Here is a 55,233-nt window from a genome sequence, read left to right as displayed (position 1 = left end):
CTCGCGGGGCTCCGCCGCGGGCGACGCGGGGGCGGCCGGCGCCGGGGCAGACGGCTCGGCCGGCGCGTCCAGCAGCGCATGAAGGCGCTCGCCGGGGGCCTGGCGAGCGCCGACGTCCGGCACGGGCAGCTCCCACTCGCAGGCCTCGGTCGGACGGGCGTTGGGCATCCGGTAGCGCGCCGTCCAGGCCGTCAGGCCCATGGCCTCCAGATACTGCAGCCGCTGGGGCTCGGTGGTCACGAGTTGCCGCCGCCCCGACAGTTCGGGGAGTCCGGACGCGCTTCACCGCGGGCCTGCCACTCCTCGGGGGTGTAGGGATGCAGCGCCAGGGCGTGCACGGGGCCGGCCAGCTCGTCGGTCAGCAGGGCGTAGATCTGCTGGTGACGCTTGACCGGCATGATGCCGGCGAAGCGCGGCGACACCACGGTCACCTTGAAGTGGGTCTCGGAGTTGGGCGGCACGTGATGCATGTGGCTCTCGTTCTCCACCTCGAGGAAGGTGGGCTCGAGGGCCTGGAGCTTTTGCTCGATGGTCGACTGGATGCTCATCTCGGCGTTCCGCTGGTGAGTGTCGGGGTCATTGTACGCGTTCGACCGCGGCGCGACGACGGGCACGCTGCGCCTCGCCGGCCAGCGAGACGCGCCCGAGGCTGGCCATCAGCGACAGCCCGGTGGCGATCACCCCGGCCCACAGCGCCACCTGCACCGGGGCCCCGGCGGCCAGGCAGGCGCCGACCAGCGCCACGCCCAGCGACTGCCCCACGGTGCGCGTGGTGCTCATCACGCCGGAGGCATTGGCACTCTTCTCGGCCGGCACGCTGCCCATCAGCTCGCGATTGTTGGGCGGCTGGAAGAAGCCGAAGCCGAGCCCGCACAGCGCGGTGCGCCACAGGCAGTCGATCACCTCGGCATCGGCCTCGAGCCTCGCCAGGCTGCCGAGGCCGATCATCAGCAGCACCAGGCCGGCCGAACTCAGCAGGCTGGGATTGAGACGATCGGCCAGGCGACCGGCGAGCGGCCCGGCCACCATGATGGTCAGCGGCCAGGGGGTGAACAGCCAGGCGGTCTCCAGCGGCGAGAAGCCCATCCCCTGCTGATAGAGGAAGGACAGCGCGACGAAGGCCAGGCCCTGACCGACGAAGGCCAGCCCCTGGGAGGAGACGGCCAGGGTGAAGCGACGCTCCTCGAACATCGACAGCGCCATCAGGGGATAGGGCGCGCGGCGCTGACGGGCCAGGAAGGCGGCGCCGGTGGCCAGGCTGAGGGCGAGCCAGCCCAGCGTCTCGAGCCCGGGCAGCTCGGCGCCGTTGCCGTCCAGCGCCATGAAGAAGCCGCCCAGCGTGGCCATGGCCAGCAGCGCGCCCCAGCCGTCGAAGCCGCCGCGGCGGCCCGGCTCCCTGGGCAGCGCCCGCCAGGCCAGCGCGACCGCGCCCATGGCCGGCAGCGCCGGCAGCGCGAACAGCCACGGCCAGCTGGCCACCGAGAGGATCGAACCGCCCAGCGCGGGACCGGCGGCGTAGCCGATGCCCACCACCAGCGAGCTCAGCCCCAGGGCGCTGCCCAGCAGCCGCGAGGGGAAGATGGCGCGATACAGCGAGGGTCCGATCGACAGCGTCGCCGCCGCCGCTACGCCCTGCAGGGCGCGGAACGCCAGCAGCGCCTCGAGGCTGCGCGACAGCGCGCAGCCCAGCGCGGCCAGGGCGAACAGCACCAGCCCACCCATGTAGACCCGGCGCCGGCCGACCAGCTCGCTCACGGCGGCGAAGACCAGCAGGAAGGCGGCGCAGGTCACCTGGAAGAGGTTGGTCACCCACACCGCATCGGCCGACGCCACCTCGAGATCGGCGGCGATGGACGGCAGCGCCAGGTTGACCATGGAGTTGTCCATCACCGCCATGGTGGTGCCGAGGATCAGCGCCAGCACCGCGAGACGGCGTTCGGCCCCCGGCAGGCCATCGTCGCCGGGGCGGTTCGAGAAGAGTCGGCTCATGTGGGATCGTCGCTGACAAGAAAACCGGCCGAAGCCGGTTTTCTCGAGGTTTGCCTGCCGGATGGAAGCAGAATCAGTCCTGATCCGTTTCCAGCAGCAGATTATCGTCCACTTCGGCCACTTCCAGGGCCGTCTCGTCATCGAGATCGACCGCCAGGTAGCTGTACTCGAAGTGCAGGAAGCGCTGGAACAGCGCCCAGTCGAGGGTCTCGGGCCACTGGCGCTCGTCTTCTTCCCAGGCGCGCAGCTCGGTCTCGAGGATCTCGAGATAGCGCTCGCGGACGAAGCCCTCGAGGGCCTCGGGAGAATCCATCTCCGGGATCAGATAGACGGTGCTTTCCCTTTCGACGTCGCCGAGCGAGAGGTCGTCGTCACCCATGGTGGGCTCCAGGGCATTGACCCAGTCGACGAAGTGCTGGGTCGGCCTGACGCTCAGGGCGGAACGGTTGAGCAGTTTCATCACGGTCTCCTCGACGTCGAAACGCTGCCATTATGGGGGCCAGGGGCGCTCCTTACCAACACTTCCCGATCAACCTGGCGAATGTAGGGCTGAGCGATCACCCAAGAAGCCCGCGGAAGGAAGCGAGCTAGACCCGAGTAGGCGACGTCGGCTGGCGCAGGGCAACGCGAACACGCTATGAACCCTTCCCTGGGCGCTCCCTTCTTCATCCCTGAAGAAGGAGGTTCGCTTATCCCTGTGCCAGCCTTGGAGCGTCGAACCGTTTCAGTCCACCTGCGGGCGCATGGCCGGGAACAGCAGCACATCGCGGATGGAAGCGCTGTCGGTCAGCAGCATCACCAGGCGGTCGATGCCGATGCCCTGGCCGGCGGTCGGAGGCAGGCCGTACTCCAGCGCGCGCACGTAGTCGGCGTCGTAGTACATGGCCTCGTCGTCGCCGGCCTCCTTCTCGGCCACCTGGGCGGCGAAGCGCTCGGCCTGGTCCTCGGCGTCGTTGAGCTCCGAGAAGCCGTTGGCGATCTCGCGGCCGCCGACGAAGAACTCGAAGCGCTCGGTGACGAACGGATCGCTGTCCTTGCGACGCGCCAGCGGGCTGACCTCGGTCGGGTAGTCGGTGATGAAGGTCGGCTGCTGCAGGCGATGCTCGACGGTCTTCTCGAAGATCTCGATCTGCACCTTGCCCAGGCCCCAGCCGTCCTTGACGTCGATGTCCAGGCGCTCGGCGATCTGACGCGCGGCGCTCTCGTCGGCCAGCGACTCGGCGTGGATGTCCGGGTTGTACTCGAGGATGGCGTCGAACACGCTCAGCCGGCGCAGCGGCTGGCCGAAGTCGTACTCGTAGCTCTCCAGCACCTCGCCCTCGGCGTCACGCACGGTGTTGGTGACCACGGTGCTGCCCAGCACCCGCTGGGTGACCTCGCGCAGCATGGCCTCGGTCAGATCCATCAGGTCCTGGTAGTCGGCGTAGGCCTGATAGAACTCGACCATGGTGAACTCGGGGTTGTGCCGGGTCGACAGCCCCTCGTTGCGGAAGTTGCGGTTGATCTCGAAGACGCGCTCGAAGCCGCCCACCACCAGGCGCTTGAGGTAAAGCTCCGGCGCGATGCGCAGGTACATGTCGATGTCCAGCGCGTTGTGGTGGGTGATGAAGGGCCGGGCCGTGGCGCCGCCGGGGATCGGCTGCAGCATCGGGGTCTCGACTTCCATGAAGCCGTGATCCTCGAAGAAGCGGCGCATGGCGCTGATCACGCCGGCGCGGGTCTGGAAGACCTCGCGGGAATCCGGGTTCATGATCAGGTCCACGTAGCGCTGGCGATAGCGGGCTTCCATGTCGGTCAGGCCGTGGAACTTGTCCGGCAGCGGGCGCAGGCTCTTGGTCAGCAGGCGCGCCTCTTCCATCATCACGTAGAGGTCGCCCTTGCCCGACTTGTGCACCGGGCCGCGGCCGGCCACGATGTCGCCGATGTCCCAGCCCTTGATGTCCTCGAGCACGTCCGCCGGCAGGCCCTTCTTGTCGACGTAGAGCTGGATCTGGCCGCTGGCGTCCTGGATGACGATGAACGGCCCGCGCTTGCGCATGATGCGCCCGGCCACGGCCGCGGGACGCGCCAGCGCCTCGAGCTCGGGCTTGTCCTTGTCGCCCAGCTCGGCGGCCAGTTCGGCGGCGGTGCTGTCGCGACGGAAATCGTTGGGGAAGGCACTGCCGCCGTCGGTGGCGGCGCGCTCGCGGCGCTCGGCCAGCTTGCCGCGGCGCTCCGCGATCAGGTGGTTCTCGTCCTGGGAAGTGTCCTGGTTAGCCATGTCGCTACCTGTTGAAATCATGGTGTCGAATACAGAGACATCTCACCTAGAGCCGCGCGAGCGACGCCGAGACAAGGCGCCCCTCGGACAGAGCGCGGAGTTGACGAGTCGTCAATGAGCATCTCTGGCCGAGGGGCAACGCCGTATCGGCGAGCGCAGCAGGCTATAGGCCTTGTTTGAGGCTCGCCTCGATGAACTGGTCGAGATCGCCGTCCAGCACCTTGTCGCAGTTGCTGGACTGCACGCCGGTGCGCAGATCCTTGATGCGCTGGTCGTCCAGCACGTAGGAGCGGATCTGGCTGCCCCAGCCGATGTCGGCCTTGGAGTCCTCGGCGGCCTGCTTGGCCGCGTTGCGCTTCTCCATCTCGTGTTCCCACAGCTTCGCCTTGAGCTGTTTCATGGCGAAGTCGCGGTTGGCGTGCTGGCTGCGCTGGCTCTGGCAGGCCACCACGATGCCGGTCGGCTCGTGGGTGATACGCACCGCCGAGTCGGTGGTGTTGACGTGCTGACCGCCGGCGCCGCTGGAGCGATAGGTATCGGTCCGCAGGTCCGAGGGATTGATCTCGATCTCGAAGCTGTCGTCCACCTCCGGCGACAGGAACACCGAGGCGAAGGACGTGTGGCGACGGCCGCCGGAGTCGAACGGACTCTTGCGCACCAGGCGGTGCACGCCGGTCTCGGTACGCAGCCAGCCGAAGGCGTACTCGCCCTGGACATGCACGGAGGCCGACTTGATGCCCGCCACCTCGCCGGCGGAGAGCTCGGTGATCTCGGCCTTGAAGCCGTGATGCTCGGCCCAGCGCAGGTACATGCGCAGCAGGATGTTGGCCCAGTCCTGGGCCTCGGTGCCGCCGGAGCCGGCCTGGATGTCGAGATAGGCGTTGTTCTCGTCCATCTCGCCGGAGAACATGCGCCGAAACTCGAGCTTCTCGAGGCTGGCCTGGAGGTTCTCCAGCTCGCGCTGGACCTCCTCGACGGTGCCCTCGTCCTCCTCCATCTCGGCCAGTTCCAGCAGGTCCTGGCTATCCGCCAGCCCCTGGTCCAGCTCGTCGATGGTGGCGACGATAGCCTCGAGGGTCGCCCGCTCCTTGCCCAGCTTCTGGGCATGGTCCGGGTCGCTCCAGACGTCGGGGTCCTCGAGCTCGCGGGTGACTTCCTCTAGCCGATCCTTCTTTTCGGCATAGTCAAAGATACCCCCTCAGGACGTCTGTCCGCTCAGACAGGTCCTTGATGAGGTGGTTGATCGGATTGGTTTCCAGCATGGGGTTCGCCTGAATCCAAGGGAGATGAGGCGCGCGCCGGCGCCGGGCGCCGACGGCGGAGAAAAGACGAGCATTGTAGCGAAATGCACCGCCAGCGGCCATCCCGCAGGGGCCAGCGCAGCCGGGGTATCGAATTCGTGGATGAACTCATGCGCAATTTCAAATGGACCCCGACCAGGGTCACGAGGGAGGGTAAGTCATGGCTGCTTCGCGGCCGAACACTACAACAAGCACAAGCCTCAAGGAGTGATTCATGAGCAAGCCCCGTCTTGCCGTCGGCAGCCTGTTGCTCGCCACCGGCCTGGCCGCCTCGCCCCTGCAGGCCGACACCCTGCGCCTGGCCATCATGGGCGAACCCGCCTCCCTCGACCCGCACAAGATCAGCGGCACCTGGGAGAACGATGTGGTCGGCGACCTCTTCGAGGGGCTGGTGACCGAGGCCGCGGACGGCGATCGCATCCCCGGCGTGGCCGAATCCTGGGAGGTCTCCGAGGACGGCACGGTGTACACCTTCTCGCTGCGCGACGATGCCGAATGGTCCGACGGCACCCCGGTCACCGCCGATGACTTCGTCTTCGCCTTTCGCCGCATTCTCGACCCGGCCACCGCCGCCAGCTATGCCTACCTGCTCTACCCGGTGAAGAACGCCGAGGCGGTCTACGCCGGCGAGGCCGACTCCGACACCCTGGGCATCGAGGCCCTGGACGAGCGGACCCTGCGCATCACCCTGGAGCGCTCCACGCCCTACTTCCTCGACCAGCTGGCCCACTACACCGCCTACCCGGTGCCGAAGCACGTGGTGGAGCAGTACGGCGACGACTGGTCCAGGCCCGAGCACATGGTCTCCAACGGCGCCTTCATGCTGGAGGACTGGCAGTCCCAGACCCGCATCGAGGCCGTGCGCAACCCACACTTCCATGACGCCGAAGACGTCGCCCTCGACGAGGTGGTGTACTTCCCCATCGAGGAGCGCAACACCGCCCTGAACCGCTTCCGCGCCGGCGAGATCGACATCGCCCGGGAGTTTCCCACCCAGCAGTACGACTGGCTCCAGGACAACCTGCCGGAAGCCGTGCAGGTCGCGCCCTATCTCGGCATCTACTATTACGCCTTCAACACGCGGGACGGCCATGCCACCAGCGACCCGCGGGTGCGCGAGGCGCTCAGCCTGGCGGTGCGCCGCGAGGTGATCACCGGCCGCATCCTCGGCACCGGGGAAGAGCCGGCCTACCACTTCGTGCCGCCGGACGTGGCCCACTACGACGGGGCGGAACTCGATTTCGCCGACCTCGACCAGCAGGCGCGCCTCGAGCGGGCCCGGCAGCTGATGCAGGAGGCCGGCTACGGCCCGGACAACCCCCTCGAACTCCAGCTGCGCTACAACACCAGCGAGGACCATCGCAAGGTGGCGATCGCCGTGGCCGCGATGTGGAAGCCGCTGGGCGTCGAGGTGGAGCTCTACAACTCGGAGGTGGCGGTGCACTACGCCGACATCCGCCAGGGCGACTTCGACGTCGCCCGGGCCGGCTGGATCGGTGACTACAACGACGCCCAGAACTTCCTCAGCCTGCTGGAGGGCGGCGTCGCCAACAACTACGGCGCCTACGCCAACCCGGCCTTCGATGAGCTGATGGACCGGGCCGCCGGGACCCAGGATCTGGACGCTCGCGCCGAGCTGATGGCCGAGGCGGAACGGCTGGCCCTGGATGACCACGCCGTCCTGCCGATCTACGACTATGTCTCGCGCAACCTGGTCAGCCCGACGCTGACCGGCTGGGAACCCAACATCGAGGATATCCACCGCTCGCGCTGGATCGGCTTCGACGACTGAACCCATCTTCCTCCAACCGGCGACGGCCCCGGGACACTCCGGGGTCGCGGGGACTCTCATGCCTGGCTACATCCTCAAGCGCCTGCTGCAGGCGATACCGACGCTGTGGATCGTCATCACCCTGTCGTTCTTCCTGATGCACCTGGCGCCGGGCGGCCCCTTCGACGGCGAGCGCCAACTGCCGCCGGAGATCGAGGCCAACCTGCTGGCCACCTATCATCTGGACGAGCCGGTGTGGAAACAGTACCTGATCTACATGGGCAACCTGCTGCAGGGCGATCTCGGCCCCTCGTTCAAGTACAAGGACTTCAGCGTCACCGAGCTGGTCGCCCAGGGCTTCCCGGTGAGTCTGGAGCTGGGGCTGTGGGCCATCGGCCTGGCGCTGTTGATCGGCCTGCCGCTGGGCGTGATCGCCGCGCTGAAGCGCAACTCCACCGTCGACTACCTGGTGATGGGCGCGGCGCTGGCCGGGGTGGCGATCCCCAACTTCGTCATCGCGCCGCTGCTGGCGCTGGTGTTCGGCGTCTTCCTGGCCTGGCTGCCGGTGGGCGGCTGGAACGACGGCCAGTGGCAGAACCTGGTGCTGCCGGTGGTGGCGCTGTCGATCCAGCAGATCGCCTACATCGCGCGCATGATGCGCGCCAGCATGATCGAGGTCCTCGGCAGCCACTTCATCCGCACCGCCCGCGCCAAGGGCTTGACCGAGGCCGAGGTGATCTGGCGCCACGCCCTGCGCCCGGCGATGCTGCCGGTGGTCTCCTATCTGGGCCCGGCCGTCGCCGGGATCATCACCGGCTCGGTGGTGATCGAGCAGATCTTCGGCATTCCCGGCATCGGACGCTACTTCGTCCAGGCCGCCCTCAACCGCGACTACACCCTGGTGATGGGCACGGTGGTGTTCTACGGCGCCCTGATCGTGCTGCTCAACCTGCTCGTCGACCTGACCTACTCGGCCCTGGACCCGCAGATTCGCCATGACGACTGATACCGCTGTCTCGACCCCCGATCTCGCCGGCGACAGCCTGGCCCGCGAGGCCTGGCGCCGCCTCAGGCAGAACCAGGCCGCCACCCTCAGCCTGGTGCTGCTGGCCCTGACCACCCTGGCCTGCGTGATCGGCCCCTGGTTGACGCCCTGGGGCCTCGACGAGGTGGACTGGAACGCCTTCCTCACGGCCCCGAGCCTGGCCGACGGCCACTATGCCGGCACCGACGCCAACGGTCGCGACCTGCTGACCCGCGTGCTCCACGGCGGCCGGGTGTCGCTGTCCGTGGCGCTGGTGGCCACCCTCGTCTCGCTGCTGATCGGCGTGCTCTACGGCGCCGTTGCCGGCTTCTTGGGCGGGCGCGTCGACAACCTGATGATGCGCTTCGTCGACATCATGTACTCGCTGCCGTTCATGTTCCTGGTGATCCTGCTGATGGTGGTGTTCGGCCGCAACATCCTGCTGATCTATGCCGCCATCGGCGCCGTCGAGTGGCTGGACATGTCGCGCATCGTGCGCGGCCAGGTGCTGGCGCTCAAGCGTCGCGAGTTCGTGGAGGCGGCCCACGCCCTGGGCGTGCGCGGCCACAAGATCGTCACTCGCCACCTGATTCCCAACGCCATCGGTCCGGTGATCGTCTACGTCACCCTCACCGTGCCCAAGGTCATCCTGCTGGAGAGCTTCCTGTCCTTCCTGGGGCTCGGCGTCCAGGAACCGCTGACCAGCTGGGGCGTGCTGATCAGCGAGGGCAAGGACATGATGGAGACCGCGCCATGGATGCTGCTGGTGCCCTCGGTCTTCCTCGCCCTGACCCTGCTGTGCCTGAACTTCCTCGGCGATGGCCTGAGGGACGCCCTGGACCCGAAAACCCGCTGATGACAGCGCCCCGGAATCCCATCAGGAGAGGAACATGCAACAGCCACTGCTCGAATTCGATCGCCTGCGGGTCGACTTCAGCCTCCCGGGCGGCACCGTCACCGCCGTCCGGGATATCAGCTTCACCGTGCACGAGGGCGAGACCCTGGCGCTGGTCGGCGAGTCCGGCTCGGGCAAGTCGGTCTCCTCCACCGCGGCCATGGGCCTGCTCCCGGACCTGGCCCGCCCCTCCGGCGCCATTCGCTGGCACGGCGGCGAGGGCGACGAGGACCTGCTGACGGTCGCGCCCGGGCGCCTGCGCCGCCTCCGCGGTAACGAGATCTCGATGATCTTCCAGGAGCCCATGACCTCGCTGAATCCGCTGCATCGAGTGGGTCGGCAGATCGTCGAGGTGCTGGCCAAGCACACCTCGCTGCGTGGCCAGGCCGCCCGCGCCCGCGCCCTGGAACTGCTCGAACAGGTCGGCATCCCCGAGCCGGCGCGACGCATCGACAGCTATCCCCACGAGCTCTCCGGCGGCCAGCGCCAGCGGGTGATGATCGCCATGGCGCTGGCCTGCGAGCCGAAGCTGTTGATCGCCGACGAGCCGACCACCGCCCTGGACGTCACCGTCCAGGCCCAGATCCTGACCCTGCTCGAGGACCTGAAACAGCGCTACGGCATGGCGATACTCTTCATCACCCACGACCTCGGCATCGTGCGCCACTTCGCCGACCGGGTCTGCGTGATGCGCCAGGGCGAGCTGGTGGAGAGCGGCGAGACCGCGGCGCTGTTCGCCGCCCCCCGGCACGACTACACGCGGATGCTGATCGACGCCGAGCCCCGCGGGCGCAAGGCGCCGGTGGCCGAGGACGCGCCGCTGCTGCTGGAGGCCCGCGATCTTCGCGTGCGCTTCCCGCTCGGCAAGCGTCTCTTCCGCCCGATGGAGGTCTTCGAGGCGGTGCGCGGCATCGACCTCTCGATCCGGCGCGGCCAGACGGTGGGCATCGTCGGCGAGTCCGGTTCCGGCAAGTCGACGCTGGGGCGCGCCCTGCTGCGCCTGCTCGAGAGCCAGGGCGACATCCGCTTCGACGACACGGCGCTGGACGGTCTGGACAGCACCGCCATGCGGCCATTGCGCTCGCGCATGCAGGTGGTCTTCCAGGATCCCTTCGGCTCGCTGTCGCCGCGCATGACCGTGGGCGAGATCATCGGCGAGGGGCTGCGCGTGCATGCCCCGGCACTCGGCCGACGGGAGCGCGACGCCCGGGTGCAGGAGGCGCTGCGCGACGTGGCGCTGGACCCCGCCATGCGCCGCCGCTACCCCCACGAGTTCTCTGGCGGGCAGCGACAGCGCATCGCCATCGCCCGCGCCCTGGTCCTCAAGCCCGAGTTCCTGCTGCTCGACGAGCCCACCTCGGCGCTGGACCGCTCGGTGCAGGCCACGGTGATCGCGCTGCTGCGTGACCTGCAGGCCCGGCACGGCCTCACCTACCTGTTCATCAGCCACGACCTGGCCGTGGTCCGCGCCCTGGCCGACAGCGTCGTGGTGATGAAGGACGGCGCCGTGATCGAACAGGGCGATACCGAGACCCTGTTCCAGGCCCCGCGCGAGGCCTATACCCGCGAGCTGATGCGCGCGGCCTTCCTCGACGGCGAGGCCGCCTGACGTCAACGACGCGGCCATGACAAAGCCCCGGCCGATAGCCGGGGCTCTGGGTCGAAGCGGATCACGCCACGCGGCTAGAAGCGATAGTCCACCGACAGGGCGAAGACGTCGGCCTCCACCTCGTACTCGCCGGACAGGTTGCCGCGACTGGCGTTCTCGGGCTTGTTCCCGTCCTGATCCATGTCGACGTCATCGCCGAAGATGCGCAGATAGCCCGCGGTGATGCCCAGGTTCTCGGTCGGCTGGTAGGTGGCGCCGAGGGAGGCCCAGCGGCGATCGGCGTCCGGCACCCGCGGGGTACGATGCTGTGCATCCGGTACCGGCGTCTCGTCGATGCCCAGGCCGGCCCGCAGCGTCCACTGATGCGTCAGCGCGTAGTTCGCGCCCACCGAGAAGGCCCAGGTGTCGTCCCAGTTCTCGGTGGTGGGGCTGTTGGAGCCGTCCTCGAACTCCACCACCAGCTCGTCGAAGCTGCTCCACTCGGTCCACTCGGCGTTGGCCATCAGCGCCAGGCGATCCGTCAGCTGATGATAGACGCCCAGATTCAGATTGGCCGGCGTGGTCAGGTCGGCCTTGCCGCCCATGTCCGAGACCGCGCCATTTTCTACCGCACTATCGGAAACTGGATCGGTGCCCGACACATCGAGATCCCCTTCCAGCGTCAGATCGATCTCCGAGCGATAGCTCACACCGAAGCGGGTGCGCTCCGTCGCCTGGAACAGGGCGCCGAGGGTATAGCCGTAGCCCCAATCGTCCCCGGTCAGCTCGCCGATGACGTCGTTCTGCCCCGGCGTGGCCAGCGGGCTGCCCTGGAGAGCCGCCGCCGAGCCGAAGTCGATGGCATTGGACAACGTCGCGTCCGCATACTGAGCGCGCAGCCCCACGGCCAGGTTGAGCCGCTCTGTGGCGCGGTAGTTGAGGGTCGGCTGGAAGTCGATCGTCTTCAGCTCGGTCTCGACGGCGTGGTAGCGGCCGATCCAGTCCTCGTCGTATTTGGTGGCAAGCCCGTAGGGCGAGTAGATCGCCAGGCCCAGGTCCCACTGATCGTTCAACTGCGTCTTGGCAGCGAAGCTCGGCACCACGGCAGACTCACCGCCCTCTCGAGAGCCACCGCGATCATAGTCGACCAGTCCATTGGCGCTCGAGGCCTCGGCGTCTTGCAGCTCGAAGGTGGCATCGATATAGGCCACCCCGCCGGCGACCTGATTGCCGTCGATGTTGCCGATGGCGGCCGGGTTATGGGCCATGAAGCTGACGTCCTCGGCGCCGGCGGCGGCGTTGGAGAAGGCGTTGGCGAGGCTCTTGGCACTCTGCTCGCGCACCTGGAAGCCGGTGGCGGCGGCCTGGGCGGACACGAGCGCCGCGGAGGCCAGGGCGACGGCGGCGGCGAGCTTGCGAGACGTGAAGGGCAGGGGCATGGCGCGGCTCCTTGGCATTGCTGTTGTTATGGTGATGCAGCGACTGACCGACAGTGTCGTCAGAACTCATCGCAAGGATCAAGGACAAACGCCCGTTTAAATCCAGTTTTCACTAATACTTTAGTGGCACAACTGTTTGAACATGAAGCGCAACAATAACTTGCACTCTCCTCCCGCCCCTCCCCTGCCGATCCCTGCGCCGCCATCTTGACCTTTGTGTAACCCAAGGGTTTTACACTCTGGGTATTCCCTCATCAGGAGACGCGAGCCATGAAGGTCAGCGAACTCGCCCGCCAGGCCGGCGTCACCGCCGAGACCGTGCGCCACTACACCCGCGAGGGGCTACTGCGCCCCGAGCGCAACCCGGCCAACGGCTACCAGCTGTTCGACGACGCCGACCTGCGCCGGCTGCGCTTCATCCAGCGCGCCCGCACCCTGGGCTTCGGCGTCGCCGAGATTCGCGAGATCCTCGAACAGTCCGATCACGGCGACTCGCCCTGCCCGCTGGTGCGCGACCTGCTGGCGCGACGCCTGCCGGAGATCCGCCACCGCATCCGCGAGCTCGAGGCGCTTGCCGGACGCATGGAGGAGGCGCTGGCCGCCTGGGAGGACCTGCCCGACGGCACCCCGGACGGCCACAGCCTGTGCCGCCTGATCGAGAGCTTCCCCGAGCCGCTGGCGCCCGACGCCAGGGCAGCCGAGCCCAAGGAGACCTCATCATGAGCACCCCGACACGCCGCGAGCGCACCGTGCCCGGCATGAGCTGCCAGGGCTGCGTGAGGCGCATGCGCGAGGCCATCCAGGCCCAGGACGCCAAGGCTGAGGTCAGCGGCACGCCGGCCGAGCATCGGCTGGACGTCACCACCTCGCTGGACGACGCCGAGCTGGACCGGGTGCTGGCCGACGCCGGCTATCCGCCCGAGACGTCCACCAAGACGTCGCCCATCGAGCCGGCCGCCGACCCAGAGAACGACGCCGAGCCCGAGCCGGCGCCGACAGCGGAATCCGCCAGCGACGGCGCCACCCAACGCCTGTCGATCACCGGCATGACCTGCGCCGGCTGCGTGAAGAGCGTGCAGCAGGCGCTGGAGCGCACCCCGGGGGTCGAAGCGGCCACGGTCAACCTCGGCAACCACACCGCCCAGGTGCGCGGCCGCGCCGACACCCAGGCATTGATCGACGCCGTGGACGCGGTCGGCTACGGGGCCGAGCCGATCCTCGACCTGCGCCAGGCCGAGAAGGTCCGCGCCGAGCGCGACGCCAAGGAGTATCGCCGCCGGCTGCGCGGCAGCGCCCTGTCGCTGGCGCTGGCCGTGCCGCTGATGGTCGGCATGTTCGTCTATCACCCCCAGCCGCTCGGCGCCGGCCGCGGGTTCTGGCTGGTGGTGGGTCTCTTGACCCTGGCGGTGATGGCCGGCCCCGGCCGCCACTTCTTCCGCAACGCCTGGAAGAACCTGCGCCATCACCAGGCCAACATGGACACCCTGATCGCCATGGGCACCGGCACCGCCTGGCTCTACTCCATGGCGGTGGTGGCCTTCGCCGAGGCCCTGCCCGAGATGGCCCGCGGCCTCTACTTCGAGGCCTCGGCGATGGTGATCGGCCTGGTGCTGCTGGGCAACGCCCTGGAGCTGAAGGCCAAGGGCCGCACCAGCGACGCCCTGCGCCGCCTGCTCGACCTGCAGAGCCGCACCGCCCGGGTGATCCGCGACGGCCACGAGCAGGAGGTCGAGATCGACGAGGTGCGCGAGGGCGACCGGCTGCGCGTGCGCCCCGGCGAGCGCCTGCCGGTGGACGGCGAGGTGATCGAGGGCGAGAGCCATCTCGACGAGTCCATGCTCACCGGCGAGCCCGCCCCGGTGGCCAAGGCGGCCGGCGACGAGGTCAGCGCCGGCACCGTCAACGGCCAGGGGGGGCTGGTCTATCGCGCCACCCGCGTGGGCGCCGACACCCGCCTCGGCCGCATCACCGAGCAGGTGGCCCACGCCCAGGCCTCCCGGCCGCCCATCGGCCGGCTCGCCGACACCATCTCCGGCATCTTCGTGCCCTCGGTGATGATCATCGCCGTGCTCACCGCGCTGGTCTGGTACAACGTCGGCGCCGAGCCGCGGGGGTTGCACATGCTGGTCACAGCCAGCACGGTGCTGATCATCGCCTGCCCCTGCGCGCTGGGCCTGGCCACGCCGATCTCCACCATGATCGGCGTCGGCAAGGCCGCCGAGCACGGCGTGCTGGTGAGAAGCGGCGAGGCGCTGCAGACCGCCAGCCATCTCACCACCCTGGTGGTGGACAAGACCGGCACCCTCACCGAGGGCAAGCCCCGGCTGACCGAAGTCGAGATTCTCAACGGTGACGAGCAGGCGGTACTCGGCTGGGTGGCGGCGCTGGAGCGCGGCTCCGAGCATCCGCTGGCCGCGGCCCTGCTCGCCCACGCCGAGACGCAGGGCGCCGAGGCGGCCGAGATCCAGGACTTCACCAGCGTGACCGGCGGCGGCGTGCGCGCCCGCACCGCCGACGGCCGGACGCTGCTGCTCGGCAACGCCCGGCTGCTCGAGGAGGCCGGCGTCGATCTCGGCGCGGGCCAGGCGCGCGTCGACGCGCTAGAGCGCCAGGCGCGCACCGTGGTCCAGCTGGCCGTCGACGGCGAGCTCGTCGCCCTGTTCGGCGTCAGCGACCCGCTGCGCGCCGATGCCAGGGCCGCCGTCGCGCGCCTGCGCGGCGAAGGGCTGACCCTGGTGATGCTGACCGGCGACAACGAACACACCGCCCGCGCCATCGCCGACGAGGTCGGCATCGACGAGGTCCGCGCCGGGCTGCTGCCCGAGGACAAGCACGCCGAGATCGAGCGTCGCCAGGCCGACGGCGAAGTCGTGGGCATGGTCGGCGACGGCATCAACGACGCCCCGGCCCTGGCCCGCGCCGACGTCGGCTTCGCCATCGGCCAGGGCACCGACGTGGCCATCGAGAGCGCCGGCATCACCCTGATGCGCGACTCGCTGCACGGCGTGGCCGACGCCATCGCCATCAGCCGCGCGACGCTTGCCAACATCAAGCAGAACCTGGTGGGCGCCTTCGGCTACAACGTGCTCGGCATCCCCATCGCCGCCGGCGCGCTCTATCCGCTGACGGGCAGCCTGCTGTCGCCGGTGATCGCCGGCGCCGCCATGTCGGCCTCGTCGATCACCGTGGTCGGCAACGCCAGCCGCCTGCGCGCCTTCCGCCCCCAGGGGGCCGACGCGCCCGACGAGGCCTCATCTTCCGGCCAACAGGAGGCATCCGCATGAGCTGGATCGTCAATCTCGCCGGCCTGGCGCTGATCGCCCTGATCGCCTGGTGGTTCTGGGGCCAGCGCTGACCGACGCTCGGGGCCGCCGGGGCTACGCTGAAGGCAGATAGCCACCAGGGAGGACGCCCGATGCCCGAGCTCGACGGCGTGCTGGAAACGGCCCTCTACGTGACGGACATGCCCAGGGCCAGACGCTTCTTCGAGACGGTGATGGGGCTCAGCCCCTTCACCGCCGACCATCGCTTCACCGCCTATGACGCCGGCGCCGGCACGGTGCTGCTGCTGTTCCTCGACGGCGAGACCGCCGAGACGGTGGTGCTGCCCGGCGAGATGGGCACCATCCCGCCCCACGACGGCGCCGGCCGAGTGCACATGGCCTTCGCCATCGCCGCGCCGGCGCTGGCCGACTGGGAGGCCCGACTGGGCGAGCACGGCATCGAGATCGAGGGCCGCACCCACTGGCCGCGGGGCGGCGAGAGCGTGTATTTCCGCGACCCCGACGGCCACCTGCTGGAGCTGGCGACCCCGGGGGTATGGCCGACCTACTGACCACTTAACGCACTGGCGCGGCGTGCTCGACCATGAGCTGCAGCGATTCGCGACCGCGCCAGCGGTTGCGGTTGAGCTTGTAGGCGCAGTGCAGCCGGTCGCCGACGCCGAAGGCCGGCACCTCGCCCGGGGTCAGCGCCCGGAACCAGATCGCCTTGGTCGACACCGGGCCGGCCGAGAGCTCCATCATCAGGTGATTGCCCTCGGCGCCCACCGGGCGCAGCGACTCGACCAGGAACTCGCCCTCGAACAGCGGCGGGTCGAATTCGCGGCCGTAGGGGCCGAGCGCCTCCAGCTCGTCGAGGGTGGCCAGGCTCAGCTGGGCCGGTGCCAGTTCGCCGTCGGTGAAGACCCTGGGAAACAGCTCGGTGTCGCCGAGCTGCTCGCCGACCGCCTGCAGGAAGGCGGTGCGGAAGGCCTCGAGGGATTCCACCGGCACGCCGACGCCGGCGGCGCCGCGGTGGCCGCCGAAGCGCGGCAGCGCCTCGGGGGCGAGCTCGAAGGTGCGCTGCAGGGCGTCGCGCAGGTGCAGCGCCTCGATGGAGCGCCCCGAGCCGGTCAGCATGCCGGCCTGGGCGGCCGGGGTCAGCACCAGGGTCGGCCGGCCGAAGGCCTGCACCAGCCGTGAGGCGACGATGCCCTGCACGCCGGGATGGCCGTCCTCGAGATAGACCACCAGCGCCGGCGCGCCCGCGGCCAGCTGCGGCCGGGCCAGCGCCCGCGCCTGCTCGGCCATGTCCGCCTCGATGGCCTTGCGCGACTGGTTGTCCTGATCGAGCGTCTCCAGATGCCGCGCCGCCGTGGCGTCGTCCGCCGCCAGCATGAAGTGCAGCGCGGCGTAGGGGTCGTCGAGCCGCGAGCGGGCGTTGATCCGCGGGCCCATCTGGAAGGCCAGCGTCTCGGCGTCGAAGGGCACGCTGTCGGCGCCCAGCCGCTCGGCCATGGTCCGCCAGCAGGCCGCCTCCATGCGATTGATCAGCGCCAGGCCCTGGGTGACCACGGCGCGGTTGGCGGCACTGCCGCCGAGCGACACGCAGTCGGCCACGGTGCCCAGCGCCACGTAGGAGAGCCAGGGCGAGAGCTTGGGCGTGGCGGCCGCCAGCACGCCCCACTCGATCAGCACCGAGCGGGCCAGCGACATGGTCAGCCAGGCGACCATGCAGCCGGCGATGGTCGGGTCCGGGTAGTCGCAGTCGTCGCGGGTCGGGTTGACGGTGGCGAAGGCCGAGGCCGGCGGGCCCTCCACCGGCAGCGCGTGGTGGTCGCTGACGACCACGTCGATGCCGGCGGCCTTGAGCCGGGCGATGCGCGGCTCGTCACTGCTGCCGCAGTCGGCGGTGATCACCAGGCTCGGCCGCGGCGAGAGCTTCAGGGTGCGCTCCACCAGCGGCAGGCTGATGCCGTAGCCATCGTGGATGCGATGGCCGATCAGGCTGTGCAGCCGGTCTTCCGGCACGCCGAACAGCTCGTTCAGGGTCCGGCGGATCACCACGTGGGAGGTGATGCCGTCGACGTCGTAGTCGGTGAGGATGCCGATGTGCTCGCCCTCGACCACCGCCTGGGCGATGCGCTCGGCCGCCGGGCGCGCGTCCTTGAGGCGCTCGGGGTGCGCCAGGTGGCGCAGGCTCGGCGACACCAGCGGCGCGAGCTCGCCGGCATGGCCGGGCAGGCGCCCGGCCAGCACGCGGGCCTGCAGCGGCGTCAGCCCCTCCGCCAGGGCGCGGGCCTCCAGGGCCTCGTCGCGGGGACGCGGCAGGATGCGGGGCGTCAGCGAAGCGTCGGGGTCGGGCGTCGGGATAGCGTCCACGGAAACTCCTGGAGATGACGGCAAGACGCCCGGCGAACCGGGCGTCAGGGGGCTTACGGCAAAGACTTAGGGACGCCGGGGACAGGCCGTAGAGGGGGTCCTACGCCAGGGATGGCGTCGGTAGCGCCCAGGGAAGGGTTCACAGCGCCCCCTCGTAGGTCTGTCGCCGGGTCAGTCCCGAGCCAGAACATGATTACCGCCGGTTGTCGGCCACGAACTGCTGCACGGCGGCGAGCTCGGCCGGCAGCACGCTGTAGCGCTCCTCTCGCTCCAGCAGGTCGTCCATGTGCGGCGGCAGCGGCACGCCCGGGAAGCCGGCCTTGACCACCGCCTCGGCGAACTTGGCCGGGTGCGCGGTGGCCAGGGTGATCATCGGCACGCTCTCGTCGCCGCGCTCGCGCTCGGCGGCGCGATAGCCGGTGGCGGTGTGCGGGTCGAGGATCTCCTGGGTCCGGTGATGCGCCTCGCGGATCACCTCCAGGATGGTGGCGTCGTCGATGCTGTGGCTGGCGAACATCTCGCGCAGCCGCGCCAGCGGCGCATCGGCCAGCGCCGAGGGCTCGTCCTGGAAGCGCTCGAGCAGCGCGTCCACGGCCGCGCCGTCGCGCTGGTAGGCCTCGAACAGCAGGCGCTCGAAGTTGGACGACACCACGATGTCCATGGACGGCGCCAGGGTCGCGACCAGCTCCTTCTTGGAGAAGTCGTTGTCGGCCAGGGTGCGGTGCAGGATGTCGTTGGCGTTGGTGGCGATCACGAAGCGCTCGACCGGCAGGCCCATGCGGTAGGCCATGTAGCCGGCGAAGACGTTGCCGAAGTTGGCCGACGGCACGCAGAAGCTCACCTTGCGGTGCGGCGCGCCCAGTGCCACGGCGGAGGCCACGTAGTAGACGATCTGGGCCATGATGCGCGCCCAGTTGATCGAATTCACCGCCACCAGCCGGGTGCCGTTCAGGAAGTCCTGGTTGGCGAAGCTGGCCTTGACCATGGCCTGGGCGTCGTCGAAGTTGCCCTCGATGGCGACGTTGAAGACGTTGTCCGCCAGCACGGTGGTCATCTGGCGACGCTGGACCTCGGACACCCGCTGGTGCGGGTGCAGGATGAAGATGTCCAGGTTGTCGCAGTGGCGGCAGCCCTCGATGGCGGCCGAGCCGGTGTCGCCGGAGGTGGCGCCCATGATCACCGCGCGCTCGCCACGCTTGTCGAGGAAGTGGTCGAGCAGCCGGCCGAGCAGCTGCAGGGCCACGTCCTTGAACGCCAGCGTCGGGCCGTGGAACAGCTCGAGCAGGAAGTGGTTGGCGCCGAGCTGGTTCAGCGGCACCACGGCGTCGTGGCTGAAGGTGGCGTAGGCGTCGCGGACGATCTCGCGGAAGGTGTCGTCGTCGATCTCGCCGCCCACGTAGGGCTGCATCACCCGGAAGGCGATCTCGGCGTAGGAGCAGCCGGCCATGTCGGCCAGCTGCTCGTGGCTCAGCCGGGGGACGGTCTCGGGCACGTAGAGGCCGCCGTCGCTGGCCATGCCGGTGAGCACGACCTCCTCGAAGGAGAGCGCGGGCGCCTGCCCGCGAGTACTGATATAGCGCATTGTTCGATTCCTTTGCTCGCTCGGGACCGACCCGGCGACAAGCCTTCGAGGAGGCGCTGAGCCCCCATCCCTGGGCGCTACCGACGCCATCCCTGGCGCAGGACCTCCTCTACGGCCTATCCCCGGCGTCCCGCGTTGCCAGCGATAGCCGCGCGGCCGATATGATTAGTTCTCTTCCAGCGACTCGACGCGAATGCGAGTGACGGAACCGGCGATGTCGGCCATGGCCTCGATCTTGCGGATCGCCTCGTTCATGTGCTTCTCGCGGGTGCGGTGGGTCATCAGGATGATCGGCACCAGCTCGCCCTCGGTCGCCTCCTTCTGGATCAGCGCCTCGATGGAGATGCCTTCCTCGGAGAGGATGGTGGCGACGCGGGCCAGCACGCCGGGGCGGTCGACCGCCAGCAGGCGCAGGTAGTAGGCGGTGCTGATCTCTTCCATGGCCAGGATCGGCGGCTGGTCAGCGTTCTCGCCGATGCCGCTGAAGGCCAGGTAGGGCACGCGGTAGTGGTGATCGGTGGCGATGTCGCGGGCCACGTCGAGCACGTCGGCGACCACCGCGGAGGCGGTCGGCTCGGCGCCGGCGCCGGCGCCGTAGTAGAGGGTCGGGCCCACGGCGTCGCCCATCACGGCGATGGCATTCTTGACGCCGTGCACGTTGGCCAGCAGCCGCTCCTTGGGAATCAGGGTCGGGTGCACGCGCAGCTCCAGCCCCTCGTCGGTGCGCTTGGAGATGCCCAGGTGCTTGATGATGTAGCCCAGGTTGTCGGCCTGCTCGACGTCCTCGGCGGTGACCCGGGAGATGCCCTCGGTGTAGGCCTTCTCGAACTGCAGCGGCACGCCGTAGGCGATGGAGGCCAGGATGGTCAGCTTGTGGGCGGCGTCGATGCCTTCGACGTCGAAGGTCGGGTCGGCCTCGGCGTAGCCCAGCGCCTGGGCCTCGGCCAGCACGTCCTCGAAGGCGCGGCCTTCGTCGCGCATGTGGGTGAGGATGAAGTTGCCGGTGCCGTTGATGATGCCGGCCAGCCACTCGATGCGGTTGGCGCCGAGGCCCTCGCGCAGCGACTTGATCACCGGGATGCCGCCCGCCACCGCGGCCTCGAAGGCCACGATCACGCCCTTCTCGTGGGCGGCCTGGAAGATCTCGTTGCCGTGCACCGCGATCAGCGCCTTGTTGGCGGTGACCACGTGCTTGCCGTTGTCGATGGCGGTCAGCACCAGCTCGCGGGCCACGTCGTAGCCGCCGATCAGCTCGACGACGACGTCGATGTCGGGGTTGGCCGCGACCTCGAAGATGTCCTGGGTGCTCTTGATGCCGGTGACGTCACACTCGGGATTGGGCGTGCGGTAGGCCACCTGCTCGATGACGATCGGGCGCCCCGCCCGACGAGCGATCTCGTCGGCGTTGCGCGTCAGTACGTTGAAGGTCCCGCCACCGACGGTGCCCAGGCCACAGATTCCCACTCTCACCGGTTTCAATGTCTTTCCCCTCGTTACTGCTAGTGTCTCAGCGTTGGTCGGCCTCAAGGGCCGGTGCGCGCTCGGTGGCGCCTATTGCTCGTTCAGGCCCAGCATGGTCGCCAGGCGTTCGGCCGGCACGTAGCCGGGCACCAGGCGCCCGTCGGGCAGCACGATGGCCGGGGTGCCCTGCACGCCCAGCTGCATGCCCAGATGATACTGTTCCTCGACCGGATTGTCGCAGCTTGCGTTGCCCTCGAGCGCCTCTTCGCGCTTGGCCGCCGACATCGCCTCGCTGGGATTGTCCGCGCACCATACCCGCTGCAGCTCGCGGGCGCCCGGCGAGCTCATGCCGCCACGCGGGAAGGCCAGGTAATCGACCTCGATGCCCATCTCGTTGAGGCGCGGCACCTCCTCGTGCAGGCGGCGGCAGTAGGGGCAGGTGGTGTCGGTGAACACCGTGACCCGTGCCTTCGGCGCATCGGTGCCGCGGAACACGACCCGCTCGTCGTCGGGGATCGCCGCCACCCGCGCGGCCCGCTCGGCGTTGCGCGACTGCTCGGAGAGGTTCACCAGCCCGCCCTCGGCGTTCTCGTAGAGGTCGCCGACCAGGAAGTAGTCGCCCTCGGCGTCGGTGTAGAAGCGCTCGCCGGTCTCCAGGCGCACCGCGTAGAAGCCTTCCAGCGGCGTTTCCTCGATGCGCTCCACCGGCATCTGCTGGCCATCGACGGCGAGCCGCTCGGTCAGCCGCTCGATGGCCGGATCCTGGGCCAGGGCGGGGAGTGACAGGGCGGCGAGCATGCCGCCGGCGACAACACGGGAGATGGGTCTCATGATTCAGCCTCGGGGATGATGATCGGCGTGCAGGGCCTCGAGCCGGGCCTGCGCGACATGGGTATAGATCTGCGTGGTCGACAGGTCGCTGTGACCAAGCAGCAGCTGTACGACACGCAGGTTGGCCCCATGATTCAACAGATGGGTGGCGAAGGCGTGGCGCAGGGTGTGCGGCGACAGCGGCCGGTCGATGCCGGCGACCAGCGCATGGGCCTTGATGCGATGCCAGAAGGCCTGCCGGGTCAGGCAGGCGTCGCCGCGGCCGGGGAACAGCGCCGGCCGCGACGGATCGTCCATCAGCGCCGCACGCCCGGTGCGCAGGTAGCGCGACAGCCAGTCCAGCGCCTCCTCGCCGAGCGGCACCAGGCGCTCCTTGTCGCCCTTGCCCCGCACCCGCACCACGCCCTGGCGCAGGTTGACGGCGTCGGTGGTCAGCCCGACCAGCTCACTGACGCGCAGCCCGGCCGCGTAGAGCACCTCGAGCATGGTGCGATCGCGCAGGCCCAGGTCGGTGGCGAGGTCCGGCGCGGCCAGCAGCCGCTCCACCTCGTCCTCTTCCAGGGTGTCCGGCAGCGACGGTCGGGCCGGCGGCAGCTTCACCTCGGCGATGGGGTCGTGGTCGATGCGCCCCTCGGCCAGCGCCCAGCGATAGAAGCGGCGCAGGCTCGACAGCAGCCGGGCATTGCTGCGCAGCTTGTAGCCGTCCTCGCGCCGGGCGTCGAGCCAGGCCGGCAGGGCCTCGCCACCGGGCGCCAGCAGCGCGGCATCGCGCCCGTCGAGCCAGGCCGCCCAGGCGGTCAGGTCGCGGCGGTAGGCCGCCAGGGTGTTGTCGCTGGCGCCCTCCCCCAGCCACAGGTCGTCGAGGCAGGCCTCGATCAGCGCCAGGGCCTCGTCAGCGATGGTCGTCATGGCGCTCCTCGGTCCCTGAACGACGAAACCCCGCCCCGCGGCTGCGGTGACGGGGTTTCGATGTCACGCGGACTGACACGCCGCGTCACCACTGGCCGGTGAGGCGTTGCCTCAGGCCAGCTTTTCCTTGATGCGGGCGGACTTGCCGCTGCGCTCGCGGAGGTAGTACAGCTTGGCCTGGCGAACGTCGCCGCGACGCTTGACGCTGATGGAGTCGACCAGCGGGCTGTAGGTCTGGAAGGTACGCTCGACGCCGACGCCGTGGGACACCTTGCGCACGGTGAAGGCGGAGTTCAGGCCGCGGTTGCGCTTGCCGATGACGACGCCTTCGAAGGCCTGCAGGCGCTCGCGGCTGCCTTCCTTGACCTTGACCTGAACGGTCACGGTGTCGCCCGGGGCGAATTCCGGCACTTCCTTGCTCATCTGCTCGGCTTCGAGCGCCTGGATCACCTTGTTCTTGCTGCTCATGACATAACTCCTCGATAACATACATGATTCGTCGATCCGGCAGTGGGTGGCCGACGAATCGTGATCCCGGCGCTCGAATGCCTCGAGGCGCGGGAGTCCTGTTGGTGACGCAGGTCACGGCCGCTGCGGGCGCGTCCTGCACCTCCGCCTGACCTACTCGCTTTCGGCCAGCGCGTACTCCTCGATGAACTCCTTGAGCAGAGTCTGCTGCTCGGCGTCCAGCGTCCTGCCCTCGAGCAGGTCGGGTCGCCGGAGCCAGGTCCGCCCCAGGGACTGCTTGAGCCGCCAGCGCCGGATGGCGCCATGGTGGCCGCTGAGCAGGACATCCGGCACCCGTCGCCCGTCGATCACCTCGGGGCGCGTGTAGTGCGGACAGTCCAGCAGTCCGTCGTTGAAGGAGTCCTCGACCGCGGAATCCTGATGGCCCAGCACGCCAGGCACCAGCCTTGCCGCGGCATCGATCAGCACCATCGCCGGCAGCTCGCCGCCGCTCAGCACATAGTCGCCGATCGACCATTCTTCATCGATGTCGGCTTCAACGACCCGTTCATCGATGCCTTCGTAGCGTCCGGCCACCACCACCAGGGGAGGGCCTTCCGCCAGCTCCTGCGCGCCGCGCTGATCCAGCTGACGCCCCTGGGGCGAAAGATAGATCACCTTCGGGCGTTGCCCGGTGGCGTCCTCGGCCCGCTCGCGGGCATCGTGGATGGCCGAGCGCAGGGTGTCGACCTTCATCAGCATCCCCGGTCCGCCGCCGTAGGGGCGGTCGTCCACGGTGCGATGCCGGTCGGTGGCGTAGTCCCGGGGATTCCAGAACTCCAGGGCGATCTGCCCCTTGTCCACCGCTCTGCCCGTCACGCCCTGACGGGTCAGCGCCTCGAACATCTCGGGGAACAGCGATACCACGCCGACCCACATGGAGGCGTCGCTGCGACTCAAAAGTCCGGATCCCAGTCGACGGTCATCACGCCGGCCTCGAGATCTACCTTCTGCACGACCTCGTCGGGCAGGAAGGGCAGCAGTCGTTCGCGATCGTCGATGGCGTCGCCGTCACGCCCCTTCACGACCATGACGTCGTTGGCGCCGGTCTCGAAGAGGTAGTCGACGCGGCCCAGCCTGACGCCGTCACGGGTCACCACCCGCAGGCCTTCCAGCTGGTACCAGTAGAAGTCATCGTCGCCGTCGAGCTCGGGCAGCTCGGCCGTGGGCAGCAGCACTTCGGCGCCGGCCAGGGCCTCGGCCTGATCTCGACCGTCGACGCCTTCCAGGCGGGCCACCAGGCCCTTGCCCTGCGGGCGTCCCTGGACGAGACGATAGCGCACGAGACGGCCCTGATGGCGCAGCACCCACTCGTCATAGTCGAGGATGCCTTCCATCGGGCTGGTGTACGAATACACCCTCAGCCAGCCCTTCACACCGTAGGGGCTGGTCAACTTGCCCAGCACCACGTGCTCATTGGCCGGTGTCGGCTCGACGACTGCGCTCATCGCGATCCTGCCTCAGACATTCGGGACATCAGGCCGATCAGGCCTGCTTGCGGGCTTCCTTGACCAGCTCGGCAACGCGGCCGGACAGCTGGGCGCCCTGGTCCTGCCAGTGCTGAATGCGATCGAGGTCGACGCGCAGACGCTCTTCCTGGCCGCGGGCGACCGGGTTGAAGAAGCCGAGACGCTCGATGAAACGGCCGTCACGAGCCTTGCGGGAATCGGTCACGGTGAGGTGGTAGAAGGGACGCTTCTTGGCGCCACCACGTGCCAGACGAATGGTAACCATGCGTTGACTGTCCTTCGGTTGAGTTACGGAGGTTGTCGGTCGGGGCCAGGCCCTCGACAGTCGGATCGACCGCACCCCGGAGGGTGCGCCGCCGGGTGTTCGGTCACGAGAAGGCCCGCGAAAAACGCGGACCTGCCAGTGAAGACGCCGCATTCTACGGAAATCTCCCCGGCTTGGAAACCTTTTTGGGCCGCGAGCCGGGCGCCTCAGCGCCGCGGCAGGCCACCGCCCGGGCCGCCCATGCCGCCGGGACCGCCCATTCCCCCCATGCCGCCGGGGCCTCCCGGGCCGCCTCCCATCATGCCGGACATGCCGCGCATCATCTTCTGCATGCCGCCCTTCTTGCCGGCCTTCTTCATCATCTTCTGCATCTGCTTGTGCTGCTTGAGCAGGCGATTGAGGTCCGGCACCTGCAGGCCGGCACCGGCGGCGATGCGGCGCTTGCGCGAGCCGTTGATGATGTCGGGGTTGCGGCGCTCCTTGGGCGTCATCGAGTTGATCAGCGCCTCGAGCTTGCCCATCTCCTTCTCGGGACCCGGCCCCTGGGCCATCTCGGCCATCTGGCCCATGCCGGGCAGCTTGCCGAGCAGGCCGCCCATGCCGCCCATCTTCTTGAGCTGCTGGAGCTGGTCGCGGAAGTCCTCGAGGTCGAAGCCGTCGCCCTTCTTGACCTTCTTGGCCAGCTTCTCGGCCTGCCCCTTGTCGACGGTGCGCTCGGCCTCCTCGATCAGCGACAGCACGTCGCCCATGCCGAGGATGCGCGAGGCCACGCGGTCCGGGTGGAAGGGCTCGAGGGCGTCGACCTTCTCGCCCACGCCCATGAACTTGATCGGCTTGCCGGTGATGTGGCGCACCGACAGCGCCGCGCCGCCGCGGGCGTCGCCGTCGGCCTTGGTCAGGATCACGCCGGTCAGCGGCAGCGCCTCGTGGAAGGCCTTGGCGGTGTTGGCGGCGTCCTGGCCGGTCATGGAGTCGACCACGAACAGCGTCTCGTCCGGCGACACGGCGTTCTCGAGGGCCTGGATCTCGGCCATCATCGCCTCGTCGATGGCCAGGCGGCCGGCGGTGTCGACGAGCACCACGTCGTGGAACTGGATCTTGGCGTGCTTGATCGCCGCCTCGGCGATGGCCACCGGCTGCTGATCGCTGCTCGACGGGAAGAAGTCGACCTCGACCTCCTTCGCCAGCGTCTCGAGCTGGTCGATGGCCGCCGGACGGTAGACGTCCGCGGAGACCACCAGCACCTTCTTCTTCTCGCGCTCGCGCAGGTAGCGCGCCAGCTTGGCCACGGAGGTGGTCTTGCCCGCGCCCTGCAGGCCGGCCATCAGCACCACCGCCGGGCGGCCCTTGAGCGACAGGCCCTCGTTGGCCTCGCCCATGATCGCCTCGAGCTCCTGCTGGACGATCTTGACGAACTGCTGACCCGGCGAGAGGCTCTTCGAGACCTCCTGACCCACGGCACGCTCGCGTACCCGGTCGATGAACGCCTTGACCACCGGCAGGGCGACGTCGGCCTCGAGCAGCGCCCGCCGGACCTCGCGCAGGGTGTCCTTGACGTTGTCTTCGGTCAGGCGCGCCTGACCCTTGATCGATTTGAGCGTCTGGGACAGACGATCGCTGAGATTCTGAAACATGGGGCCTCTCCGCAAACGATGGCCTGGGAAGCCGCATCAGCCCCCGGCATGGCGCGTCCGGGCGGGACTTTCCCACAATGGGGCGAAATTATACGCCTTGTGGCCGCGAGTCTCCATGGCAGCGGCCCGCGCCCGGCTGGGCGGCACGCGGAGGATTCGGTATAGTGGCGACTCCATTTCCTCTCGCTGGACGCTGGCGAAGGCGCACGGATAGCCATCGATGTACGCGCTCCCTCTGGCCCTGGTGGCCTTCATCTTCTACATCGCCGCCGCTTCCTGGCAGGGCCTGACCCTGTTTCGACGCGTGGCGCCGCGCGACACTCTGGTCCGCGGCCTCGGGGCCGCCGGCCTGCTCTGCCACCTGCCGCTGGCCGTGGGCCTGCTCGACCAGGGCGCCTCCCTGCTGCCGGGCTTCTCGACCAGCGTGGTGCTGGCCGGCGCCCTCGCCGTGCTGGTGCTGCTGCTGGTCAGCCTGTTCAAGCCGGTGCTCAACGTCGCCACCGGCCTCTTCCCGCTGGCCGGCGCGGTGCTGCTGCTGGCCGCCGAATGGCCGAGCCCCGAGAAGGGGGCGGGCATGACCCCGGGCATCGCCCTTCACGCCCTCAGCGCGGCGCTGGCCTTCGCCCTGCTGGCCATCGCCGCCGTCCAGGCGGTGCTGCTCGGGGTGCAGAACCAGGCCCTTCGCCACCATCACATCCGCGGCGTGGTCCAGTCGCTGCCGCCGCTCACCACCATGGAGCGGGTGCTGTTCGAGCTGCTCTGGGGCGGCATGATCCTGCTGACCCTGTCGATCGCCAGCGGCTTCGCCTTCGTCGACAACATGTTCGCCCAGCACCTGGTGCACAAGACGGTGCTGTCGCTGGCCGCCTGGGTGATCTTCGCCGCCCTGCTGATCGGCCACCATCGCCAGGGCTGGCGCGGCATGCGCGCGGTGCGCTGGACGCTGGGCGGCTACCTGATGCTGCTGCTGGCCTATTTCGGCAGCAAGTTCGTGCTCGAGATCCTGCTGGCGCGTCCTTGACACCATCGGGCCCCGTCCCTACAACTCAAGCCTTGATACGCGATTGAGGACCCTTCGACTTGAACGACGACTTCCCCCTGGGATTGCTGTTCGGCCTGCTGCTGCTGCTCATCTGCCTCTCTGCCTTCTTCTCGAGCTCCGAGACCGGCATGATGTCGATCAACCGCTACCGCCTGAGCCACCGGGCCAACGAAGGGGAGCGCCGGGCACGGCGGGTGATGCGTCTGCTCGGTCGCCCCGACCGCCTGATCGGCGTGATCCTGATCGGCAACAACTTCGTCAACAACCTCGCGGCCTCGATCGCCACCATCATCGCGATTCACTTCTTCGGTGAGGTCTCCGGGCCGGCCGTCGCCACCAGCCTGCTGACCATCGCCATCCTGATCTTCGCCGAGGTCACCCCCAAGACCTACGCCGCGGTGAAGCCGGAGCGCATCGCCTACCCGGCCTCGCGGATCCTGGAGCCGCTGCTCAAGCTGCTCTACCCGCTGGTATGGCTGGTCAATGCCATCTCCAACGGCCTGCTGCGGCTGCTCGGGGTCAAGACCCTCGAGGGCGGCGGCGACAACCTGACCCGCGACGAGCTGCGCACCGTGGTCCACGAGGCGGGGCCGCTGATCCCGCGCCGCCACCAGGCCATGCTGGTGTCGATCCTCGACCTCGAGAACGTCACGGTGAACGACATCATGGTGCCCCGCCACGAGGTGATGGGCATCGACCTGGACGACGACCTCGACGCCATCCTGACCCAGATCCGCACCAGCCAGCACACCCGCGTGCCGGTCTACAAGGGCGACATCAACAACATCATCGGCATGCTGCACCTGCGCAACGCGGCGCGCTTCCTGTCCCGCGGCGAGGTGACCAAGGCGGCCATCGTCCAGGAGGCCCGGGAGCCCTATTTCATTCCCGAGTCGACGCCGCTGCACACCCAGCTGCTCAACTTCCAGAAGCAGAAGCGACGCATCGGCATCGTGGTGGACGAGTACGGCGACGTGGAAGGACTGGTGACGCTGGAGGACATCCTCGAGGAGATCGTCGGCGAGTTCACCACCGACGTGGCCGGCCAGGATCAGGAGATTCACCCCCAGGACGACGGCAGCCACGTCATCGACGGCACCGCCAACATTCGCGACATCAACAAGTCGCTGGGCTGGCAGCTGCCCACCGACGGCCCCAAGACCCTCAACGGCCTGATCCTCGAGCACCTGGAGTCCTTCCCCGACGGCCCGACCTGCCTGCAGATCGGCGCGGTGCGCATGGAGCTTCTCGAGGTGCGCGACAACCTGATCACCTCGGCGCGCTGCTGGCAGGCGGTGCGCCTCCCCGCCGCGGCCAACGCCTGACTCAGCGGCGGGAGCGCCCCGCCGCCCACTCGTCGGCCTCGCCCTTCAGCGCCCTGACCCTCTCCTCCAGCCGCTGGCGATCGGCCTCGGCCGGCGCCAGCGGGGCACCGAAGTAGAGCGCCACCCGGGCCCGAAAGCGCCGCGGCGGCGTGCCCAGGGCCCGGCCGTGGCGGTGCGAGGTCCAGGAGCCCCATAGCCCGGCCAGCCCCGCCGGCACCACCGGCACCGGATCGCGGGCCAGGATCAGGTCCAGGCCACGCCGGAAGTGATGAATCTCGCCGTCCTTGGTCAGCCGCCCCTCGGGAAACACCATCACCACCTCGCCGGCGCGCAGCGCCTGGCTGACCTGATCCAGCGAGCGGCGCAGCCCGCCCGGGTCGCGGCGCTCGGAGTCCACCGGGATCGCCCCCGCCAGCTTGAACAGCCAGTGCAGCCAGGGCGACTCGTAGATCGGCCGGTCCATCAGGAAGCGCAGCGGTCGCGGGCTGGCGCCGCCTACCACCAGGGCGTCGACGAAACTGACGTGATTGCAGACCACCAGGGCGGGGCCATGGGCGGGAAGGTGGCGGCGGCCGCGGAAGCGCAGCCGATAGAGCAGATGGATGATCAGGAACACCAGCCGACGCAGCACGCGGCGCGGCGAGCGCAGGCACCAGCCCAGCACGGCGGCCACCGCCAGGGTGGGAAGCCCCCAAGCCATCAGGGCGGTCAAGAGATGTCGGACCCCGCCTTCAGGCCGGCCAGCAGGGTCGTGAGCAGCTTGTCGAGCAGCTCTTCCACCTCCAGCGGCTCGCTTTGCCAGTAGCCGAGGCGCTCGTTGAGCCCCAGCTGCACCAGGCCATGGACGCTGCCCCACAGGGTCCGCCCCAGCCGGCGCGCCTCGAGGTCGTCGAGCGTCGGCTGGTATTCCTTGAGCGTGCTCTCGACGCGCAGGAACAGCGCCTCGATCATGTCGTTCTGGCGCTGGTCCAGCTCGCCCTCCTGGGCCAGCGGGTAGTCGAACATCAGCTGCCAGCGGAACGGTTCGCGGCGGGCGAACTCCCAGTAGGCCCTGGCCAGCGCCTTGATGCGATCGTCCGGCGCCGCCTCGTCGAGCAGCGGATCGATGGCGGCGCGCAGGCTCGCCAGCGACTCGATGTTCACGTGCTGCAGCAGGTTGCCGAAGCTGCCGTAGAGCTTGAGCAGCGTGCTGGGGGCACAGCCGACGTCACGCGCCAGGGAGCGCAGCGACAGCGTATGCACGGGCCGCTCCTGCAGCCAGGCATCGCAGGCCGACATCACCTGGGCATGAAGCGCCTCGGGGGCGTGCTGTCTGGGACGGGCCATCGACATCCTCGCGGGCCGGGCCGGTGCCACCCGGGGGCGACACCGGTCACGATCTGAAATGAAAACACTGTTTCCGCTAGCATATCGCGCCTGAAGCGCAACGCAAGTCCGCGCCGAGACGCTTTCCTGGCCGACACGTCTTGGTTACCCTGACGCCCCCAGTCCGCGGAGGTTCCATGGCCGGTCGTCTCTACATTCCGCCGCTCGACCTCAAACGCCTGCTGCCCGACCTGGGCGTGGACGACGCGCCGATCACCGGCGTCAACCTGGCGCCGCGCCAGCCGCTGTCGATGATCCGCCTCGAGGCCGGCCGACCGCGCCTGGGCCGGGCCTTCTGGGGCCTCACCCCGCCCTGGCTGGAGGTGCTCGACCACGCGCCGCACTGCGCCCGGGCCGAGTCGATCGCCTCGCGCCCGATGTTCCGCGAGGCCTTCGCCGCCCGGCGCTGCCTGGTGCCGGCGGGCGGCATCTACGTCTGGAAACCCCAGCCCCGGGCCAAGCAGCCCTTCCTGGTGACCCGCGCCGATCGCGGCCCGCTGCTGCTGGCCGGGCTGTGGTGCCGTTTCCATACCGATCTCACCGCCCATCACGACTCCCTGGCGCTGATCACGGTGCCGGCCAACGACCTGCTGTCGCCGCTCACCGATCGCCTGCCGGCGGTGATTCCGCCGGCCCGGGCCGAGCAATGGCTCGATCCGGCGACGCCAGCGGCGACGCTTCACGAGATGCTGACGCCGGCAGCCGGGGAACTGTTGGGCGCCTTTCCGGTATCAAGACGTGTGAACGATCCCGGCTGCCAGGAGGCCGCCTGCGCCCACCCGACCGGCCCCATGCTGCGCCGCCCTCCCAAGGAGAGATGATGATCCGATACTTCCGCCCTCGCCTGGCGCTGCCCCTCGCCCTGGCCTCGGCCCTGCTGCCGGCGCTCGCCGCCCCGCCGGCCGCCGCCGACGAGGCGCCGGCGACGGTCGACACCCCGCTCACCAGCCCCTCGGACGATCGCGACTACCGGACGCTGACGCTGGACAACGGCCTCACCGTGCTGCTGGTCAGCGACCCCGAGGCGGACAAGGCCGCCGCCTCGCTGAACGTGGACGTAGGCAGCGCCCAGGACCCGGACGACCTGGCCGGCCTGGCCCACTACCTGGAACACATGCTGTTCCTCGGCACCGAGGCCTATCCCGAGGCCGACGCCTACCAGAGCTACCTGTCGCGCCACGGCGGCCAGCACAACGCCTACACCGCCTCCCAGGACACCAACTATTTCTTCTCGGTGGACCCCGAGGCCCTGGACGGCACCCTGGACCGCTTCAGCCACTTCTTCGTCGACCCGCTGTTCAACGCCGACCGGCTGGCCAGCGAGCGCCAGGTGGTGCACTCCGAGTACCAGGCCCGCAAGCGCAATGCCGGCCGCCGCCACGCCTCGGTGCTCGCGGCGCTGCTGAACCCGGAACACCCGACGACCCGCTTCTCGGTGGGCAGCAACGAGACCCTGGCCGAGCGGCCGGAGGGCGAGCCGCCGCTGCGCCAGCGCGTGATCGACTTCTACCAGCGGCACTACGGCGCCAACGTCATGCACCTGGCGGTGGTCGCGCCCCAGCCCCTCGACGAGATCGAGCGCCTGGTGCGCGAGGACTTCGCCGACGTCCCCGACCGCGGCCTGTCGCGCCCCGAGATCGCCACCCCGCTGGCGACGCCGGCGCAGACGCCCGCCGCCGCCGAGCTGCATTCGCTGCGTGACGACCGCCGCCTGACCTTCTACTTCCCGACCCCCGATCCCGAGACGGCCTATCGCCTGAAGCCGGCCAGCTATCTGGCCAATCTGCTGGGCCACGAGGGCGAGGGCAGCCTGCTCGACGCCCTGCGCGAGGCCGGCTGGGCCGACGGCCTCTCCGCCGGCACCACCCGCGGCGACGGCGACGACGCGCTGTTCAGCGTCGACATCAGCCTGACGCCGGAGGGCGCGAAGCACCGCGACCGCATCCAGGCCAGCCTGTTCGCCGCCATCGCCGCGATCCGCGACCACGGCGTCGAGGCCTGGCGCTACGACGAGCAGGCCCGCCTCGCCGAGCAGGACTTCCGCTTCCAGGAGCACGGCAGCGCCCTGAACACCGCCATGCGTCTGGCCACCGGCCTGTCCCGCTATCCGCTCGAGGACGTCATCTACGCCCCCTATCGCATGGATGGCTTCGACGCCGAGCGCATCAACGAATGGCTGGACGCGCTGCGCCCCGCCAACATGCTGCGCCTGTACAGCGGCCCCGAGGTCGAGGGCGACGAGCAGACGCCCTGGTTCGACGTCGGCTGGTCGCCGGCCGACCCCGGCGCCGGCGAGGCCGAGCCCCTGACCGGCCTCGCGCTGCCCGAGCCCAACCCCTACGTGGCCGAGGACCTCACCCTGCTGGACGGCAAGGACGAGGCGCCGGTGCAGCGCATCGACACGCCCGAGTTCGCCTTCTGGCAGATGCGCGACGACAGCTTCGACACGCCGCGGGTCGAGTGGCGCTTCAGCCTGCAGCACCCCGATGCCAGCCGCGACGCACGGGACGCCGCCCTGTCGCGCCTGCTCGCCGGCTGGCTCGGCGACAGCCTCAACGAGGCGCTCTACCCTGCCCGCCTGGCCGGCCACGGCTTCGAGGCCTATGCCCACGCCCGCGGCATCACCCTGTCGTTCTCCGGCTGGCGTGACGGTCAGCAGGCGCTGATCGAGCGGGTGCTCGAGCAGCTGCAGCACGGCACCATCGAGGCCGCCGACGTCGCCCGGGTCCGCCACCAGCTACGCCAGCGCTGGCGCAACGCGCCCCAGGACGATCTCTATCGCCAGGCCGGCCGCACCCTGACCGAGGCGCTGATCCGCCCGCAGTGGTCACCGGAGGCGCTGCTCGACGCCAGCGACGCGCTGGACGCCGAGGCGCTGCGCGCCTTCCGCGACGACTTCCTGGCCGACCTGCACCTGGAGGCCATGGCCGTGGGCAACCAGGAAACCGAGGCGGCGACCCGTCAGGCCCGGGCGGTGGCCGAGGCCCTGTCGCCGCGGCTGCCGACCTCAGCGATCCCCGAGCTGACGCCGCTGCGCGTCGGCGAGGGCCTGCCGGCGCTGACCCCTGACACCGCCCGCGACGAATACCTGGTGATGCGCTATCTCCAGGGGCCGGACCGCTCGCTGGACAGCCAGGCCCGCCTGGCGGTGCTCGGCCGCCTGCTGGAGACGCCCTTCTATCAGCAGCTGCGCACCGAGCAGCAGCTCGGCTACGTGGTCAACGCCGGCTACCGGCCGCTGCTCGACGCCCCGGGCCTCGGCTTCCTGGTGCAGTCCCCCGGCACCGACAGCGCCACCATCCAGCAACGCATCGACGCCTTCCTGAGCGGCTTCGGCGAGCGCCTGGGCGAGCTCGACGACGCGGCCCTGGCGCCCTATCGCCAGGCGGTCCACGACGACCTGCTGACCCGCGACCCCAGCCTCTCGGCCCGCACCAACCGGCTGTGGCAGGCCCTGGCCGTCAGCGACGGCGACTTCGAGCGCCGCCGGCGCCTGGCCGAACGCGCCCTGACGGTGACGCCCGAGGCGCTGCGCGAGCTGTGGCCGAGCCTGGTCGACGGCGCCGCGGTGCAGATCACCCACGACCCGGGCGACGCCGCCAGCGACGTCATGGCGCTCAAGGCCGACCTGCCGCCGCTGCCCGACGGCGACGACTGAGGGCTCTCTTCCCCGACACGACGACGCCCGGCCGCTTGGCCGGGCGTCGTCGTTCACGGGCAACGAAAGGGGGCGTCGGGTCAGCCGAAGGCCTGGGCCGGCATCATCGCCTCCACGTGCATCACCAGCTCCTCGAGGATCTGGCGCTCGCGGTCGCCGAGCGCGCCCTGGTTCAGGCGATCGATCTCGCGGGCGAACTCCTTGAGCGTGAAGCCGGCCACGGCGGCGTCGTTCATGCGCTCCCAGCGGAAGGCCTCCCAGCGCGCCTGCTCCTCGCCGGTCAGAGTGTCCGGATAGCTGCGCGCGCGGTAGCGGAACAGCATCTCCTCCAACCGCGGATCCTGGAAGGCGAAGCCGGCGCCCACCAGATCCCAGGGATCGGCGGCGCGCACCCGCTCCATCTGCTGGCGGTCCGAGGGCGAGAAGAAGCCGCCGGCGTAGAGCATCAGGTCGGGATCGTGGGGCGGCTCGGGCGGCGGCGCGGCGAACACCTCGCCGACCCGGGCGATGACCTCGGGATGATCGGCCAGGGTCTTCCAGTGGCGGCGACAGGCGGCCATGTCCAGGCCGAGGCGCTCGACGATATCGCCGTACTCGCCCTGGCGGGGGCCGGCGACGTCCTTGAGCGCGCTGGCGGGCAGCACCACCGGACACTTGTTGATGTGGATGACCTTGAGCGGGATGCGCGACTCGCCCTCAGCCAGGTCGTCGTTGCTGACGAAGACCCGCTCGCGAATCTGCTCGGGCGTCAGCGTCAGCAGCGGCTCGGGGTCCACCGAGAGGTCGTAGACGATCACCCCGTTGGGATTGGTGGGATGCTCGGCCAGCGGCATCACCAGCGCGCTGCAGCCCCGGCTGGCCGGATAACGCCGCGAGACGTGCAGCACCGGCTTGCGGCCCGGCACGTCGAGCTGGCGCGCCACCTGGCGCTTGCCGCGCTGGGCCAGCAGGTAATCGAAGAGCTTGGCGTTGCTGTCGCGAAGCCGCTTGGCCAGGGCGATGGTCGCCCGCACGTCGGCCAGGGCATCGTGGGCGCCGGCATGCTCGATGCCGTTGGCGGCGGTCAGATGCTCGAGCTTGAAGCTCGGCGAGCCGTCCTCGCGGGTCGGCCACTCGATGCCCTCGGGACGCAGGGCGTGGAAGGCCCGCACCACGTCGATCAGGTCCCAGCGCGAGTTGCCGTTCTGCCACTCCCGGGCATAGGGATCGAGCAGGTTGCGGTAGAACAGGTGCCGGCCGACCTCGTCGTCGAAGCGCACGTTGTTGTAGCCCACCACGCAGGTGCCGGGCTGGCTCATGGCGTCCATCACCCGACCGGCGAACTCGGCCTCGGGAAGCCCACGGCGGCGCGCCTGCTGGGGCGTGATACCGGTGATCAGGCAGGCCTGGGGATGCGGCAGGTAGTCGTCGGCGGGCTTGCAGAACAGCTCGATGGGCTCGCCGATCTCGTTGAACTCGGCGTCGGTGCGAATCGCCGCGAACTGGGAGGGCCGATCGCGGCGCGGGTCGGCCCCGAAGGTCTCGTAGTCGTGCCAGAGGAAGGTCAGGGGGGCGGCTTGCGACTTCGCCATGGGCGAGCTCTCCGAGCGGGCATAGGAAAACGGCCCCCAAGCCTAGCACAGGGGGCACGACGACTCAGCCGCCGCTCAGCCTCTGGGCAGGGTGACGTTGAGCTCCAGCACCGAACAGTTGTCCTCGCTGTCGAGGGAGATGTTGACCGCCTCGTCGTCGACCTGGACGTAGCGGCGAATCACCTCCAGCAGCTCCTGCTCGAGCATCGGCATGTAGTCCGGCTGACCGCGCTGGCTGCGCTCGTGCGCGACGATGATCTGCAACCGCTCCTTGGCGACGGAGGCGGATTTCTTGCGCTCGCGCTTCAGGAATTCGAGTAGCTTCACCGGCGATTTCCTCCGAACATGCGGCTGAGCAGCCCCTTCTTCTGATACTGGTGGAACCGCAGCGGCACGTCTTCTTCCATCAGGCGGGCCACGGTGTCGGAATAGGCCTGGCCCGCATCGCTCTGATCGTCATGGGTGACCGGCACACCCTGGTTCGAGGCCCGCAGCACCGCCTCGGACTCGGGAATCAGGCCGACCAGCTTGATGGCCAGGATCTCCTGAATGTCCTCGAGATTGAGCATGTCACCGCTGTCGACCCGGTTCGGGTTGTAGCGGGTGATCAGCAGGTGCTCCTTGATCGGCTCCTCGCCGCGCTCGGCGCGCCGGGTCTTGGAGGACAGCAGCCCGAGGATGCGGTCGGAGTCGCGCACCGAGGAGACCTCGGGGTTGGTGACCACGATCGCCTCGTCGGCGAAGTACATCGCCAGCTGGGCGCCGCGCTCGATGCCCGCCGGGGAATCGCAGACGATGTAGTCGAAGTCCTTGTTCAGCGTGTTGAGCACGGTCTCGACACCTTCCAGCGTCAGGGCGTCCTTGTCGCGGGTCTGGGAGGCCGGCAGGATATGCAGGTTGTCGACCCGCTTGTCGCGGATCAGCGCCTGATTGAGCCCGGCCTCGCCCTGGATGACGTTGACCAGGTCATAGACCACGCGTCGCTCGCAGCCCATGATCAGGTCGAGATTACGCAGCCCCACGTCGAAGTCGATGACCGCGGTCTTCTGGCCCCGCAGCGCCAGGCCCGTCGCGATGGCGGCCGCACTGGTTGTCTTGCCGACCCCGCCCTTGCCGGAGGTCACAACGATGATCTTGGCCAAGTGTCACATCCTGTCTGTCATGTAATGGAGAGGGCGACCCGCACCGGCGAGCCGCCGAATCGTCGCCCGCGCATCAGTCCAGCGGGGCGATGCCCAGCTGATCGTGGTCCAGGCGCACCTGAACCCCGGTGCCCAGCAGCCGGGGATCGATGTCCTCCAGCCGCTTGTAGTTGCCGGCCACCGAGAGCAGCTCGGCGCGCAGCTCGCGGCAGAAGATCGCCGCCCCGGCATCGCCGTGGATGCCGGCCAGGGCCCTGCCGCGCAGGGCGCCATAGACATGGACGCTGCCCCCGGCCAGCACCTCGGCGCCGGCATTGACCGCGCCCACGACGACCAGATCGCCCTCCGGCGCGGTGACCTGCTGCCCGGAGCGGACCGTGCCGCGATAGATGCGGCCCACCGCGCCGGCGGCCGGGGCCGGCTCGTCCACCACGGGCGCCTCTTCCACCGGCTCGTCGGCGGTCGGCACGCTCTCCAGGGTGCGCGGCCGGCCGGCCTCCTGAGGCGGAAACCAGCCGAGCCCCAGCGCCCAGGACGACTGCTTGACCGGGTCCGTCCCGCCGCGCACCGCCACCGGCAGCAGCTTGTGGGCCCGGCACACGGCGCATATGCGCTCGAGCGCCAGATGCGGCTCGTCGAGCTGCTCGACGCTGAGCACCACCGGGGTGTGCTGGAAGAAAGCGGGTGACTGGCTGAGCTTGCCGGCGAGCTGTTCGCGAATGCGTTCGGGGTCGGCGCTGGTCAGTTCCATGACCGTCATCGGCAGCATGCCGCCCTTGAAGGTGAAAGCCATCCCATCCCTGTCCACTTTGAGGCTCATGGCCGAACTCCACGTCGGATGATGGTCGGGGACCTGCTCACAAGCTATGCGAGTCCCCCCGATCCCGCAACCGATCATATGTCACGCTCGGGCGACTTGTCAGTGTCTCGTAACGGCTACAGTCGGGCATCGCGCCCTTTTACTGGCGGCACGCCGCATGCTTAGATAAATCAATGATACCGCGCCATTGCGAGGCGTCTCACGTTTCAGCGCGCCGGTCCGTCAACCCAGGCTCGCCGGCCTATCTCAGGACCCCCCATGTCAGGACTCCTTCGCCGCCTGTTCGCCCCCCGCTGGCAGCACCCCGACCCCGAGGTGCGCCGCCAGGCCATTGCCCGCCTCGACCCCGCACACGCCTCCCAGCTCGCCCACCTCGAGCGCCTCGCGACGGACGCTGATCCCGGCGTTCGTCGCGAGGCGCTGGCCCGGCTCGAGGACCCGCAGCGGCTGCTGGCCCTGCGCCAGCAACGGGGCGAGACCCCGGAACTGCGCGAGCGGCTGGCGGGGCTACTGAGCGGCCGCGCCGGTGAGCTGGACCTGCCCGCCCGCATCGCCCTGGTCGAGGCCCTGGACGACACCGCCCTGGCCGAGCGCATCGCCCTGGAAGGCGACAATCAGCAGCTGCGCCTGGCCGCCCTCGCCCGCCTCGACGACGAGGACATGCTGATCCGCCAGGCCTGCGACAACGGCATCGCCGCCGTGCGCCAGGCGGCCGCGGCCCGGGTCGAGAGCGAGGCCGGCCTGCAGCGCCTGATCCAGGGCGCCAGGCGCGACCGCCAGGTGATGCGTCAGGCCCGGGAGCGCCTGCAGCGGCGGCGTGCCGATGCGGCCTCGCTGGCCGAGGCTCGGGAACGCCGCGAAGCGCTGCTGGGCAAGCTGGAGACCCTCGGCCACGCCACCTGGGAGCCGATGTTCGGCGCTCGCTTACGCCACCTGATGCGCGAATGGGCGAGCCTGTCCGATCTCCCCGACGCCGAGCAGGAGCGCCGCTACCAGGAGGCCTGCCTGCGCTGCCGCAAGACCCTCAGCGACCACGAGGCCCACGAACAGGCCCAGGACGCCGCCGAACGGCGTCGCGAGGACGCCGACCAGGCCCGCGAGGCGCTGATCGACGCCCTGGAAGAAAGCCTCGACGGCCTGCATCACGGCGAACGCCTGGCCGATCAGGACATCGCCAGCCTGCGCGCCCAGAAGCAGCTGCTGGCGACCCGCTGGCAGGCGCTCTCCGAACAGCATCTCGCCGACGAGGCGCTGCGCCAGCGCTACGACGCGGCGCTGGCGGACTTCGCCCGCATCGTCGAGGCCCGGGAGCGCCTCGACGAGCGCGCCGAGGCCATCGAACACGCCCTGCGCGACGGCGACGATGAGCGGCTGGCCGAACTCGTCGAGGGCTGCGACTGGCCCGATGACCTGCCGCCCTCGCCGCTGCTGCAGCGCGCCGGCTGGCGCCTGGCCGACGAGGCCGGCGACGAGGCCGAGCCCGACGACCTCGAGGCCCGCCTGACCCGCGTCGGCGATGACCTGGACCGCCTGCAGCGGCTGCTCGACAACGGCGCCTTCAAGGGCGCGAACCGGCTCCACCAGAGCCTGCGCCAGCAGGTCGACCACCTGCCCGAGGCCCGCCGCCGCGAGCCGGCCGCCCGGCTCAAGCGCCTCGGCGCCCGGCTGGCCGAGCTGCGCGACTGGCGCGGTTTCGTCGCCGGGCCCAAGCGCACCCAGCTGTGCGAGGCCATCCAGGCCCTGGCCGAAGACGAGGAACTGGACGACGCCGAGCTCGACCGCCGCCACCGCCGGCTGGTCAAGGAATGGCGAGACCTGGGCGACGCCGCCGCCAACCGCGAACAGTCCACCGCCTTCCGGGCCGCCTCCGACCGCATCCACGAACGCCTGCGCGAGTGGCGAACCCATCAGGACCGCCAGCGGCAGGCCAATCTGGCGGCCCGCCAGACCCTGTGCGACCAGCTCGAGCACCTGCTCGACCAGCCCGCCGCCGCGGCCGATCCGGACGCGCTGCGCGAGATCCGCGACCGCGCCCGCCAGCAGTGGCGGCGACTGTCGCCGGTGCCGCGCACGGAATCCGAGGCCATCGGCCGCCGCTTCGGCCGCATCCGCCACGCCCTCCAGGCGCTGATCGAGAAGCGCGCCGGCGAGATCGCCGAGGCCAAGCGCGGGCTGATCGAGGAGGCCCGGAACCTGCGCGACGGCGACCAGCCACCGAAACGCCGCGCGGAGCAGGCCAAGGCCCTCCAGCGCCGCTGGCGCGAGCTGGGTCGCGCGCCCAAGGGCGAAGAACAGGCGCTGTGGCGGGACTTCCGCCACCTGTGCGACGAGATCTTCGCCCAGCGTGACGCCGACCGCAGCGACCAGGCCCAGCGCAACCGCGCCCGGCTCGACGCCATGCAGGCGCTGATCGATCGCCTGGATGCCTGGCAGCCGGTACGCAGCGACGACACGGTGCCGCTCGACGAGGCCCTCCAGGAAGCCGCGGCGCTGGAGCCGCTGCCCGCCGGGCGTCGCGGCGAGGGCATGCGCCGCCGCTGGTCCGGCATCGTGCGCGCCCGCCGCGATCGGCTGTCACGCCTGGCGCTGGCCGAAGTGGTCGAGCGCTGGCGCCGGGCCCGGCCGCTGCTGGAGGCTCATCTGGAAGCGGATGCGGCCGCGCAGGACGGCGACGACGCCCGTGAGGTGCCGGCCCCGGACGAGCTGCCTGCCGCGCTGCGAAAGGCCCACGACACGCGCAACGCCGCCCGCCGCGATCCTCCTCCCGCCGCCGAGGTCGAGGAGCGCCTGGCGCGGCTGCGCGTCCACCTGGCGCTGCTGGCCGGCGACACCAGCCACCGCCAGGACGACCCGCTGCGGCTGGCCATCCAGGTCGAGCGGCTCAACGAGACCCTCGGGCACACGCCCTCCCGGGTCGAGGAGCTGCGCGGCGTGCTGATCGAGCTGCTGGCCACCGGCCCGGTCTCGCCGACGCTGTGGGAACGCGAGGTCGGCGAACTCGATCACACGCTGGAGAGCCTGACGCGGCTGCCGCCGCCCTGAGCCTCGCGTCGGCGATTCTTTCGTCCGAAACGAGAACGCGAGGCCATTGGCCTCGCGTTCCTCTTCTGCTCTGCCGGGCACGGCCTCGTCGGGCCGCCCTGGTGAGTCGGCTCAGCCCATGAACTGGCCGCCGTTGATGTCGACGTTGGCGCCGGTGATGAAGCCGGATTGCTGGTCGGCCAGGAACACCACCAGGCGGGCGATCTCCTCCGGCGTGCCGTAGCGCTTGACCGGAATGGTCTCGCGAATCGCCTCGCGCACCTTCTCGGGAATCTTCATGATCATGTCGGTGGCGATATAGCCCGGCGACACCGTGTTGACGGTGATGCCCTTGGTGGCGGTTTCCTGGGCCAGCGACATGGTCAGGCCGTGCATGCCCGCCTTGGCCGCCGCATAGTTCACCTGGCCGAACTGCCCCTTGCGACCGTTGATCGAGGAAATGTTCACGATGCGCCCGTAGTTATGCTCGAGCATGTCCTCGATCACGCTGCGACAGGTGTTGAAGACGCTGTTGAGGTTGGTGTCGATGACATCGCCCCATTGCTCCGAGCTCATCTTCTTCAGGGTGCCGTCGCGGGTGATGCCGGCGCAGTTGACCAGCACGCCGATCGGCCCATGGGTCTCGCGGATCTCCTTGGCACCGGCCATGCAGGCATCGAAGTCGGCGAGATCCACACCGGACAGGGCGATATTCTCATAGCCATCGGCCTTCTGCTGCTCGAGCCAGGCCTGGGCCTTCTCGGGATTGTGATACCCCGCGACGACCTGATAGCCGGCATCGGCCAACGCGCGGCAGATGGCGCTCCCGATTCCCCCGGTTCCTCCAGTGACCCAGGCGACGGTGGCGGATGTTGTCATTGATGCTCTCCCTGGTGGTGTAAAACCTGCGAGTCGGGTCGCGACGGCGATCCCGACTCCTCGAGATAGTCTCGTCTGTCCGGCTGTCATTTTCGTGACAGCCGACCTCGAGTATGGACCAGGAGCCGCGGACAACACGACCCCTCCGCCGACGGCTCGAGGCAGGGTTGACGCAGGTCAGGTTCTCTGTATAATACGCCTCACGTTGATGCGGGGTGGAGCAGTCTGGTAGCTCGTCGGGCTCATAACCCGAAGGTCATCGGTTCAAATCCGGTCCCCGCTACCAAACATCAGAAAAAGGCCGATGTCTCAGGACATCGGCCTTTTTCGTTTTTGCGGATATTATCAGCCCGATCGTCGGGCTCGGCGCTTGATCACCTCAGGAAGGCCACCGGTTCATACCCGGCCCAGCCGGCCGGCCTTGAATCTCCACCCCCTCGCCCGCATAACATAGGCCAAACACACTTCGTTCAAGGCCAGATCACCATGCCGATCGTCGACCCCCGTACCGGTGAGCCGCTCACCTCCGACAGCCAGGCCGACGCCGCCTCCGGTGCCGCCCAGGGCGGAAGCCAGGCCGCGCAGCGCGATGACCTGATCATCGACGTCGACCGCAGCAACATCCAGCAGCTGCTCGAGACCTCCATGCAGGTGCCGGTGCTGCTCGACTGCTGGGCGCCCTGGTGCGAGCCGTGCAAGAACCTGATGCCGGTGCTGGAGAAGCTGACCCGCGAGTACAACGGCGCCTTCCTGCTGGCCAAGCTCAACATCGACGACAACCAGGACATCGCCGCCCAGCTGGGCGTGCGCTCGGTGCCGGACGTCAAGCTGATCAGCCAGGGCGGCCTGGTCGACCAGCTCCAGGGCGCGTTGCCCGAGAAGCAGATCCGCGAGTGGCTGGGCAAGTACTTCCCGGAGCCCGAGGGCGTGCAGGAGAGCCCCGAGGAGCAGGCCGCCGCCGCGCTGGAGGCCGGCGATGCCGAGACCGCCCGCGCGATCTACTCGGAGCTCGCCCAGCAGTGGCCCGACCATGGCCCCTACAAGGTGGAACTGGCCCGCACCCTGGTGGCCGCCGGCAATCCCGACGAGGCCCGCGCGCTGCTCGACGCCCTGCCGCCGGAGGAGCGCGACGCCGCGCCGGCCCGCGGCGTGCGCGCCAGCATCGAGTTCGATGAGGAGGCCCCTTCCCGCGAGGCGCTGGCCGCCCTGGAAGGCCGCGACGACAGCGAGGCCCGGTATCAGCGCGCCCTGCGTCAGGTGGCCGACGGCCAGTACGAGGCCGGCCTCGAGGCGCTGCTGACGCTGATGAAGCAGGACCGCGCCTACGGCGACGATGCCGCGCGCAAGACCCTGCTGCGGGTCTTCGATGCCCTGGGCAACGACCATCCGCTGACCGCCACCTACCGCCGCAAGCTGTTCGCCCTGCTCTACTGAGCCGGGACCGGGCCGATCGCCAACCGCCGCCCATCTCCGGAGGGCGGCGGCATCGCGTCAGGCCCCCAGCACGCCGTCCAGCCGCGCCAGCGCCGCCTCCAGCTGCGCCGCGGTGGTGCCGAAGTTGAGCCGCGCGAAGCCCGGCCGGCCGAAGGGCGCCCCGTCGGACAGCGCCACCCCGGCGCGGTCGAGCAGCGCCCGCTGGGGCGAGGCCACGTCCTTGAGCGCCGGCGCCTCGCGCAGGTCGAGCCAGGCCAGATAGGTCGCCTCGGGCGGCGTCATCGCCACCCCCGGCCAGCGGGCCACGCGCTCGACCAGCCGCGCCCGATGGCCGCGCAGGGTCTCGAGCAGCGCCTGGCGCCAGGGATCGCCGTGACGATAGGCGGCCTCGGCGGCCACCAGGCCGAGCACGTTGCCGTCCGGCTGCAGCCCCTTGGCCATCGCCGCGAAACGGCGCCGCAGGCCGGCGTCGGGAATCACGGCACAGGCGGCGGTCAGCCCGGCCAGGTTGAAGGTCTTCGACGGCGCCCAAAGCGTCAGGATCCGCTCGGCGAGCTGCGGATAGGCGGCCGCCAGCGGCCGATGCCGTGCGCCCTCGTCGAGCATCAGGTCGGCATGCAGCTCGTCGGAGACCACGATCAGATCGTGGCGCTCGACCAGTTCGGCCAGGCCGTCCAGCTCGTCGTCGCGCCACACGCGGCCGGTGGGATTGTGCGGCTGGCACCACAGCAGCAGCCGGGTCTCGGGGGTGATCGCCGCTTCCAGGGCGTCCAGGTCCAGCCGCCAGTCGTCGCCCGGCGCTTCGGGCGGGCGCATCGCGGCCTGCTGGGCCAGGCGGCCGGTGCGCTCGGCCACCTGCAGGAAGGGCGGATAGATCGGCGTCACCGTCAGCAGGCCGTCGCCCGGCTCGGTGAGCGCCAGGCTGGCCAGGTGCAGCGCCGGCACCACGCCCGGCAGCCACAGCTGCCAGTCGGGCTCGATGTCCCAGCCGTAGTGTGCGGCACTCCAGTCGCACAGCGCCTGGCGCAGGCCGTCCGACACCCGGCCGTAGCCGTAGACGCCGTGGTCGACCCGCGCGCGCAGCGCCTCGATCACCGCCGGCGGCGAGCGGAAATCCATGTCGGCGACCCACAGCGGCAGCACGTCCTCGCCGTACTGATGCCATTTCTGTGACGGCCAGTCGCCCTCGGGCGGGTGGCGTCGCTCCACCGGCGTGGCAAAATCGAACTCCATTGCGTTTCCTGCTCCCAGAGGCCATGAACAATGACTGAAACCATGCCGCAAGGCGGCTTCTATGCCAAGGTACGCCGCGGCCTGCCCGGCCTCATCGCCCGCTGGCAGGACATCGGCCGCGACTCGCCGGACCGCCTGGCGCTGATACTGGCCGAGACCGCCCGGGTGGCCAAACTGGGCCAGCCCGCGGCCACGCCCGACGCCGCCACCCTCACCGCCTGGGCCGACCCCGAGGCACCCGAGGAGGTGCCGCTGTGGGCCGGGCGCACCGCGCTGTTCCTGCTGGTGCAGATGCCGGCCCGGCCGCTGCCGGTCGACGATGACGAGGCCTGCGCCTGGGCCTACTGCTGGCTGCGCAACCGCGATCCGGACAGCTACGAGGCCGCCCGCGACGCCCTGCCCGAGCATCTGCGCGAACCGCTGGACGCCGCCCTCAAGGCGGCCTGGACGGACCGTCAGGGCCTGCGCCTGGTATGACGCCGCGCCGATGCCCTCGGGAGGCGGCCTGGACGGGCCACCCGGGCCTCGGGCTGGCGTGACGCCCGCGCGCCCTCTCAGCGCCGGCGCGCGGCCTTCTTGGGCTTGAAGCCCGCCGGCTTGGTGGCCAGCCATTCGACGAAGGCACGCACCTCCGGATGCGCCAGCAGCGCCTCTCGGCTGCGATAATGCTCGGCCAGCTCGCGCTCGCCGAGCACCGCGTGGATGTGCTTGTGGCAGGCGTGACACAGCCACAGGATCGCCGTCAGCCGCTCGGCGCGATCGAAGCGACGCCGATAGCGCGCCTTGCCGTGCAGGGCGCGGGGAATCAGATGATGCCTGGTCAGCGGCGCCGGCCGGCCGCACAGCTCGCAGCCCTCGGGCCGGGGCGGCGGCGACAGATCGTGTTCGGCCATGGCCCTCTCCACGACGATACATACCTCTAGGATAAGGAAAATCACATGGACGTTCCGCTCACCTGGCAGCTGGCCAAGCTCGCGATCTCGATCGGCGTGGTGCTCGGCCTGTCGATGATCGCCGAACGCGTCAGCACCCGCGTCGCCGGGCTGCTCTCCGGCTATCCGCTGGGCACCGCCATCGCGCTGTTCTTCATCGGCCTCGAGCTCTCTCCGGCCTTCGCCGCCGAGAGCGCGGTGCATACCCTGGCCGGCTTCACCGCGACCCTGGCCCTGGGCGGCGGTTACCTGCTCGGCGGCCGTCGCGATGGCCTGGCGGGCATCGCGCTGGGCACCCTGACCGGGCTCGCCTGCTGGCTCGCCACCAGCCTGGTGCTGACCCGGATCGACTTCGATCGCGTCACCGGCACCCTGACGACGCTGGTCGCCATCGCCGTGTTCACCTGGCTCTATCGCCGAGTGCCGGACATCAAGGCCAGCCCCAGGGGCGGCTTCTCCTGGCCCGCCCTGGCGCTGCGCGCCGGCCTCGCCGTGGGCATCATCTTCCTGATCACCGGCCTCGCCCACGTGGTGCCCTCGGCCTGGGCCGGGGTGATGGCGGCCTTCCCGGTGACCATGTATCCGTTCCTGGTGATCCTGCACCTGACCCAGGGCGCCGCGCCCACGGCCACCGTGATCAAGCACTATCCGGCGGGGCTCGGCTCGCTGCTGTGCTACGCCCTGGTGGTCTCGCTGAACTACGATAGCCTGGGCCTGTGGCCGGGCACGCTGCTGGGTTTCGCCGCGGCCACGCTATGGCTGCTCGGCTGGACCCGGCTGCAGCGCTGGTGGCGCGAGCGCCGCACGGCCACGGCAGGCTCCTGACGGCGGCTCGCGACACCACGCGGCCGGGAGGCGGCCATCGCCTCCCGGCCGCCGCTTCTTCCAACCACTCAGGCGGCCACGGCGCGGCGCCTCAGCCGACCCTCGACGCGATGTGACATCGTCACGTTGCCGACCATCTCCAGCTCCCCGCCCTGCTGGCGTGCGGCGCGCCGCCAGTCGTCCAGCAGCTCGGCGCAGGCGTGATCGATATAGTGCAGCCGGCCGATACACACGCGCAGGCGGGTGTCCGGGCCGACCTCGCCCAGCAGCCGCGCCAGCCGGGGCACGCTCAGGAAGGTCGCGGTGCCGCGCAGGCGCAGTTCGACGCCGCCGTCCTCGTCGGTCTCCCAGCGGGCCCGCAGCCGGGAGGCGCTCCAGGCCAGCTTCACCAGCGTCAGGACGAAGCCCACCAGCACGCCGGTCAGCAGGTCGGTGCCCACGATGCTCAGCGCCGTGGCGAGATAGATCAGCGGCGGGGTGCGGCCATAGCGGCCGAGATGGCGGATCGCCCGGACGTCCACCAGCTTGCCTCCGGTATACACCAGCACGCCGCCCAGGCTGGCCACCGGAATGCTCTGCAGCACGCCGGGCAGCAGCATCACCAGCGCCAGCAGCCACAGGCCATGCAGGATCGCCGACAGGCGGGTGCGCGCCCCGGCCTGGACGTTGGCCGAGCTGCGCACGATCACCCCGGTCATGGGCAGGGCACCGAGCGCGCCGCACAGCATGTTGCCGACGCCCTGGGCCGACAGCTCGCGGTCGAACTTCGCGCGCGGCCCGGCGTGCATGCGATCGACCGCCGCCGCCGACAGCAGGGTCTCGGCGCTGGCGATGAAGGCCATGGCCAGGGCGGCGACCAGCAGGCTCGGGTCGGCCAGCAGTCCGAGGTCCTGCCAGCCGACCCCGTCGATGGCCTGGCCGAGATCGTCGGGCAGCGTGACTCGATCGACCGGCAGCGCCCAGCCGATGCTGGCCAGGGTGACCAGCACCACGCCGATCAGCGCCCCCGGCAGGAAGCGCAGCGAGGCCGGCCGGAAGCGCTCCCACAGCCACATGATGGCGAGGGTGGCGACGCCGACCGCCCCGGCGATCAGCGCACCGCTGCCGTTCACCTGCCGCACGGCGTCCCAGGCGGCGCCGGGGAAGGCGATCAGGTTGGCCAGTCCCGAGGCCGCCGGTTCGGCGTCGAGCATCACGTGCAGCTGCGACAGCACGATCAGGATGCCGATCCCCGCCAGCATGCCGGATACCACCGCCGGGGCGACGATGCGGAACCAGCCGCCGAGCCGCAGCACCCCGGCCAGGCACTGCAGGGCCCCCGCCAGCAGCAGCACCGGGCCCAGCGCCGCCAGCCCGTGGCGGTTCACCAGCTCGAAGACCAGCACCGCGAGCCCGGCCGCCGGCCCGCTGACCTGCAGCGGTGCCCCGGCCAGCAGGCCGACCACCAGGCCGCCGACGATGCCGGTGATCAGGCCCTTGGCGGGCGGCACACCGGAGGCGATGGCGATGCCCATGCACAGCGGCAGGGCGACAAGAAACACCACCACGGAGGCCATGGCATCGCGTGACAGGAAACGAAACAGGGTCATGAGCTTTCTCCACATCCCATGTGAATCAGAAAGACGACGGCGTCGGGCCGATCACGGCTCCGGCCGCGTCCCGCGGCATCGGAGCTGGCGTCCTGCCACGCTAGAAGAGCCCACCTTGCCGGGGGCTGACGACGCCGTTCACGCCGGGTTCATGTCGTCATTGACCAAGCGCTTGCTCGGCGGCGATGCTAGCGCTTCGGCCCGACCGACGAGGACCCCCATGTTCACGCGCACCATCGAACCCGCCTTCTACGACACCGATGCCCTGGGGCATATCAACAACACCCGCCTGCCGGCCTGGTTCGAGCTGGCCCGCAACGACCTGTTCAGGCTCTTCACGCCGGACCTCGATCCCGGCCGCTGGCGGCTGATCATGGCGCGGATGGAGATCGACTACCGGGCCGAACTGTTCTACGGCCGGGACATCGAGATCCGCACCTATCTCACCCGGCTCGGCACCAGCTCCTTCACCGTGACTCAGGAGGCCTGGCAGTCGGGCCGGCTGGCCAACCTGGGCCATACCGTGCTGGTCCACTACGATCATCAGGCCAAGGGCGCGGTGCCCATCGAGGGCGGGCTGCGCGAGGCGCTGGCCGCCCACCTGCAGGATACGGAGACCCAGGACGCATGACCCCCGCCATCAAGACCCTGGAGAAGGCCGGCGTGGCCTTCGAGACGGCCAGCTACGAGCATGACCCGCGCCGTCCCGCCTACGGCGAGGAGGCCGCCGAGGCCCTGGGCCTGCCCGCCGAGACGGTGTTCAAGACCCTGCTCGCCCGCCTCGACGACGGCCGGCTGGCGATGGCCATCGTGCCGGTCCCCGGCCAGCTCGATCTCAAGGCCCTGGCCCGGGCGGCCGGCGCCCGCAAGGCACGGATGGCCGAGCCCGTCGAGGCCGAACGCGCCACCGGCTACGTGGTCGGCGGCATCAGCCCGCTGGGGCAGAAGAAACGCCTGCCGGCCTTCATCGACGACAGCGCCGAGGCGCTGGCACGCTTCCACGTCAGCGGCGGGCGGCGCGGCCTGGAACTCGCCCTCGCCCCGGGCGATCTGGCGCGACTGCTGTCGGCGACCTTCGCGCCCCTGGCCCGCGCCTGAGCCGAACGCCACCGCCTGCGGTCCCAGTCATATTCGCCTCACCGATCCCAAGGGAGTCCCCATGGCCATCCGCTACGACCTCTGGCTCGATCCCGACGACGTCGCCCGCCATCGCGCCGTCGAGGCCGACCTGGAGAACTTCTTCCTCGAGCGCTTCGCCGACTACCCGCATATCCGCTTGTTCGGGGCAGACCCCTACGATTATGATGCGCCCTTCAACCGCCTCTACGATGTCCTGATCGCGCGCGGCGGTGAGTACTGCGAACGGCACTGGCACTACGTGCCCACCCCCGAGCAGCTCAACCGCACCTTCTTTCGCGCCGTGGGACGCTCGACCAAGTTCATACGAGACGACCCCGACGATGGTGATTCAACCTGACACCCAGCCCGACGAGCGCCAGCTCGCCGTCATCGCCGCGCAGCTCGGCCGCGCGCCCCGCGGCATCGAGGCCCTGGCCGCCACCGACGGCGAGGGCACGCCGCTGGTGCTGCGCATGGCGCCCATCGTCGACGAAACGCCCTTCCCGACGCTCTACTGGCTGAGCGACGAGCGGCTCAAGATCGAGCTGTCGCGCATCGAGGCCGCCGGCGTGATCAAGACCCTCGAGGCGCGGCTCAAGGAGGACCCCGAGTTCATGGCCGCCTATCACCGGAGCCACGAGGACTACGTGGCCGCCCGCTGGCGCCACATGAACGAGGCGCAGCGCGCCGAGGTCGAGCGTCGCGGCTACGGCGACGTGCTGCGCCAGCGCGGCATCGGCGGCATCGCCAACTGGGATCAGGTGCGCTGCCTGCACACCCAGTACGCCCATCATCTGTGCGGCCACAACGTCATCGGCCAGTGGGTGGACGCCGAATACGGCGTCATCGACCTGCTGCCCTGAGCGGCCGGCCGAGCGATGGAGACATCACACGAGGGCGCCTGAGGGCGCCCTTCTTGCGTCGGCGCGCCGCCGACGATCACGCTTCGAGGAGGACACCATGTCGAGATTCTGCGTCTACCTGGGCTCGCGGGACGGCCACGACCCGCGCTTTCTCGCCGCCGCCCGGCACCTGGGCGAGGCGCTGGCCCGCCGCGGCCACTCGCTGGTCTACGGCGGCGCCCGCGTGGGCATGATGGGCGAGCTGGCCAACAGCGTGCTGGCGGCCGGCGGCGAGGTGGTCGGCGTGATGCCGGATCATCTGGTGGAGCGCGAGCAGGCGCACCTGGAGCTGACGCGGCTGATCCGCGTGCGCAACATGCACGAGCGCAAGGCCAGCATGGCCGCCCACTGCGATGCCTTCATCGCCCTGCCCGGCGGCATCGGCACCCTGGAGGAGCTGTTCGAGGCCTGGACCTGGCGCTACCTGGGGCTGCACGACAAGCCGATCGGCCTGCTCGACACCGCCGGCTTCTATTCGCCGCTGCTGACCTTCCTCGACAGCACCGTGGAGCACGGCTTCCTCAACGCCCACACCCGCCGGGACCTGCTCGCCGACGAGGCGCCCGAGGCGCTGCTCGACGCCCTGGAGGCACGCCTCGCCGCCTCCTGAGCCGGCCTTCATCCCCCACAACGTTCATCCCCCACAACGCAGACCGCCCGGCACAAGGCCGGGCGGTCGAGCGCATCACGGGGGCATCACCGCCGTCTCAGTCGGCGATCTCCAGCGTGCGCTGGTAGGTGAGCTGCAGCAGCAGGGCGTCTTCCCCGGCGCGGTGGCGATGGATGCCGCGCTCCTCGATGATCGCCTCCTTGATGTCGCTCCAGCGCGCCATCTGCTCCTCGCTGAGCAGGCGGCGCAGGGCCTCGAGGCGGAAGGCCGGCAGCATGCCGGCGTGATGGAAGAGCAGCGACAGCCAGGTGTTGTCGTAGCCCCAGCTGTCGCTGTAGGCCACGCCGATCTCGGCCAGCTCGTCGTTGAGCCAGCACGCCACCTGACGCACGGGATGGCCCTCGCGCGCCAGGCGATTGCGCGAGATGCCATGCAGGAGTTCCGCCTTGGGATCCCAGTGCGTCCACTCGTCCAGGGGCTGGATCAGGAAGGCGCAGGTGCTGCCGTCCGCGCGAGCCAGGCCGACCTCGATGGGGTAGCTGCCGCGTCCGAATCCGGACGCTTCGATATCCAGCAGTGTCGGTAACGTCACGGGCTGCTGAGTCCTTGATGATGTAGGGCCGCCGGTCATTGACGGCCGAAGTCACTGCCCCGCAGGAGGCGCCATCATCCTAGTGTCGCGTCCCGGCTTCGTCGCTGTCCAGTGACGCCACCGGCGCGGCGTTGCGTTCGGCCAGCGCCGTCCAGTGCGCGGTGCGCTCGGGATCCTCCGGCAGCTCCAGCTCGCCGTCGCGGTAGGCGCGCGCCAGGCGCTCCGCCGCCAGGCGATGCCCGGCCTCGCCGGCCCGGGCGTACCAGGTCACGGCGCGATCGGCGCGGTGCGGGTACTGGGCGCAGCCGTGCTCGTAGATCTGCCCGGCCTGATACTGGGCGTGCAGATCCCCGCCCTGGGCGGCCTCGAGCACGTAACGGGCACCACGGGCCTTGTCCTGCGGCGTGACGGCACGGCGAAACAGCATATGGCCGTACAGCGACAGGGCGGCCGGATGACCGGCGTCCGCGCAGCGCTGAAAGAGGTGCATGGTCAGGCGCTGCGTGCGCGGCGAGCGAGGCAGCCAGCTGGTATGGAACAGCTGGCGCGCCAGATGGTACTCGAGCCGAGTGAACAGTGACGATGCCTGCGGCATGACAAACAACCTTGCGTCCGGAGGTCGGTTGATGACGTCGAGCACACCCCTGTGTCCGGCGTCCTGTACGGAAAAAAATCGGCCGCCTTGTGGGCTCCTCCCAGGCAGCGGATGCGCAGCATACGCCCGCCCCGGCGGTGACTCAACCCCTCGGCGTTTACGATATCGCTCCCCCGGCGCTACCATGCCAACGCACTGCCAACTCTTGATGAGGAGAAACGGATGCAGACCCGCCCCCTGGGCCGTACCGGCCTTGATGTCAGCCGCCTGTGCCTCGGCACCATGACCTTCGGCGAAAAGAACACCGAGGCCGAGGCCCACGAGCAGCTCGACCGCGCCGTGGCCTTCGGCGTCAACTTCATCGACACCGCCGAGATGTACCCGGTGCCGCCCAAGGCCGAGACCCAGGGACTGACCGAAGCCTACGTCGGCAGCTGGCTCAAGGCGCGCGGCGCCCGTGACGACGTCATCATCGCCACCAAGGCCGCCGGCCCGGGCCTCGACCATATCCGCGGCGGCTCGCGACTGACCCGCGAGCAGATCCACCAGGCCATCGATACCAGCCTGGCCCGGCTGCAGACCGACTACGTCGACCTCTACCAGCTGCACTGGCCCGACCGCCGCGCCAACTTCTTCGGCCGCCTCGGCTACGAGCACGACGCCGAAGAGGACGCCGTCGCCCTCGAGGAGAGCCTGTCGGCGCTGCAGGAGCTGGTGCAGGCCGGCAAGATCCGCGCCGTGGGCCTCTCCAACGAGACGCCCTGGGGCGTGATGCACGCACTGCGGCTGGCCGAGCGCCAGGGTCTGCCTCGCGTGGCCTCGGTACAGAACCCCTACAGCCTGCTCAACCGCAGCTTCGAGGTCGGCCTGGCCGAGATCGCCCATCGCGAGGACGTGGGCCTGCTGGCCTACTCGCCGCTGGCCTTCGGCAAGCTGTCCGGCAAGTACCTCGACGGCGCCTGGCCGGAGGGGGCACGCCTGACGCTGTACGAGCGCTTCCAGCGCTACAACACGCCCCAGGCCGACGAGGCGACGCGGGCCTACGTCGAGATCGCCCGCGAACACGGCCTCGATCCGGCCCAGATGGCGCTGGCCTACGTCAATTCGCGCTCCTTCCTGACCAGCAACATCATCGGTGCCACCAGCATGGCGCAGCTGGAGAGCAACCTGGCGAGCGAGTCGCTGCGCCTCGACGACGAGGTCCTCGCGGCCATCGAAGCCGTGCACCAGCGCATTCCCAACCCCAGCCCCTGAGCCTCGCCTCCCGCCTCCGGCCCCGCGCCGGGGCTATGAGCCCGATAGCCCCGGCGCCCGGGCGTGCCTGATATACTCGGACCGAATCTATCCAGGCACAGGAGCGCCCCATGCTGAGCGTGATCTCGCCCGCCAAGACGCTGGACTTCGAGACCCCGGCGACCACGGCCCAGGCCACCCAGCCCGACTTCCTCGACCGCAGCCGCGAGCTGATCGGCATCCTGCGCGACCTCTCGCCGCAGCAGATCAGCGAGCTGATGGGCGTCAGCGACAAGATCGCCGGCCTCAACGCGGCCCGCTTCGCCGAGTGGCAGACGCCCTTCACGCCGGACAACGCCAAGCCCGCCGCCCAGGCCTTTCAGGGCGACGTCTACGTGGGGCTGGAGGCCGCCTCCTTCGACGAGGGCGACAACGCCTTCGCCCAGGATCATCTGCGTATCCTCTCCGGCCTCTACGGCCTGCTGCGGCCGCTGGACCTGATCCAGCCCTACCGGCTGGAGATGGGCACCAAGCTGGCCAACCCGGCCGGCAAGGATCTCTACGCCTACTGGAAGCCGACCCTGACCACGGCCCTCGAGCGAGCCATCGCCGAGAGCGGCAGCAAGGTGCTGGTCAACCTGGCGTCCAACGAGTACTTCAAGGCCGTCGATGCCAGGAGGCTCGACGCACGGGTGATCACCCCGGTGTTCAAGGACGAGAAGAACGGCCAGTACAAGATCATCAGCTTCTACGCAAAGAAGGCCCGCGGCCTGATGGCGGCCTGGATGATCCGGCAGCGCCTCGACGATCCGGAAGGCCTCAAGGAATTTGACGTGGCCGGCTATCGCTACAGCGCCGCCGAGTCCGAGGGCAACACCCTGGTGTTCTGCCGCGCCGAGCAGGACCGTCCCTGACGCGCTTCAATCGAAGAAGCGCAGTGGCCGCGGTGAACGCGGCTTGAGGAAGCGGCGGTGCACGTCCCTGAAGCGGGCATCGTCGCAGCGCTCCAGCCACTCATAGGCCGCCATGTCGGCGCTCACCGTCCAGGCGCCGGCCCGCTCGATCCGCCGCCGGGCCAGGGACGCCTCCTCGCGCCGCCGGCTGACCGTGGCCTCCGCCAGCCAGAAGACCTCGTATCCCGCTGCGCGAAGCCCGAGCCCCGTCTGCAGCACACAGACGTGGGCCTCGGCCCCGCACAGCACCACCTGATCTCGCCCGCTCCGGGCCAGCGCCGCGGCGAAGGCCGTTTCCCCATGGGCATCGAAGCGGGTCTTCTCCCAGTACCGGGCGCCCTCGAACGCCAGACGCGGATCGCTGCCACCCAGCCCCGCCGGATACTGCTCGGTCAGCCACACCGGCACATCCAGCGCCTCGGCCACGCCACCCAGCCAGCTCGCCTCGCGGACGGCCTGCTCGCCGCCGTCCAGCACCGGCAGCAGGCCGGCCTGCAGATCGACGATCAACAGCAGGCTCTTCTCTCGAACAAGACGCATCGACGCTCCCCTAAGGTAGACGGTGCCGGTGACCCGCTGAGTCGATAGAATGATGCCTTCACTTCTTCCCGGCGGCTCTCCCGCCACATTCATTGGAGACACACGATGCGTCAACTCTTCGTCATGCTGGTCGTCGGCCTGCTGGGCTTCGGCCTCGCCGTCGATCATGCCGACGCTCGCCGCCTGGGCGGCGGCAAGAGCTTCGGCAGCTATTCCCGCTCGGCGGACTCGCCCAGCGCGACCAGCTCGCGCACCAACAGCACCGCCGGCGCGGCCTCGACCCAGCGCAAGCCGTCCAGCGGCCTGTCGCGCTTCGCCGGGCCCTTCGCCGGCCTGCTGGCCGGCGGCCTGCTGGCCTCGCTGTTCTTCGGCGGCGCCTTCGACGACCTGCGCTTCTTCGACATACTGCTGATCGGCGGCGCGCTCTTCCTGCTGTTCAGGCTGTTCGCCCGCAAGCGGCGCCCGGCAACGGCAGGCGGCCCCGGCATGGAGACCCGCGAGTCCCGCGAGCAGGCCCAGGCTCGGCCCCAGGCCTTCACCGGTTCACTCGGCGGCGGTCTCGCCAAGGAGCCCGAGTGGTTCGACCGCGAGCGCTTCCTGGGCGGCGCCAAGGAACACTTCATGACCCTGCAGCGCGCCTGGGACAACAACGACTTCGCCCAGATTCAGGACTACGTCACGCCCGAGCTCTACAACCTGCTGCGCAGCGAGCGCGACCAGCAGCCGGCCAACAACCGCACCGAGATCGTGCGCCTGTTCGCCGAGCTCGGCAGCATCCAGGAAGTGGGCACCCAGGCCGAGGCCACCGTGCTCTTCCACGGCATCCTCGACGAGAACGGCGAGCAGAACGCCTTCAACGAGACCTGGCACCTGGTGCGCGAGCTGCGTGACGGCGCGCCCTGGCACGTTCAGGGGATCGAGCAGAATCCCGCCTGATACGCGTCTTTCGCAGACCACGACAGGCACAAGAAAGGCCGGGCATCTTGCCCGGCCTTTTGCCATCCAGAGCCCGCTCCACCGGTGCAGTCCGACGCCTTCGCCAGCCTCTCGCGCCTCCACCGCACCACGCCTCTCCTGGCTCGTCATTCCCCTCAGAGCAAGCCTCGATCGCCCCCTGCGACTCGGTACCGACTGGCCATAGCGTCTGCCACTGCCACAGAACGGTATCCAGGGCGTGACCTCCCGCTGGCCAGAGACACGAACGCCCCGCCCTCGGCGAGAGGACGGGGCGTTTTTTGGCGAGCGTGCGCGGCGTCATGCCGACTCTCGTTCCGAGGCCCGGACAT

The 55,233-nt window shown here is 69.8% G+C and carries 52 protein-coding genes, 1 tRNA gene and 1 pseudogene; 24 read left to right on the top strand and 30 right to left on the bottom strand.

What is annotated here, in order from left to right:
* The 6 genes and pseudogenes from UYS_RS17565 to prfB all read right to left on the bottom strand — a co-directional run.
* Positions 1-240: pseudogene (locus UYS_RS17565) on the bottom strand (hypothetical protein); the annotation flags it as partial.
* Positions 237-548, bottom strand: coding sequence for a BolA family protein (locus UYS_RS0215175; protein ID WP_016856376.1), 312 nt, complete (start codon positions 546-548; stop codon positions 237-239). The gene UYS_RS0215175 and the pseudogene UYS_RS17565, both read right to left, overlap by 4 nt.
* A 28-nt stretch (positions 549-576) precedes the next feature.
* On the bottom strand, positions 577-1,989 hold the full coding sequence (locus tag UYS_RS0215170; RefSeq protein WP_016856375.1) for an MFS transporter: 1,413 nt from the start codon (positions 1,987-1,989) through the stop codon (positions 577-579).
* A 73-nt stretch (positions 1,990-2,062) separates the two neighbouring features.
* A complete protein-coding gene (locus UYS_RS0215165) occupies positions 2,063-2,449 on the bottom strand; it encodes a hypothetical protein (protein WP_016856374.1) in 387 nt (128 codons plus the stop codon).
* Positions 2,450-2,713: 264 nt separating this feature from the next.
* The gene (lysS, locus tag UYS_RS0215160) at positions 2,714-4,249 is read right to left on the bottom strand and encodes a lysine--tRNA ligase (RefSeq protein WP_016856373.1); all 1,536 of its coding nucleotides are present in this window, start codon (positions 4,247-4,249) and stop codon (positions 2,714-2,716) included.
* 163 nt (positions 4,250-4,412) lie between these two features.
* Positions 4,413-5,511 (bottom strand): peptide chain release factor 2 gene (gene prfB / locus UYS_RS0215155; protein WP_152479779.1). Its coding sequence is split into 2 segments (ribosomal slippage): positions 4,413-5,435 and positions 5,437-5,511, totalling 1,098 coding nucleotides; the frame shifts between segments, so codons are not numbered across the junction.
* A gap of 253 nt (positions 5,512-5,764) precedes the next feature.
* Here prfB and UYS_RS0215150 point away from each other — a divergent pair.
* From UYS_RS0215150 to UYS_RS0215135, 4 genes are read left to right on the top strand one after another with little or no spacing between them, the layout of a single operon-like run.
* Positions 5,765-7,342 (top strand): peptide ABC transporter substrate-binding protein, encoded by a 1,578-nt coding sequence (locus UYS_RS0215150; RefSeq protein ID WP_016856371.1) that lies wholly within the window; start codon positions 5,765-5,767, stop codon positions 7,340-7,342.
* Between the two features lie 58 nt (positions 7,343-7,400).
* Positions 7,401-8,327: an oligopeptide ABC transporter permease OppB gene (gene oppB, locus UYS_RS0215145; RefSeq protein ID WP_016856370.1), complete on the top strand. Its 927-nt coding sequence runs from the start codon at positions 7,401-7,403 to the stop codon at positions 8,325-8,327.
* Positions 8,317-9,201 (top strand): ABC transporter permease, encoded by an 885-nt coding sequence (locus tag UYS_RS0215140; RefSeq protein WP_016856369.1) that lies wholly within the window; start codon positions 8,317-8,319, stop codon positions 9,199-9,201. Before oppB ends, UYS_RS0215140 begins: the two co-directional genes overlap by 11 nt.
* A gap of 34 nt (positions 9,202-9,235) precedes the next feature.
* A complete protein-coding gene (locus UYS_RS0215135) occupies positions 9,236-10,849 on the top strand; it encodes an ABC transporter ATP-binding protein (protein WP_016856368.1) in 1,614 nt (537 codons plus the stop codon).
* 74 nt (positions 10,850-10,923) lie between these two features.
* Here the strand turns inward: UYS_RS0215135 and UYS_RS0215130 are convergent, their stop codons facing one another.
* Positions 10,924-12,267, bottom strand: a complete 1,344-nt coding sequence (locus UYS_RS0215130; protein WP_016856367.1) for an OmpP1/FadL family transporter — start codon at positions 12,265-12,267, stop codon at positions 10,924-10,926.
* 270 nt (positions 12,268-12,537) lie between these two features.
* On the opposite strand from UYS_RS0215130, the gene UYS_RS0215125 reads away from it, so the two are divergent.
* From UYS_RS0215125 to UYS_RS0215115, 3 genes are all read left to right on the top strand, one after another.
* Positions 12,538-12,990 (top strand): MerR family transcriptional regulator, encoded by a 453-nt coding sequence (locus UYS_RS0215125; RefSeq protein WP_016856366.1) that lies wholly within the window; start codon positions 12,538-12,540, stop codon positions 12,988-12,990.
* Entirely contained in the window at positions 12,987-15,551 is a 2,565-nt protein-coding gene (locus UYS_RS0215120; RefSeq protein WP_016856365.1) for a heavy metal translocating P-type ATPase, read from the top strand. Before UYS_RS0215125 ends, UYS_RS0215120 begins: the two co-directional genes overlap by 4 nt.
* A 131-nt stretch (positions 15,552-15,682) precedes the next feature.
* Positions 15,683-16,102: a VOC family protein gene (locus UYS_RS0215115; RefSeq protein ID WP_016856364.1), complete on the top strand. Its 420-nt coding sequence runs from the start codon at positions 15,683-15,685 to the stop codon at positions 16,100-16,102.
* Positions 16,103-16,106: 4 nt separating this feature from the next.
* Here the strand turns inward: UYS_RS0215115 and UYS_RS0215110 are convergent, their stop codons facing one another.
* The 10 genes from UYS_RS0215110 to ffh all read right to left on the bottom strand — a co-directional run bounded on the left by UYS_RS0215110 (position 16,107) and on the right by ffh (position 26,567).
* Positions 16,107-17,909, bottom strand: coding sequence for a single-stranded-DNA-specific exonuclease RecJ (locus tag UYS_RS0215110; RefSeq protein WP_016856363.1), 1,803 nt, complete (start codon positions 17,907-17,909; stop codon positions 16,107-16,109).
* A 193-nt stretch (positions 17,910-18,102) separates the two neighbouring features.
* Positions 18,103-19,491 (bottom strand): threonine synthase, encoded by a 1,389-nt coding sequence (gene thrC, locus UYS_RS0215105; protein ID WP_016856362.1) that lies wholly within the window; start codon positions 19,489-19,491, stop codon positions 18,103-18,105.
* A 165-nt stretch (positions 19,492-19,656) separates the two neighbouring features.
* On the bottom strand, positions 19,657-20,970 hold the full coding sequence (locus UYS_RS0215100; RefSeq protein WP_026068599.1) for a homoserine dehydrogenase: 1,314 nt from the start codon (positions 20,968-20,970) through the stop codon (positions 19,657-19,659).
* A gap of 72 nt (positions 20,971-21,042) precedes the next feature.
* Positions 21,043-21,783, bottom strand: coding sequence for a DsbC family protein (locus UYS_RS0215095; RefSeq protein ID WP_026068598.1), 741 nt, complete (start codon positions 21,781-21,783; stop codon positions 21,043-21,045).
* Positions 21,784-21,786: 3 nt separating this feature from the next.
* Positions 21,787-22,692: a site-specific tyrosine recombinase XerD gene (xerD, locus tag UYS_RS0215090; protein ID WP_016856359.1), complete on the bottom strand. Its 906-nt coding sequence runs from the start codon at positions 22,690-22,692 to the stop codon at positions 21,787-21,789.
* A 111-nt stretch (positions 22,693-22,803) separates the two neighbouring features.
* Positions 22,804-23,160, bottom strand: a complete 357-nt coding sequence (rplS, locus tag UYS_RS0215085; protein WP_016856358.1) for a 50S ribosomal protein L19 — start codon at positions 23,158-23,160, stop codon at positions 22,804-22,806.
* A gap of 153 nt (positions 23,161-23,313) precedes the next feature.
* Positions 23,314-24,078: a tRNA (guanosine(37)-N1)-methyltransferase TrmD gene (gene trmD / locus UYS_RS0215080; protein ID WP_016856357.1), complete on the bottom strand. Its 765-nt coding sequence runs from the start codon at positions 24,076-24,078 to the stop codon at positions 23,314-23,316.
* Positions 24,079-24,095: 17 nt separating this feature from the next.
* Positions 24,096-24,647 (bottom strand): ribosome maturation factor RimM, encoded by a 552-nt coding sequence (gene rimM / locus UYS_RS0215075; RefSeq protein ID WP_016856356.1) that lies wholly within the window; start codon positions 24,645-24,647, stop codon positions 24,096-24,098.
* Between the two features lie 37 nt (positions 24,648-24,684).
* Positions 24,685-24,933: a 30S ribosomal protein S16 gene (rpsP, locus tag UYS_RS0215070; protein ID WP_016856355.1), complete on the bottom strand. Its 249-nt coding sequence runs from the start codon at positions 24,931-24,933 to the stop codon at positions 24,685-24,687.
* A gap of 206 nt (positions 24,934-25,139) precedes the next feature.
* Entirely contained in the window at positions 25,140-26,567 is a 1,428-nt protein-coding gene (gene ffh / locus UYS_RS0215065) for a signal recognition particle protein (protein WP_016856354.1), read from the bottom strand.
* Positions 26,568-26,787: 220 nt separating this feature from the next.
* Between ffh and UYS_RS0215060 the strand changes: the two genes are divergently transcribed.
* Entirely contained in the window at positions 26,788-27,588 is an 801-nt protein-coding gene (locus UYS_RS0215060; RefSeq protein WP_016856353.1) for a cytochrome C assembly family protein, read from the top strand.
* Positions 27,589-27,647: 59 nt separating this feature from the next.
* Positions 27,648-28,934, top strand: a complete 1,287-nt coding sequence (locus UYS_RS0215055; protein WP_016856352.1) for an HlyC/CorC family transporter — start codon at positions 27,648-27,650, stop codon at positions 28,932-28,934.
* A 1-nt stretch (position 28,935) separates the two neighbouring features.
* On the opposite strand, the gene UYS_RS0215050 is transcribed toward UYS_RS0215055, so the two are convergent.
* Positions 28,936-29,634 carry a 1-acyl-sn-glycerol-3-phosphate acyltransferase gene (locus UYS_RS0215050; RefSeq protein WP_016856351.1) on the bottom strand — a complete coding sequence of 233 codons (699 nt, stop codon included), beginning with the start codon at positions 29,632-29,634 and terminating at the stop codon, positions 28,936-28,938.
* 8 nt (positions 29,635-29,642) lie between these two features.
* Positions 29,643-30,260 (bottom strand): TetR/AcrR family transcriptional regulator, encoded by a 618-nt coding sequence (locus UYS_RS0215045; RefSeq protein WP_016856350.1) that lies wholly within the window; start codon positions 30,258-30,260, stop codon positions 29,643-29,645.
* Between the two features lie 176 nt (positions 30,261-30,436).
* Here UYS_RS0215045 and UYS_RS0215040 point away from each other — a divergent pair, with 176 nt between their 5' ends.
* Both UYS_RS0215040 and UYS_RS0215035 read left to right on the top strand, forming a co-directional pair.
* Positions 30,437-31,120, top strand: coding sequence for an SOS response-associated peptidase (locus tag UYS_RS0215040; RefSeq protein WP_016856349.1), 684 nt, complete (start codon positions 30,437-30,439; stop codon positions 31,118-31,120).
* Positions 31,120-33,957: an insulinase family protein gene (locus tag UYS_RS0215035; RefSeq protein ID WP_016856348.1), complete on the top strand. Its 2,838-nt coding sequence runs from the start codon at positions 31,120-31,122 to the stop codon at positions 33,955-33,957. The genes UYS_RS0215040 and UYS_RS0215035 overlap by 1 nt, the downstream gene beginning before the upstream one ends.
* An 80-nt stretch (positions 33,958-34,037) precedes the next feature.
* Here UYS_RS0215035 and sbcB read toward each other — a convergent pair whose 3' ends face one another.
* From sbcB to minC, 4 genes are all read right to left on the bottom strand, one after another.
* Entirely contained in the window at positions 34,038-35,528 is a 1,491-nt protein-coding gene (gene sbcB, locus UYS_RS0215030) for an exodeoxyribonuclease I (protein ID WP_016856347.1), read from the bottom strand.
* A 75-nt stretch (positions 35,529-35,603) separates the two neighbouring features.
* Positions 35,604-35,855 (bottom strand): cell division topological specificity factor MinE, encoded by a 252-nt coding sequence (gene minE / locus UYS_RS0215025; RefSeq protein ID WP_016856346.1) that lies wholly within the window; start codon positions 35,853-35,855, stop codon positions 35,604-35,606.
* A complete protein-coding gene (minD, locus tag UYS_RS0215020) occupies positions 35,852-36,670 on the bottom strand; it encodes a septum site-determining protein MinD (RefSeq protein ID WP_016856345.1) in 819 nt (272 codons plus the stop codon). Before minD ends, minE begins: the two co-directional genes overlap by 4 nt.
* Positions 36,671-36,743: 73 nt before the next feature.
* The gene (gene minC, locus UYS_RS0215015) at positions 36,744-37,490 is read right to left on the bottom strand and encodes a septum site-determining protein MinC (protein ID WP_026068595.1); all 747 of its coding nucleotides are present in this window, start codon (positions 37,488-37,490) and stop codon (positions 36,744-36,746) included.
* 258 nt (positions 37,491-37,748) lie between these two features.
* On the opposite strand from minC, the gene UYS_RS0215010 reads away from it, so the two are divergent.
* A complete protein-coding gene (locus UYS_RS0215010) occupies positions 37,749-40,532 on the top strand; it encodes a DUF349 domain-containing protein (RefSeq protein WP_016856343.1) in 2,784 nt (927 codons plus the stop codon).
* Between the two features lie 111 nt (positions 40,533-40,643).
* On the opposite strand, the gene phbB is transcribed toward UYS_RS0215010, so the two are convergent.
* A complete protein-coding gene (gene phbB / locus UYS_RS0215005) occupies positions 40,644-41,390 on the bottom strand; it encodes an acetoacetyl-CoA reductase (protein ID WP_026068594.1) in 747 nt (248 codons plus the stop codon).
* 209 nt (positions 41,391-41,599) lie between these two features.
* On the opposite strand from phbB, the gene UYS_RS0215000 reads away from it, so the two are divergent.
* Both UYS_RS0215000 and UYS_RS0214995 read left to right on the top strand, forming a co-directional pair.
* Positions 41,600-41,676 (top strand) — tRNA-Met (locus UYS_RS0215000).
* Between the two features lie 200 nt (positions 41,677-41,876).
* The gene (locus UYS_RS0214995) at positions 41,877-42,824 is read left to right on the top strand and encodes a tetratricopeptide repeat protein (protein WP_016856341.1); all 948 of its coding nucleotides are present in this window, start codon (positions 41,877-41,879) and stop codon (positions 42,822-42,824) included.
* 57 nt (positions 42,825-42,881) lie between these two features.
* Here the strand turns inward: UYS_RS0214995 and UYS_RS0214990 are convergent, their stop codons facing one another.
* Positions 42,882-44,057: a MalY/PatB family protein gene (locus tag UYS_RS0214990; RefSeq protein WP_016856340.1), complete on the bottom strand. Its 1,176-nt coding sequence runs from the start codon at positions 44,055-44,057 to the stop codon at positions 42,882-42,884.
* Between the two features lie 42 nt (positions 44,058-44,099).
* Between UYS_RS0214990 and UYS_RS0214985 the strand changes: the two genes are divergently transcribed.
* A complete protein-coding gene (locus tag UYS_RS0214985; RefSeq protein WP_016856339.1) occupies positions 44,100-44,534 on the top strand; it encodes a hypothetical protein in 435 nt (144 codons plus the stop codon).
* A gap of 77 nt (positions 44,535-44,611) precedes the next feature.
* Here UYS_RS0214985 and UYS_RS0214980 read toward each other — a convergent pair whose 3' ends face one another.
* Positions 44,612-44,950, bottom strand: coding sequence for a hypothetical protein (locus UYS_RS0214980; protein WP_016856338.1), 339 nt, complete (start codon positions 44,948-44,950; stop codon positions 44,612-44,614).
* Between the two features lie 45 nt (positions 44,951-44,995).
* Between UYS_RS0214980 and UYS_RS0214975 the strand changes: the two genes are divergently transcribed.
* Complete coding sequence (locus tag UYS_RS0214975) at positions 44,996-45,814, top strand: hypothetical protein (RefSeq protein ID WP_016856337.1); 819 nt, start codon at positions 44,996-44,998, stop codon at positions 45,812-45,814.
* Positions 45,815-45,882: 68 nt separating this feature from the next.
* On the opposite strand, the gene UYS_RS0214970 is transcribed toward UYS_RS0214975, so the two are convergent.
* Complete coding sequence (locus tag UYS_RS0214970) at positions 45,883-47,403, bottom strand: SulP family inorganic anion transporter (protein WP_016856336.1); 1,521 nt, start codon at positions 47,401-47,403, stop codon at positions 45,883-45,885.
* Positions 47,404-47,623: 220 nt separating this feature from the next.
* Between UYS_RS0214970 and UYS_RS0214965 the strand changes: the two genes are divergently transcribed.
* The 5 genes from UYS_RS0214965 to UYS_RS0214945 all read left to right on the top strand — a co-directional run bounded on the left by UYS_RS0214965 (position 47,624) and on the right by UYS_RS0214945 (position 50,034).
* Complete coding sequence (locus UYS_RS0214965) at positions 47,624-48,034, top strand: acyl-CoA thioesterase (protein ID WP_016856335.1); 411 nt, start codon at positions 47,624-47,626, stop codon at positions 48,032-48,034.
* On the top strand, positions 48,031-48,501 hold the full coding sequence (ybaK, locus tag UYS_RS0214960; protein ID WP_016856334.1) for a Cys-tRNA(Pro) deacylase: 471 nt from the start codon (positions 48,031-48,033) through the stop codon (positions 48,499-48,501). The genes UYS_RS0214965 and ybaK overlap by 4 nt, the downstream gene beginning before the upstream one ends.
* A gap of 61 nt (positions 48,502-48,562) precedes the next feature.
* Positions 48,563-48,880: a hypothetical protein gene (locus UYS_RS0214955; RefSeq protein WP_016856333.1), complete on the top strand. Its 318-nt coding sequence runs from the start codon at positions 48,563-48,565 to the stop codon at positions 48,878-48,880.
* A complete protein-coding gene (locus UYS_RS0214950; protein WP_016856332.1) occupies positions 48,864-49,385 on the top strand; it encodes a DUF501 domain-containing protein in 522 nt (173 codons plus the stop codon). Before UYS_RS0214955 ends, UYS_RS0214950 begins: the two co-directional genes overlap by 17 nt.
* A 97-nt stretch (positions 49,386-49,482) precedes the next feature.
* Complete coding sequence (locus UYS_RS0214945) at positions 49,483-50,034, top strand: LOG family protein (RefSeq protein ID WP_016856331.1); 552 nt, start codon at positions 49,483-49,485, stop codon at positions 50,032-50,034.
* A 97-nt stretch (positions 50,035-50,131) separates the two neighbouring features.
* Here the strand turns inward: UYS_RS0214945 and UYS_RS0214940 are convergent, their stop codons facing one another.
* Positions 50,132-50,665 (bottom strand): hypothetical protein, encoded by a 534-nt coding sequence (locus UYS_RS0214940; protein WP_051008843.1) that lies wholly within the window; start codon positions 50,663-50,665, stop codon positions 50,132-50,134.
* A 40-nt stretch (positions 50,666-50,705) separates the two neighbouring features.
* Complete coding sequence (locus UYS_RS0214935; protein WP_016856329.1) at positions 50,706-51,221, bottom strand: tetratricopeptide repeat protein; 516 nt, start codon at positions 51,219-51,221, stop codon at positions 50,706-50,708.
* A gap of 222 nt (positions 51,222-51,443) precedes the next feature.
* On the opposite strand from UYS_RS0214935, the gene UYS_RS0214930 reads away from it, so the two are divergent.
* Positions 51,444-52,475 carry an NADP(H)-dependent aldo-keto reductase gene (locus tag UYS_RS0214930; protein WP_016856328.1) on the top strand — a complete coding sequence of 344 codons (1,032 nt, stop codon included), beginning with the start codon at positions 51,444-51,446 and terminating at the stop codon, positions 52,473-52,475.
* 110 nt (positions 52,476-52,585) lie between these two features.
* The gene (gene yaaA / locus UYS_RS0214925) at positions 52,586-53,368 is read left to right on the top strand and encodes a peroxide stress protein YaaA (RefSeq protein ID WP_016856327.1); all 783 of its coding nucleotides are present in this window, start codon (positions 52,586-52,588) and stop codon (positions 53,366-53,368) included.
* A gap of 6 nt (positions 53,369-53,374) precedes the next feature.
* Here the strand turns inward: yaaA and UYS_RS0214920 are convergent, their stop codons facing one another.
* On the bottom strand, positions 53,375-53,947 hold the full coding sequence (locus tag UYS_RS0214920; RefSeq protein WP_026068593.1) for an isochorismatase family protein: 573 nt from the start codon (positions 53,945-53,947) through the stop codon (positions 53,375-53,377).
* Between the two features lie 105 nt (positions 53,948-54,052).
* Between UYS_RS0214920 and UYS_RS0214915 the strand changes: the two genes are divergently transcribed.
* Positions 54,053-54,883, top strand: a complete 831-nt coding sequence (locus tag UYS_RS0214915; RefSeq protein ID WP_016856325.1) for a Tim44 domain-containing protein — start codon at positions 54,053-54,055, stop codon at positions 54,881-54,883.
* Positions 54,884-55,233: the final 350 nt, after the last annotated feature.

Source organism: Halomonas smyrnensis AAD6 (genome assembly GCF_000265245.1).
Classification (GTDB): Bacteria; Pseudomonadota; Gammaproteobacteria; order Pseudomonadales; family Halomonadaceae; genus Halomonas; species Halomonas smyrnensis.
The sequence above is the reverse complement of the archived record's forward strand: the minus strand, read 5'-3'. Positions and strand labels throughout refer to the sequence as shown.

Bases quoted from the DNA above. Each gene is read 5' to 3' on its own strand.
- UYS_RS0215175 (WP_016856376.1), bottom strand. From the start codon at position 548: ATGAGCATCCAGTCGACCATCGAGCAAAAGCTCCAGGCCCTCGAGCCC.
- UYS_RS0215170 (WP_016856375.1), bottom strand. From the start codon at position 1,989: ATGAGCCGACTCTTCTCGAACCGCCCCGGCGACGATGGCCTGCCGGGG.
- UYS_RS0215165 (WP_016856374.1), bottom strand. From the start codon at position 2,449: ATGAAACTGCTCAACCGTTCCGCCCTGAGCGTCAGGCCGACCCAGCAC.
- lysS (WP_016856373.1), bottom strand. From the start codon at position 4,249: ATGGCTAACCAGGACACTTCCCAGGACGAGAACCACCTGATCGCGGAG.
- UYS_RS0215150 (WP_016856371.1), top strand. From the start codon at position 5,765: ATGAGCAAGCCCCGTCTTGCCGTCGGCAGCCTGTTGCTCGCCACCGGC.
- oppB (WP_016856370.1), top strand. From the start codon at position 7,401: ATGCCTGGCTACATCCTCAAGCGCCTGCTGCAGGCGATACCGACGCTG.
- UYS_RS0215140 (WP_016856369.1), top strand. From the start codon at position 8,317: ATGACGACTGATACCGCTGTCTCGACCCCCGATCTCGCCGGCGACAGC.
- UYS_RS0215135 (WP_016856368.1), top strand. From the start codon at position 9,236: ATGCAACAGCCACTGCTCGAATTCGATCGCCTGCGGGTCGACTTCAGC.
- UYS_RS0215130 (WP_016856367.1), bottom strand. From the start codon at position 12,267: ATGCCCCTGCCCTTCACGTCTCGCAAGCTCGCCGCCGCCGTCGCCCTG.
- UYS_RS0215125 (WP_016856366.1), top strand. From the start codon at position 12,538: ATGAAGGTCAGCGAACTCGCCCGCCAGGCCGGCGTCACCGCCGAGACC.
- UYS_RS0215120 (WP_016856365.1), top strand. From the start codon at position 12,987: ATGAGCACCCCGACACGCCGCGAGCGCACCGTGCCCGGCATGAGCTGC.
- UYS_RS0215115 (WP_016856364.1), top strand. From the start codon at position 15,683: ATGCCCGAGCTCGACGGCGTGCTGGAAACGGCCCTCTACGTGACGGAC.
- thrC (WP_016856362.1), bottom strand. From the start codon at position 19,491: ATGCGCTATATCAGTACTCGCGGGCAGGCGCCCGCGCTCTCCTTCGAG.
- UYS_RS0215095 (WP_026068598.1), bottom strand. From the start codon at position 21,783: ATGAGACCCATCTCCCGTGTTGTCGCCGGCGGCATGCTCGCCGCCCTG.
- xerD (WP_016856359.1), bottom strand. From the start codon at position 22,692: ATGACGACCATCGCTGACGAGGCCCTGGCGCTGATCGAGGCCTGCCTC.
- rplS (WP_016856358.1), bottom strand. From the start codon at position 23,160: ATGAGCAGCAAGAACAAGGTGATCCAGGCGCTCGAAGCCGAGCAGATG.
- trmD (WP_016856357.1), bottom strand. From the start codon at position 24,078: ATGTGGGTCGGCGTGGTATCGCTGTTCCCCGAGATGTTCGAGGCGCTG.
- rimM (WP_016856356.1), bottom strand. From the start codon at position 24,647: ATGAGCGCAGTCGTCGAGCCGACACCGGCCAATGAGCACGTGGTGCTG.
- rpsP (WP_016856355.1), bottom strand. From the start codon at position 24,933: ATGGTTACCATTCGTCTGGCACGTGGTGGCGCCAAGAAGCGTCCCTTC.
- ffh (WP_016856354.1), bottom strand. From the start codon at position 26,567: ATGTTTCAGAATCTCAGCGATCGTCTGTCCCAGACGCTCAAATCGATC.
- UYS_RS0215060 (WP_016856353.1), top strand. From the start codon at position 26,788: ATGTACGCGCTCCCTCTGGCCCTGGTGGCCTTCATCTTCTACATCGCC.
- UYS_RS0215050 (WP_016856351.1), bottom strand. From the start codon at position 29,634: ATGGCTTGGGGGCTTCCCACCCTGGCGGTGGCCGCCGTGCTGGGCTGG.
- UYS_RS0215045 (WP_016856350.1), bottom strand. From the start codon at position 30,260: ATGGCCCGTCCCAGACAGCACGCCCCCGAGGCGCTTCATGCCCAGGTG.
- UYS_RS0215040 (WP_016856349.1), top strand. From the start codon at position 30,437: ATGGCCGGTCGTCTCTACATTCCGCCGCTCGACCTCAAACGCCTGCTG.
- UYS_RS0215035 (WP_016856348.1), top strand. From the start codon at position 31,120: ATGATCCGATACTTCCGCCCTCGCCTGGCGCTGCCCCTCGCCCTGGCC.
- sbcB (WP_016856347.1), bottom strand. From the start codon at position 35,528: ATGGCGAAGTCGCAAGCCGCCCCCCTGACCTTCCTCTGGCACGACTAC.
- minC (WP_026068595.1), bottom strand. From the start codon at position 37,490: ATGAGCCTCAAAGTGGACAGGGATGGGATGGCTTTCACCTTCAAGGGC.
- UYS_RS0215010 (WP_016856343.1), top strand. From the start codon at position 37,749: ATGTCAGGACTCCTTCGCCGCCTGTTCGCCCCCCGCTGGCAGCACCCC.
- phbB (WP_026068594.1), bottom strand. From the start codon at position 41,390: ATGACAACATCCGCCACCGTCGCCTGGGTCACTGGAGGAACCGGGGGA.
- UYS_RS0214995 (WP_016856341.1), top strand. From the start codon at position 41,877: ATGCCGATCGTCGACCCCCGTACCGGTGAGCCGCTCACCTCCGACAGC.
- UYS_RS0214990 (WP_016856340.1), bottom strand. From the start codon at position 44,057: ATGGAGTTCGATTTTGCCACGCCGGTGGAGCGACGCCACCCGCCCGAG.
- UYS_RS0214985 (WP_016856339.1), top strand. From the start codon at position 44,100: ATGCCGCAAGGCGGCTTCTATGCCAAGGTACGCCGCGGCCTGCCCGGC.
- UYS_RS0214980 (WP_016856338.1), bottom strand. From the start codon at position 44,950: ATGGCCGAACACGATCTGTCGCCGCCGCCCCGGCCCGAGGGCTGCGAG.
- UYS_RS0214975 (WP_016856337.1), top strand. From the start codon at position 44,996: ATGGACGTTCCGCTCACCTGGCAGCTGGCCAAGCTCGCGATCTCGATC.
- UYS_RS0214970 (WP_016856336.1), bottom strand. From the start codon at position 47,403: ATGACCCTGTTTCGTTTCCTGTCACGCGATGCCATGGCCTCCGTGGTG.
- UYS_RS0214965 (WP_016856335.1), top strand. From the start codon at position 47,624: ATGTTCACGCGCACCATCGAACCCGCCTTCTACGACACCGATGCCCTG.
- ybaK (WP_016856334.1), top strand. From the start codon at position 48,031: ATGACCCCCGCCATCAAGACCCTGGAGAAGGCCGGCGTGGCCTTCGAG.
- UYS_RS0214955 (WP_016856333.1), top strand. From the start codon at position 48,563: ATGGCCATCCGCTACGACCTCTGGCTCGATCCCGACGACGTCGCCCGC.
- UYS_RS0214950 (WP_016856332.1), top strand. From the start codon at position 48,864: ATGGTGATTCAACCTGACACCCAGCCCGACGAGCGCCAGCTCGCCGTC.
- UYS_RS0214945 (WP_016856331.1), top strand. From the start codon at position 49,483: ATGTCGAGATTCTGCGTCTACCTGGGCTCGCGGGACGGCCACGACCCG.
- UYS_RS0214940 (WP_051008843.1), bottom strand. From the start codon at position 50,665: ATGACCGGCGGCCCTACATCATCAAGGACTCAGCAGCCCGTGACGTTA.
- UYS_RS0214935 (WP_016856329.1), bottom strand. From the start codon at position 51,221: ATGCCGCAGGCATCGTCACTGTTCACTCGGCTCGAGTACCATCTGGCG.
- UYS_RS0214930 (WP_016856328.1), top strand. From the start codon at position 51,444: ATGCAGACCCGCCCCCTGGGCCGTACCGGCCTTGATGTCAGCCGCCTG.
- yaaA (WP_016856327.1), top strand. From the start codon at position 52,586: ATGCTGAGCGTGATCTCGCCCGCCAAGACGCTGGACTTCGAGACCCCG.
- UYS_RS0214920 (WP_026068593.1), bottom strand. From the start codon at position 53,947: ATGCGTCTTGTTCGAGAGAAGAGCCTGCTGTTGATCGTCGATCTGCAG.
- UYS_RS0214915 (WP_016856325.1), top strand. From the start codon at position 54,053: ATGCGTCAACTCTTCGTCATGCTGGTCGTCGGCCTGCTGGGCTTCGGC.